The organism is Sphingobium lactosutens (assembly GCF_013393185.1).
Taxonomy (GTDB): domain Bacteria; phylum Pseudomonadota; class Alphaproteobacteria; order Sphingomonadales; family Sphingomonadaceae; genus Sphingobium; species Sphingobium lactosutens_A.
Map to the genome: position 1 here is coordinate 1 of NZ_QJQX01000035.1, position 55,034 is coordinate 55,034.

Sequence of the window (55,034 nt, forward strand, 5' to 3'; positions counted from 1 at the left end):
CCCGCGCCACCGACGCGGGAGAGGGAGAAGCCGGCCTCTGCGGCTTCGGCGACGGGGTAGATGTTGCGCAGGTCGACGAGGGCGTTGCCGTTCATCGAACCGGCGAGGCGCTTCAGATCGAGGGCGCGGAAGATATCCCATTCGGTGACGAGGACGAGGGCGTCGGCATCCCTGGCGGCCTCATAGGCGTCCTTCGCCATGGTGACGCCGGGCATCATCGGCGCGGCGACCTCCATGCCTTCGGGATCATAGGCGACGATCTTCGCGCCGGCATCCTCGAGCGCCTGGACGATGGCGATGCTGGGCGCGTCGCGCATGTCGTCGGTGTTGGGCTTGAAGGTGAGGCCGAGCAGCGCGACCGTCTTGCCGCGGGCGTCGCCGCCCAGCGCCTTGACGATCTTGCGGCCCATGGCCCGCTTGCGCAGGTCGTTGACCTGCACCACCGTCTCGACGATGCGGCTGGGGGCGTCATGATCCTGGCCGGTCTTGACCAGCGCCAGCGTGTCCTTGGGGAAGCAGGAGCCGCCATAGCCCGGCCCTGCGTGCAGGAATTTGGAGCCGATGCGATTGTCGAGGCCGATGCCGCGCGACACGTCCTGCACCTCGGCGCCGACCGCTTCGCACAGGTCGGCCATCTCGTTGATGAAGGTGATCTTGGTCGCCAGGAAGGCGTTGGCGGCATATTTGATCAGCTCGGCGGTGCGACGGCCGGTGAACATGAGCGGCGCCTGGTTGAGGTTGAGCGGCCGGTAGACCTGGCTCATCACCGCGATCGCGCGTTCCGAGCCGGTGGTGCCCACGACGACGCGGTCGGGCCGCTTGAAGTCGCCGATCGCCGCGCCTTCGCGCAGGAATTCAGGGTTCGACACGCACTGGATGTCGAGATCGGGGCGCAGGTCGCGGGCGATCCGCTCGACCTCGTCGCCAGTGCCCACGGGCACGGTCGACTTGGTGACGATCACCGCCGGGCCGTCGAGCGCCTCGACGATCTCCCGCGCTGCAGCATAGACGTAGGACAGATCGGCATGGCCATCGCCCCGGCGCGAGGGCGTGCCGACGGCGATGAAGATCGCGTCCGCGCCCTTGACGCCGGTTGCCAGATCGGTGGTGAAGGTCAGGCGGCCGGCCGCCGCATTGCTGCCCACCAGCTGGTCGAGGCCCGGCTCGAAGATCGGCATCCGACCGGCTTCGATCGCCGCGATCTTGCCCGCGTCCTTGTCGACGCAAACGACGTCATGCCCGAAATCCGCAAAACAGGCTCCCGACACAAGGCCTACATAACCCGTGCCGATCATCGTGATTTTCATGAGGTGCTATGGCTCCACATAATATGAAACGGTGCATCGCGCGCCGGCGCCGTAAATCGTTACGGATGGCGTTCGCTGCATTGCAGCGTGGAACTGGCATGGCGTTCAGGGCCTGTATACCAATTTCTGCGATGGGGAGACCAAACGACTGATTAGGAAGACGATGTGAAGATAGCGCTGGTTTTTGGCACCCGTCCCGAAGCGATCAAGATGTTCCCGGTGGTCCACGCCTTGCAGGCAAGGGCGGGCGTGGACGTGCGCGTCATCGTGACGGCGCAGCATCGCGGCCTGCTGGATCAGGTGCTGGAAATTGCCGGCATCGCCCCCGACATCGATCTGGACGTGATGGTGCCCAACCAGACGCTGGACGGATTGACGGCGAAGCTGATCGTCGAACTGGGCAAGGCGTTCGACGCTGAAAAGCCCGACCGGGTGGTCGTGCATGGCGATACGCTGACCACCATGGTCGCCAGCCTCGCCGCCTATTATCGCAAGATTCCGGTCGCCCATGTCGAGGCGGGCCTGCGCAGCGGCGACATCCATCATCCCTGGCCGGAGGAAGTGAACAGGCGCGTCGTCGCCTGCATCGCCGACATGAACTTCGCGCCGACCCGGGCCGCGGCTGACGCGCTGCTGGCCGAGAATCGCGATCCCGCCAGCATCCACATCACCGGCAACACCGTGATCGACGCGCTGCTGGCGACCCGGGCGCGGGTGCTGGCGCAGCCGTCGCTGGCGAGCGGGCTGGACGATCTGGCCGCGCGTTTCGCGGGCAAGCGGATCGTCGCCGTGACCAGCCACCGGCGCGAGAATTTCGGCGGCGGCATGGAGGCGATCGCCCGATCGATCGCGGACATCGCCGCCCGGCCGGACGTGGCGGTCATCTTCCCCGTCCATCCCAACCCCAATGTGCGGCCCGTCATGGACGCGGTGCTGGGCGATCTGCCCAACGTCGCGATGATAGAGCCGCTCGACTATCCCCATTTCGTGCGGCTGCTCGACATGAGCCATCTCGTGCTGACCGACAGCGGCGGCGTGCAGGAGGAAGCGCCCTCGCTTGGCAAGCCGGTGCTGGTGATGCGCGAAACGACCGAACGCCCCGAAGGTGTGGAAGCGGGGACAGCGAAGCTGGTCGGGGCGGATCGGACGAGGATCGTGCGCGAAGTGCTGGCACTGCTGGATGACGAAAACGCTTATCAGGCCATGGCGCTGGCGCATAATCCCTTCGGCGACGGGCGGGCGGCGGAGCAGATTGCCGATATAATCGCGGCGGGAGGGAGCGTGCCGCAATAAAGGCGGCGACGGTGCGGCCACTATCTGCTACCGGACAGCATCGCCGCGAACCCTGCCCGCAAGCATTCGCCACGACCGAGAGACAATTCGCGCTCCCGCTTGCATCGCAAGGAGCGTGTTCCATGATCATTCTGATTTCCTGTGCCCCGATTGCCGGCCTGAAGGGGCTGTCCACATGAGCCGCGCCATCAACCTCGACGCGTCGCTGGACGATGTGAAAGCGCTGTGCGAACGCCATGCCATCGCCATTTCGACGATTGAACCGCTGACATCGGGCGGCACGCGTGTCGTCCTGCTCAATCCCGATGGCGCGGATCGCATCCGCACCCTGATGAAGGCGAAGATCATCACGACGGCGGTGGTGCGATCGCCGATGCACATGGCGCGTCAGCCCCTGCCGCGTTATCGCTAGAGCATTCTGAAGTCCACTGGCACAGCCGACGGCTCGCAGAACGCGGTAATCAAAAAGGCAAAAAGAGCCGTGAACGATATGATCCAAACGTTCCCGGCTCTAAGGGCTGGAGCATCGCGCTCCAACCAGGCGCGCGACGGGCACGGGGCAAGCGTTACCGAAATCTTCAGCATTTCCGGGCAGAAAGGCCGCCAATTTGCAACGGCCCAAAGGATTGCCCGCCTCATGCCCGTCGACACCAAGCAGAAGGTTTCCGTCATCGGCCTTGGCTATATCGGCCTGCCGACCGCGGCGCTGATCGCGCGCGGGGGATGCCAGGTGGTGGGCGTGGACGTGTCCGCGCATGTGGTGGAAACGGTCAATTCGGGTCGCGTTCATATCGAGGAGGTCGATCTGGACGGCCTGGTGCAGGGCGTGGTCGCGCGCGGCAATCTGCGCGCCAGCCTTGAGGTCGAGGAAAGCGACGTCTTCATTATCGCCGTCCCCACTCCGGTAGCGGAAGATCGCGCACCCGACATTTCCTATGTCCTCAAGGCCGCGCGGACGATCGCGCCAGTGCTGAAGGTGGGTGACACCGTCATTCTGGAATCGACATCGCCTGTCGGCACGACCGAGGCGATGCGCGACGTGATCGGATCGATCCGGCCTGACCTGAAGATGCCGAGCGCCAGCGGCGCGGGCGACATCGCCATCGCCTATTGCCCGGAGCGGGTTCTGCCCGGCCGCATCCTGGTCGAACTGATCGACAATGATCGCTGCATCGGCGGCATCACGCCGCGCTGCGCGCGCAAGGCGCTGGGCTTCTATCGCCAGTTCGTGCGTGGCGCCTGCATCACCACCACCGCCCGCGCGGCCGAGATGGTGAAGCTGGTCGAAAACAGCTTCCGCGACGTCAACATCGCCTTCGCCAACGAACTGTCGGTGATCGCGGAGAATATGGACATCGACGTGTGGGAGGTGATCCGCCTCGCCAACCGGCACCCGCGCGTCAATATCCTCAATCCCGGCCCCGGCGTCGGCGGCCATTGCATCGCCGTCGATCCCTGGTTCATCGTCCATGGCGACCCCGAGAACGCCCGCATCATCCGCACCGCGCGTGAGGTGAATGACGGCAAGACAGATCATGTGGTGGCAAAGGCATCCGACATGATCGACGATTTCGTCGGCGAGGACGTCGCCTGCCTCGGCCTCGCCTTCAAGGCGAATATCGATGATTTTCGCGAAAGCCCGGCGGTGAAGGTCGCCGCACGGCTCGCGCGCCGCTATGGCCGCCGCATCAAGCTGGTCGAACCCTATGCGCAGGAACTGCCCATGGACTTCGCCGGAACGGGTGCCGAATTGATCGATCTCGATACGGCTCTGGAACAATGCGGCCTGTTCGTCATTCTGGTCGATCATGATATGTTCAAATCGGTCCCCGTCGACGAACGCGCCGGCAAGGCAGTGTATGACACGCGGGGAATCTGGCCCGACCAGCCCCGCCGGATTTCTGCTGCCGCAACAGGGCGCATCGCCGTCTGATCGTCATCAGGCCGGCGCGCCCCGTCGCGCCAACGGTTGCCATACCCCCGCCCCGTCGCTAACCCCCGGTTCCAACGGCGCTTGTCTGCGCCCCGGATCAATCGCCAGAGGGGGACATGAGGCATGAAGCGCAGGCGCTCGCCGCGACTTTGGATGGCTGCCCTGGCTCTGCCGGGACTGGCAGGCTGCTCTACGGTAGAGAAGGCGCCGGAGGGCGAGGCCGCCTATGCGGTCGTTCCCTCGCCGCCTGCCGTCGGCATGGATTATCGTATTGCGCCCGACGATGTGCTGCGCATCAGCGTCTATCATGAGCCGGACCTGTCGCTGGAAGATGCGCAGGTCAGCGCCACCGGCATGGTCCGCATGCCGCTGATCGGTGATGTATCGATCGGCGGGCTGACGTCAGGGGAGGCTGCGGACGTCATCGCCGGACGCCTCGGCGAACGTTATCTCGTGTCGCCGCAGGTGACGCTGTTCGTGAAGAAGGCAGTGGGTCGTCGCATCACGCTGGACGGCGAGGTGCGCGAACCGGGCCTCTATCCGTTCGATGGGCGATTGACCCTGTCGCAGGCGCTGGCGCTGGGCAAGGGGCCGACGCGGCTCGCGGGCCTGAAGCAGATCGTCGTCGTGCGCCGGATGGACGGCCAGCGGCAGGCGGCGATGTTCGATCTGGGCGCCATCCGCAAGGGCGAAGCGCCCGATCCCGAAATCTTGCCCGGCGATCAGGTGATCGTCGGCCTCTCGCGCGCCAAGGCGATATTGGGCGGTGCGCTGATCGCGGTGCCGGTCCTCGCGGCGGGCTTCATCGCGCTGGACGGAGGGAATTGATGGCCGCGCCCCTGACCGAAACGCCTGACAGCGCCGAAGTGGAGGGCGCGGGTGCGCGTCTGTCGCGCGGCGCCCATGTCTACTGGACGGTGCTGCGCCGGCATCGCGTGATCCTGTTCGTCACCATGGCGCTCTGCCTGCTGGCGGCGTTGCTCTATATCCTGCTCTCGACCCCGGACTATCGCGCGACCGCTTCGGTCGAGGTCGAGGATCTGCCGGCGGGCGCAGCGGGCGCGGGAACGCCCCGTCCCAACACCGACGACACTGAAACGGTGATGCAGACCGAACTGGAGGTTCTGCGCAGCCGTGCGCTGGCAGAGGAAGTGGCGCGCAGCCTGGCGCTGGTCGGCACGCCGACTTTCTTCGAGGGCATGGGCGTCCGCCGGCCCAAGGAAGGATCGGGCGGCCTCAGCCAGCGACAGGTGGAGCAGGAGCAGGTCATCGCCCTGCTGCGCCAGAATCTGGAAGTCGGCCTGCCGGGCAAGTCGCGCATCATCCGCATCAGCTTCGTCAGCGCCGATCCGACCCTGTCGGCGCGCGTTGCCAATGGCTATGCCGACAGCCTGATCCGGTCGGACCTCAAGCGGGGCTTTGAATCGGGCGTGCAGGCGCGCCGTTTCCTGCTGGGTGAACTGGACAGCGCGCGCAAGGATCTGTCGCGCGCGGAACGCGACCTGGCCGTCTACGCCGCGCGCGCTGGCGGTGCGCCAGTAGATCCCTCGCAGGGTGATGCTGAAAAGGCGGCCGACAAGGCGAAGGCCCAGCCGGCCGAACCCAAATTCGCGCCCTCCGAGGGATCGATCGAAACACGGCTGGCGCAACTCAACGGCTATCGCGCGCAGGCGGTGTCGGACCGGATCGCCGCACAGAAGCGCTGGGAAAGCGCTCGACGCGCCAGCGCCGAGACGCTGCCTGAAGTGTTGAATAATGGCGCGATGCAGGCGTTGATGGCGGAGCGGGCGAAACTGCGCGCGTCGCTTGTCGAGGAACGGCAGTTCCGCAAGGATGCGCATCCCGAAATGCGCGAGGCGCGGGCAAAGCTGGCGGCGCTGGACGATCAGACGCAGGATATGGCGAACCGCATCCGCGCGTCGCTCAGGGAGCAATATGACGTCGCCGTCCATGGCGAAAAGCAGATCGCGTCCGAGATTTCGGAGCTGGAGCGCGACGCCCAGACCGCGCGCGGTCGCGATGTCCAGATGGGCATCTACGAACGTACCGTCGACACCTATCGGATGCTGCATGACAGCCTGTTGCAGCGCTATCGCGACATGGCGTCGCAGGCTGGCTTCCAGGCTGGACGCATCCAGCCGCTTGACCGGGCGGCGGTGCCGGCGCGGCCCTTCTCGCCCAAGGTCGGCGAGACGTTGCTGTTCGCGGCGTTGGGTGGGCTGGCGCTGGGATTGCTGCTGGTCGGCGCGCGTCATGTGTTCGACGACGCTGTGACGTCGGCCGATACGCTGGCGGAGCGGGTTGGACTGCCACTGCTGGGTTCGGTGCCGGTGACGGGAGACAATCCCCAGCCTCCAGAAATCTTCACCCCGATCGCGCGTTCCCTGTTGCTGGCGTCTACCAGCGGTCTGCCGCGTTCCATCCTCGTCACCAGCGCGCAGGAGGGGGAGGGCAAGTCGCTGACTCTCAACGCTCTGTCGCGGGCGCTGGCGGGGCTTGGCAAAAAGGTGCTGGTCATCGACGGCGACATGCGCCGCCCGGTCCAGCATGCGCTGTTCCGCGTCGCTCCCGCCAGGGGCATCAGTGAAGTGCTGACCGGTCAGTCCAAGGCGGCGGACGCGATCATTCCGACCGGCGTCGACGGTGTGTCGCTGTTGCCTTGTGGTGCGGTGCCGCCCAATCCGACCGAGTTGCTGGCGACCCCGGCGCTCGATGCGCTGCTGGCGGTTGTGTCCGACGACTATGACACGATCCTGATCGACGCGCCGCCGATCCTGGGGCTGGGCGACACGCCTCTGCTTGGCGCGCGGGTGCAGGCGAGCCTGATGGTCGTCGAATGGGGCCGCAACCATCATGGCGGCCTGCGCGTGTCGGTCGAGCGGCTGCGCCGGGCCGGCGGCGTCATCATCGGCGCCATCCTGACCAAGCAACAGGGCCGTGCGCTGGAATATGACTATCACCGGGGCGGGTGAGCGACGCTTCCCCTCCCGAAGCCTTTGTTACGCTGGTAAAGCCTGCTTAGAGCACGTCCCCGAACATGAACCAGATAAGCGCAAGCCATGCAACAAGGCCCACCGCGCCCAAGATCACCCCTGACCGGGCGCGGATCGCAGGCCAGAGGCCGCGGGATTCGTCTTCGTCTTCTATCTCCATCCGCCCCGCGTAGCGTCGGATGCGGTCGCGCTCAAGCCGGGGGCATGGCTTCCAGCAGCGCCTTGAGCGTCTGGAGATCCTTCTTCACCATATCCGCGTCATGATCGAACGCAGCGTCGTCCATGTCCGGCTGTCGCAGCAAGGTGAAAATCACCTCCGTGCCGCCGTCATTGCCGATCATGCGCAGCGGAATATGGATTTCGGGCTTGCCCGCGATACGGACCCGATGGTCCAGGACGCCATATGCGTTGGGCGGCGAAAATTCGACCAAGGCCGGACCTTGCGGCGTATCTGCTATCCAGCCTTGCGCGGTGCGATGTAGCGAGGTTGAAAGGCCTGCCGCCCAGCGCGGGAAATTTTCCGGACGATGGGTAAAATCATAGGCACGGGCGAACGGCACGGCGATGCCGATGCCCAGATGCCGTGCCTGCCGCAGTGGCATCAGCCGGTTGCCTCCTCGGTTTCGATGGCAGTATCGGCGCGGCCCACGGCCATCAGTCGCCCGGTGAAGCATTGCCGCCACCAACTGATATCCTGACCTTCCACGCTGTCCATCATCGCGCGCCAGCGGCGCTTGCGCTCGTCCAGTGGCATGGCGAGCGCGCGGTTGATGGCGTCGGACATTTCCTCCGGGCTATAGGGGTTGATGAGCAGCGCATCCTTGAGCTGCATCGCCGCACCGGCGAAGCGGGACAGGATCAGCACGCCGGGATCATCGGGATCCTGCGCCGCGACATATTCCTTCGCCACCAGGTTCATGCCGTCGCGCAGCGGCGTGACGAGGCCGATCCGCGCCGCGCGGTAGATGCCGGCCAGCTTGTCGCGCGGATAGCCCTGGTTGACGTAGCGGATCGGGGTCCAGTCGACATCGCTATATTCGCCATTGAGGCGCCCGGCGAGGGAGTCCAGCGTCGCACGGATCTGCTGATAGCTCTCCACTTCCCCGCGTGAGGGCGGCGCGATCTGGGTCAGCAGCACCTTGCGATGATGTTCGGGATGATCCTTCAGGAACCGGGCATAGCCGTTGAAGCGCTCTTCCAGTCCCTTGCTGTAATCCAGCCGGTCGACGCCGACGATCATGGCCCGATCCTGCAAGGAAGCGCGAACCTGGCTCAGCATGTCGCGCGCGTCCTCGCTTTCGGCCGCCTCGGCAAATTCCCTGGCGTTGATCCCGATCGGGCAGGCGACGGCCTGAATGGTGCGATCGCCCACGGTCACATAATCGCCGTCCACGGTGCCGCCCATTTCCTTTTCCACATAGTGGCGGAAGGATTCGAGCCATTCTTCCGTATGGAAGCCAATGACATCATAGGCGAAGAGCGTGCTGACCAGCTTGGTATGATGGGGCAGCGACACCAGCAGGCGGGTGGGCGGCCAGGGGATGTGGAGGAAGAAACCCATCCGGTTCTTCAACCCCTTGTCGCGCAGCATCTGGCCCAGCGGGATCATGTGATAGTCATGGACCCAGATGACGTCTTCCGGCTCGATCAGCGGGGTGGCGGTGTCGGCAAATCGCTGGTTGACGCGGTTATAGCCGCCCTCGAAATCGCGGGCATATTCGGCCAGGTCGATGCGGAAGTGAAACAGCGGCCAGAGCGTCTTGTTAGCATAGCCGTTATAATATTCGTCGACGTCCTGCTCCTCCAGGTCGATCGTCGCGGTCTTCACGCCTTCATCCTCGGCAAAGCCGATATGGCCGGTGAAATTGTCGGTCACTTCGCCCGACCAGCCGACCCAGATGCCGCGGCTTTCGCGCAAGGCTTGCGACAGCGCGACCGCAAGGCCGCCCTGGTTGCCGGTCTTGCTGGGGCGGCTGACCCTGTTGGAAATGACGATCAGGCGGCTCATCGCATCGCGCTCCACGGTTTGCTCAGCAAGACGGCGCAGTTGATGATGCCGACCAATGAGTAGGTCTGGGGATAATTGCCCCATAATTCCCCGGTAGCCGGGTCGATATCTTCGGACAGCAGCCCGGCCGCGGTGCGACGGGACAGCATTTCCTCGAACAGGGTGCGCGCTTCGTCCGTGCGGCCCGTGCGATGCAACGCCTCGATCAACCAGAAGGTGCAGACGTTGAAGGCCGTCACAGGCTCGCCGAAATCGTCGGGCGCGCTGTAACGGAGCATGTCGTTGCCCCGGCGCAGATCCGCCTCCAGCGCGGCGAGCGTGCCGACGAACATCGGATCGTCGGCGGTCAGGAAACGCAGGTCGAGCAATTGCAGCAGCGATGCGTCGCGTGCATCATCCTCGAAATTGGCCGAGATCGCCTTGCTGTCCTTCCGCCAGGCGGCCTCGATGATCTTGTCCCGCATCGTGTCGGCGCGGTTCTGCCAGTGGATGGCGCGCACCGGCAGGTCGAGCGCCGTCGCGGCATGGGCCAGCCGATCGCACGCGGCCCAGCACATGACGGCGCTGTAGCTATGGACATGGGCGCGGGTGCGCAATTCCCACAGGCCCGCATCGGGCTGGTCATAGACCTGCCAGGCGCGCTCGCCGACCACTTCCAGCGCCTCGAAATCGGCATGGCCCGCCATGCGCAGCAGGCGCTGGTCGATGAAACCCTGCACCGACGACAGCACGATCTGGCCATAGGCGTCATGCTGTATCTGTTCATAGGCGGCGTTGCCGACGCGCACCGGACCCATGCCGCGATAGCCCGGCAGGCTTTCCGCCTCCCATTCGGTCAGCGTCGCATTGCCGCGCACGTCGTAGAGCGGCTGGATATGCCCGCCTTTCGCGCCATCGACGATGTTGCGCAGATAGACGAGATAGGTTTCGAGCACGTCGAGCGCGCCTAGCCGGTTCAGCGCCTCGACCGTATAATAGGCGTCGCGCACCCAGCAATAACGATAGTCCCAGTTCCGCCCGCTGTCGGCATGTTCAGGAATGGAGGTGGTCAGCGCGGCGACAATCGCGCCGGTTTCCTCATGCTGGCAGAGCTTCAGGGTAATGGCGGATCGGATCACCGCCTCCTGCCATTCGGCCGGGATGGCGAGGCCGCGCACCCAGAGCTGCCATTCATGGATGGTGTCGTCCAGCATTCGTTCGATCGCCGGGCGCAGCGCGTCGGAAAAGCCTTCATCCGGCCCCATGAAGAAATGCATGTCCTGTTCCAGCCGGAACCAGCTTTCCTGGGAAATGAGGCCAATGGGTGCATTGGTCGACACGCGCATCGCCATGTAGGACAGCACGATGCGGATATGGTTCGAGCCGTAGCTGATTGGCACCCTGTCGCCGTTCCAGTTGGTGGTGGGGCGAAACTTCACGCGAATCCGGGGGCTGCCCGCCACCGGCCGCACGATGCGGATGAAGGCGACCGGCCGATATATGCGCCCCTTATGCTTGTGGCGCGGGCAAAAATCATAGGTTTCGATCGCATTGCCCTGCGCGTCGCTCTGGCGCGTGACCAATATGGGCGTGTTGCGGATATAATGTTGTTCGACCGCGACGCAATTTTCCAGCTCGATCGCCCAGAAGCCGCGGGCCTGGGGATCATCCCAGTCCTTGTGATCCAGCAGCGCGGAAAACACAGGGTCGCCATCGACGCGGGGCACGCAACCCCACACCATGCGGCCCGCACGATCGATCAGCGCGGAAGCCTGGCAATTGCCGATGGGCCAGAGATCGAGATTGCGCTCGTTTCCGGCGTGAATAGAAGGACTTGGCTCTTGGATTTTTCCGCCCCTTTTGGTGCTCAGGATCAGAGGCGCCGAAAATCCTATCCGGCGACCCCCTGCGACAGATAATGCCTGACGGCGGCAACCTGTTCCAATCGGAAGGCCGCAAAAGTGGCTCGGGGCATCCCGACCAATATGCCGGCGCCGCCCAGTTCGGCGGCCACGGCAAAGCCTTCCTCGTCGGTGACATCGTCGCCGATGAAGAGGGGCGTGCCGCCGATCATGGGTGTTTCCTGCATCAGTCGCCGTACCGCACTGCCCTTGTCTGCGCCGCCAGGACGCAGTTCGTAGAGCATCTTGCCATGCTGAACCGCAAGGCCATGCTGTTCGGCCAGTTGCGCCGCGAGCGTGCCGGCTTCCTCTCCCCAGGCCGGGGCGCCACGGAAATGCAGCCCGACGCTGATCGACTTGCGCTCGACCAGTACGCCGGGCCTGTCATCGGCAAAGGTGTGGAAGGCGGCTTCGACCGCGTCGATTGCGGACATCCGGGCTGGGGCGTCGACCGCCTCGCCGGGCCGGGCAAATTCCAGCCCATGGGTGCCGGACAGCAGGAAGTCGCCGAAGCCCAGCTCGCGCAGCGTAGCGACCGACCGGCCGCTGACGATCGCGAGCCGCCCGCCGAGCGCATCGCGCAATCCGGCAAGCGTGGCGAGCAACTGTGCGTCCACATCCACCGCATCGGGCCTATCGGCCAGCGGTGCCAACGTCCCGTCGAAATCGAGGAAAAGGGCAGCGCCCGCCAGCAATGCAGTGGGCGGCGCAGGAAGGTCGGGCAGGGAGAGAAGAGTGTCGGTCACGCCTTTAAGAGTGGCGTCTCCAGACGAAACCGCAACCCCTCATCTCGCATTGCAGCAGTTTCAGGACCGGCAGCGGCGATCGCGATGCGGCGTTTCCGTCCAGGGCGACGCCCATTGCACGCGGTGCAGCGCGCGGAATGCCTGCATGATGGCGGCGATCAACTGGTCGATGCCGCGATTGGCATGTTCGCGGCCGTCATTCCACAGCCGGTCGTCATATTCGTCACGCATGATGCGCTCCTTTTCTATGAGTCGGTGGTAAGGGGCGGTGCGATGTCCGCAGGCACGGCAATGCGCTTTCGGCGCGGCGGATGCCAACAAAAGGCTGGACCGTTCAGATAAGCTGGCCTTATTGAATAGCCATGTCCGTTATGCCGCCGCTCTCCGCCATTCGCGTCTTCGAGGCCGCCGCCAGGCTGGAAAATTTCACCGCTGCCGCGCAGGAACTGGGCATGACCCAGGCGGCGGTCAGTTATCAGGTGAAGCTATTGGAGGAGCGGCTGGGTCTCAGTCTGTTCCAGCGCGTCGGGCGCAAGGTCGCATTGACCGACAAGGGGCGGGAGATCGCGCCCATATTGACCCGCGCCTTCGACCTGATGCGCGACGGCTTTGCTGCGCTGACGCAGGATCATTCGGCGGTGCTGACGATCAGTTGCACCAACAGCTTCGCCCATCTCTGGCTGGCGCCGAAGATCGGCGCGTTCCAGATGCGCCACCCGCATCTCGCCGTGCGCATCCAGGCGGAGGACACCGTCGTGGACCTTGCCCGCGATGGCGTCGATCTGGCGGTGCGCGGTGGCAAGGGCGACTGGCCGGGGCTGGAGGCGAAGCTGCTGACCCATAACCGTCTCGTGCCGATGTGCAGCCCGGGCTGGCTGGAGCGCAACGGGACCATCGCCGATGCGCAGGCGCTCCATGCCCGCCCGCGCCTGTCGCCCGACGACATGTGGTGGCATGAATGGTTCGCCGCCATGGGCGTGGAGGCCGATCCGGCGGACGGCCCGCCCGGCATCGCGCTCGACAGCCAGGTGATGGAAGGCCGCGCGGCGATCGCGGGGCAGGGCATCGCGATCCTCAATCATTTCCTCTGGAAGTCAGAGGTGGAGGCCGGCCTGCTGGTCGAGGCTGTGCCTTCCTATGTCCGGGAAATCGCCAGCTACTGGATCGTCTACCCGCCCCACGTCCGCAACGCGCCCAAGATCAAGGCCTTTCGCGACTGGATCAGCGCCGAATTCGCCGCCGAGATCGCGGCCGATCCTGATGGGCGCTACTTGCCGCGTTGATATGGCATGCGTATATTCATGCGCATGTAGAATGCAGGAGGTCGCCGTGACGAAACAGGAGCGGATCGGAACGCGCAAGCCGACGAACCTGTCGCTGGACAGTGCATTGGTTGAAGAAGCCAGGGAATTGGGCATCAACCTGTCCCGCGTCTGCGAGGAAGGGTTGCGCAGGGAAATCGCGGCGGAACGCGGCAAGCGCTGGAAGGAAGAAAATGCGGCAGGGATCGCGGCCTCCAACGCCTATGTCGAAAAATATGGGTTGCCGCTCGAAAAATACCGGATGTTCTGATGGCGCGTCTCTGCGCGCATCGCCTGCCTGACGGAACTTATGTTCTCGACTGTCAATCCGACCTGTTGGATCATCTGACCACGCGCTTCGTCGTGCCGCTGGTGCCGATCGAGCATATCGAAACACCAATGGCGCGGCTTAATCCGCGCTTCGAGATTGATGGCCGGCAGCTTGTGATGATGACCCAGTTCGCCAGCGCGATTCCGGCGCGTGCGCTCGGCAAGATCGTGAAGCCCCTCCATGACGAACGCTATGCCATCTCTACCGCGCTCGACATGCTCATCGCGGGCTATTGACCAAATCCGTTTCCGTTTCGTGCCCGTCCTGCTAAGCCGTCCGCGATGACTGATTATCGTGACCCGTTCGACGCCATCAAGGATCACCCGTTCGATGATGCGCTGTCCGAGCGCTATCTCGTCTATGCCCTTTCGACCATCACGGCGCGCTCGCTGCCGGACCTGCGCGACGGGCTGAAGCCAGTGCATCGCCGTCTGCTCTGGGCGATGCGGCTGTTGCGTATGGAGCCGGGTGGGGCTAACCCGGACGTGCTGGTCGCCAATCCCGCGCGCAACACCACCGCGTACAAAAAATGCGCCCGCGTCGTCGGCGACGTCATCGGTAAATATCACCCCCATGGCGACAGCTCCGTCTACGACGCGATGGTCCGCCTGGCGCAGGACTTCTCGCTGCGCACGCCGCTGGTCGACGGACAGGGCAATTTCGGCAATATCGACGGCGATAATGCGGCGGCGATGCGCTACACCGAAGCGCGCCTGACGCAGGCCGCCGCTGACTTGATGGCGGGGCTGGATGAAGGCACGGTCGATTTTCGCCCCACTTATAATGGCGAGGATGAGGAGCCTGAGGTATTCCCCGGCCTCTTCCCGAACCTGCTCGCCAATGGCGCCAGCGGCATCGCGGTTGGCATGGCGACCAGCATCCCGCCGCACAATGTCAGCGAACTGATCGATGCCGCCAACCTGCTGATCGACGATCCCGACGCCGATCATGCGGCCCTAATGCAGATCGTGCGCGGGCCGGACTTCCCGACCGGCGGCGTGCTGGTCGATAGCCCCTCGATCATTGCCGAAGCCTATGCCACCGGGCGCGGCGCCTTTCGCACGCGGGCGCGCTGGCACCGGGAGGATGAGGGGCGCGGCACCTGGATCGCGGTCGTCACGCAAATTCCCTATCAGGTCCAGAAATCGAAGCTGATCGAGCAGATCGCGGCGCTCATCAACGATAAGAAGCTGCCGATCCTGGCCGATGTGCGCGATGAATCCGACACGGAAATCCGCATCGTCATCGAACCGCGCGCCCGCACGGTCGACGAACAGGTGCTGATGGACAGCCTGTTCCGCCTGACCGATCTCGAAAACCGCTTCCCGCTGAATCTCAACGTGCTGGATTCGACCCGAACCCCGCGCGTTTTGGGCCTCAAGCCTCTGCTGATCGAATGGCTGCGGCACCAGATCGATGTGTTGGTCCGCCGCGCCCAGCATCGGCTGGAGAAGATCGCCAATCGCCTCGAACTGCTCGACGGCTATATCATCGCCTATCTCAATCTCGACCGCGTGATCGAGATCATCCGCACGGAGGATGAGCCGAAAGAAGTGATGATGGCCGAATTCGGCCTGACCGATCGTCAGGCCGAGGCGATCCTCAACATGCGGCTGCGTTCCTTGCGCAAGCTGGAGGAAATGGAACTGCGCCGCGAGCATAGCGAACTGCTCAAGGAAAAGGACGAACTGGAGAAGCTGGTCGAAAGCCCGGCCCGCCAGCGCACCCGCCTCAAGAAGGATCTGGCTGCGCTGCGCAAGCGCTACGGCCCGGAAACCGACCTTGGCCGCCGTCGTTCGCTGGTCGAGGAGGCCGCGCCCGCGCGCGAAATCCCGCTGGAGGCGATGATCGAACGCGAGCCGATCACCGTCATCCTGTCTGAACGCGGCTGGATTCGGGCGATGAGCGGGCATCGCGACCTGGCCAGCGCCGATACGCTCAAGTTCAAGGAAGGCGATGGCCCGCAATATGCCTTCCACGCCTATACCACCGACAAGCTGCTGATGGCGACCTCCACCGGGCGCATCTACACGCTGGCATCGGACAAGCTGCCGGGCGGGCGCGGCTTCGGTGATCCGGTGCGCTCACTGGTCGACATGGACAATGAAGGCGCGATCGTTGCGCTGATGCCGGCGAAGACTGGCAGTGAACTGCTGTTCGCTTCCTCCGACGGCCGTGGCTTCATCGCGGCCGTGGCCGACATCACCGCCGAGACGCGCAAGGGCAAGCAGGTGGTCAATGTTCGCGCCGGCAGCAAGTTGAGCGTCGTGCACCCTGTTGCGCCGGAGGCGGACAGCATCGCGGTCATCGGCGAGAATCGCAAATTGCTGGTCTTCGCGATCGCCGAAATGCCGCGGATGGCGCGCGGGCAGGGTGTCCAGTTGCAGCGCTATCGTGACGGTGGCCTGTCCGACGCCATCGCCTTCCGCCTATCCGATGGCCTGAGCTGGACCATGGGCGGCGAATCGGGTCGCACTCGCACCGAAACGGACATGTCTCCGTGGAAAGTCGCGCGTGGCGCCGCCGGACGCATGCCGCCGACTGGTTTTCCGCGCGATAACCGCTTTTGATTCATCGCAAATCCAAACGACGTTTCCAGAAAATTTACCGCTTCCCGATAGGTCGGACGCATGAAATCCATGTCCGTGCGCAACTGGCCGGTCAAAAAGACCAGCGTTGAGCCTCGTTGCGGGGAGGATGGCGCGCATCCGGGTCAGGGACTGGAGGTAGATCATTGGCTGGCGGCGCTGCCGCAGTCGGCCGGGATTTTATCCTACGAACCCGACGGCTTGTCCGTCGTCGCCGGCAATGATCGCTTCATGAAGCGGCTCGACCTCTATCGCGAGCGGACGAGCGGCAATGAGGGGAATGACCAGGGCTGGTTCGACCGTGTCGCCGCCTTTATCGATTCGGGGCAGGAGTCGATTGGCTTCGAAACCCGCCGGGACGGCAACCTCGGCCCGGAATATTTCATGTGCACCCTTGGTCGCCTGCCGTCAGGGGAGACGGATGCACCCCTGATTCTGCTGACGGTGACGGATCGCACGACCGAGCGGGCGATCGAGAAAAATCTGCGGCGGGAATTATTGTCGGACGGCCTCACCGCCTTGCCCAACCGCACCGGCTTCGGCGAGGAGATTGACGACCGGCTGAAGAATAATGCCTGGCCGGAGCATGCTCAGTTCGGCATCATCGCGATCGACCTCAGCCGCTTCAGCCGGGTCAATGAATCGCTGGGTCCGATGGCGGGTGACGAGTTGCTGATCACGGTTGCCAAGCGGCTCAAGTCCAGCCTGCGGCAGGGCGACGTGCTGGCGCGGATCGGCGGCAATGACTTTGCGATTTTTGCCCGTCTTAACAATGGCTTATCTGATTCCCTGCATATCGTGCAGCGGATCAAGGAAGCGATGAGTTCGCCGATCCGTCTCAGCGGCCTGCAAATCCGCGTCGATTGCGCGATCGGCTGCGCGCTGTCGATCAATCTTCAGGAAGATCCCGACGATGTGGTGCGCAAGGCGCAGGCGGCAGTGAAGATCGCCAAGCGCAGCGGCAAGGTCGAAATCTATCGCAATGGCGTCCTCAAGGAGGCGCAACGTCGCTTTTCGATCGAAAGCCGCCTGCGCGACGCGCTGGCGCAGGGCGGGCTGGCGCTCGCCTATCAGCCGCTCATCCATCTCCAGACCGGCGAAATCACCGGGTTCGAGGCGCTGGCCCGCTGGGATGACGAGGAACTGGGCCGGGTTTCGCCAGTCGAATTCATCGCGGTTGCCGAGGAAAGCGGTCTCATCACCTCTCTAGGGCGCTGGGCGGCCTATGAAGCCGCGCAGGCCTTGTCGCGCTGGGACGCGAAATTCGGCCAGCCGCTGCCTGTGGGCGTGAACGTCAACCTCTCGCCGATCCAGATGGCGCGGGACGATGTCGCCTCGATGTTCGAGGAAGCGCTCCGCTATTCCGGCGTCGATGGCAGTCGCCTGACGGCCGAAGTCACCGAAAGCGCCATCGTCGCCGACCCAGACAAGGCGCGCAAGCTGTTGTTCGCGCTCAAGGATTTGCAGATGCCGATCGCGATGGACGATTTCGGCACCGGCTTTTCCAACCTCGCCAGCCTGCACAGCCTGCCGATCGACATATTGAAGATCGACCGCAGCTTCGTCTCCTCCATGCTGGAGGATCGCGACAAGGCCGTCATCGTGCGCACCATATTGTCGCTCGCCGAATCACTGAATCTCAGGGTCACGGCCGAGGGGATCGAGACGCAGGATCTGGCCCATGCGCTTCAGAAAATGGGATGCTGGCAGGGGCAGGGCTATTATTTCGCGCGCCCGATGAGCGAGGCCGACGCCTTCGACTATTGGCGCGCGCGCTGGAATTTCGAGACGGTCTGATCCGTCAGTTCCGCGACGCGGGCGGCGTCGGGAAAATCCTCCGCGACCCACAGCCGCTGCACTTCCTGCAAGGCCTTGGCGATATTGGGACCAGGTTCCAGCCCGCGCGCGATCAAAGCGCCGCCGCCGATCGGCAGGGTAGGCGGGGTCCATCCTTCCAGCGGCGCAAGCGCCGACACTGATTGGGCAGGATCGAGCAACAACCGGTCGATCGCGCCCTCCACGCCGACCCGATAGGCGAGCGCACGCGGCGCTTCGCCTTCGATGCCCGGCTCCAGCGCTACGATCAGCCGCTTGCGCGCCTTGTTGGAGAGCTTGAGCCGCGCCCCGACCTGATCGGCCAATGCCGGATCGGCGGGCAGCAGCGCGGCGAGCCGGCGCAGGGCGGACGGACCAACACCGCTTTCAGCCTCGCGCGTCATCAATGCCTCGACCCGGTCGACGCCCGCCATCGTCACTTCGGGGAGGACCGGCATCAATATGCCCCCTTCCACCATCAGCCGCAGCGCGTGGATCGGCGCGGCGACGCCCAGCAACTTCAGCATCTCGTCGGAGATCCGCTCGCGCGACAGCGCCATCAGGCTGTTGGCGGCGGCAACGCACGCATCATAGGCGAGATTGTCCAGTTCGTTGTCGCCATAGCGCGCCAGGAAGCGGAAATAGCGCAGGATGCGCAGATGATCCTCGGCGATCCGGGCGGATGCGTCACCGATGAAGCGCAGCCGCCGCGCCTCCAGATCGGGCAGGCCACCGAAATAGTCGCTGATCGCGCCGGTCAGCGGATCGGCATAGAGGGCGTTGATGGTGAAGTCGCGTCGCGCCGCATCCTCGCGCCAATTGTCTGTATAGGCGATGGTGGCGCGGCGGCCGTCGGTGCTGACGTCGCGGCGCAGCGTGGTAATCTCTACCGGACCGTCGGGCAGGACGGCGGTGATGGTGCCATGGTCGATGCCGGTCGGCACCGCCTTGATCCCCGCCGCCTTCAGCCGGTCGACCACATCCTGCGGGTCCAGCGTCGTCGCTATGTCGAGATCGTTGACGGGCAGGCCCAGTAGCCCATCGCGCACCGCGCCGCCCACATAGCGGGCCTTGCCGCCGCCGGCATCTAGCGCGGCAAGCAGGCCGTCCAGGCCGGAACGATGACGCCATTGGGCGTCAGGCAGCAAGACGGTCATGACCCAGCCTTCGGGAAAGATTGGCCAGGATGGCGGCGGTGATCCCCCAGATGCGCCGATCCTGCCAGAAAATTTCATAATAATGGCGCATTGCGCCGGCGAACTCGACCTCGCGCTTTACCCGGTTGGCGGGGTCGAGCGCAAAGGCGAGCGGCAGTTCGAACCAACTGGCGACCTCCCCCTCCTGCGCATGCAGCGGCAGGTCTGGCGGGATGACCCCCAGCACCGGAATGATGTCGAAGCCGGTGAAGGTATGATAGCGGTCGGACGTACCGATGATCTGTACCTCGTCAGGCGGCAGAGCGATTTCCTCCTGCGCCTCGCGCAGCGCACCGGCAACTTCGTCGGCGTCGCTTTCATCAACCCGGCCGCCGGGGAAGGCGATCTGGCCGGCATGTTTGCGCAATGTGGTCGCCCGTTCGGTCAGGATCAGGCCCGGCTCCGACCGGTCAGTGATCGCGACCAGCACGGCGGCAGGGGCGAGTGCGACATCATCGACGATCCGCGGGTCGCGGACGTCCGACAAAGGCAGCATTTCGCGCCGATGCCCTTCCTCCAGTGCGGCGCGCAACCGTTCCGCCAGGCTCATTCCGCGCCGTCCAGCGGAAAGAATGCGCCATCGCTCCACAAGCCGACACGGTCGCCGCCTTCCTCCAGCGCCAGGTTCATCAAATCATAATAGACGCTGCGCGCGACCAGAGCTTCCAACCCGCCGCGCACATGCAGATAGGGGTGCGGGCCGTCCGGCGTCTCGCGCAGGGTCAGGCCATTGTCCGCGCCAGCAGTGACCAGATCGCCGCTGTTCAGCCGGAAGATCAGCGTGCGCTCTCGCCTTTCGCCCTCTGTCTTCAGTTCCACCGCGACGAAAGGGGCATCGTCCACAGCGATATCCAGCTTCTCGACCGGCGTGACCAGCACATGGCTGCCATCCGGTTCACGCCGCAATATGCTGGAGAACAGCCGCACCATCGTCTCGCGGCCGATCGGCGATCCCTGATGATACCAGGTGCCGTCGCGGGCGATGCGCATTTCGCTGTCGCCGCAATGATCGGGATTCCATTTCTCGACCGGCGGCAGGCGCTTTTCCGCCAGCAGGCGCGCTATGTCGGCCAGCGATAGGGTGGACAGGTCGGGCAATGGCTCCATCGGCATGAGGCGGAGATAGGAGCGTCCTCGCTCGAAGGCAAAGAACTAATTCAGGCCGCGACCGCGATGCGCGGCGCCAACATGCCGGTTCCGGCCACGCGTCCACCATCCACCGGCAGCGCCAGCAAGCGGCGTTTCTCGAACGGACCGGGCGCGTCCCATCCGCTCGTGCCTTCGTCGGTGAAGCCCCAGAAGCGGCCATAATATTCGGGGTCGCCGATCATCATCAGTGGCTCGGTCCGCAGCGTCCTGGCGGCCGCGACCACCGCGTCCATCATCGCCCGGCCATGGCCGCCATGCTGGTGCGCGGGATCGACGGCGACCGGACCTACCATGATCAGCGGCGACTGGCTGCCATCGGCCTGGGTCAGCGCCACCGGCCAGCTTTGCAGCGTGCCGATCAGCGCGCCGTCCGCATTCACGACGGCGAAGGAGAGGGCAGGGAGCCAGGGCATTCCGTCGCGGATCTTGTAAGCGGTGCGGCCATGGCGATCAGGACCGAAAGCCGCGTCGAGCAGCTGCTCGATCGCCTCTTCGGGCTGACTGTCCAGGGGAAGAATGTGAGACACGACTTGCCGTTCCGCCATCAATGGCGCATGGGGCAGCGCCGGAGCGGCGGGCTTTAGCGTCCGCGCCGCAAAATGAAAGACTAAATAGGCCCCGCCTGACCGCAGGATATGGGCCATATGTGGCAAGGCTATGCAGACAGGATTTGACGATTTTCTGACGCTGGAGGTCAACAATCTCCATGTCGACGTGCTGACCGGCATCTACTCGGAGGAGACGCATCTCCCCCAACCGCTGCGCATTTCCATCCGCGCGCGCCTGCGAATCGCCGACCATTACGATCCGTCGACGCCGCTAACCCAGTCGAAAAACTATATGGACTTGAAGCACGCCGCCTCGACCGCGCTGCCCGAAGGCGTCCATTTCACCCTGATCGAAGCGGTGGCCGACCATATCATCGACACCATCTTCCTTCAGGACGACAAGGTCAGCCATGTCGAGGTGAAGATCGTCAAGCTGGCGCTCAGCGAGCGCGGCGAGGAAATCGGCATCACCCTTGGCCGCGGGCGGAAGTAAATTCCGCCCCGTTCGTTTCAAGCGAAGTCGAGAAACGCGTCCCGACTTCGCTCGAACCCCAACCTCATCCCTTCTTGATCAGCCCGATCTCGATCAGCCGCTCGGTCAGATAGTCGTGCGCGCTGATCGGCGCTTCGCGACGCGGGTTCTCGTCGGTCACGCATTGCGGCAGCGCGTCGATCATGAAATCGGGGCGCAGATGCAGGAAAAACGGCATCGAATAGCGCGAATGGCCGCGCCGTTCCGGCGGCGGATTGACCACGCGATGGCTGGTCGAGGGCAGCACATGGTTGGTCAGCCGCTGCAACATATCGCCGACATTGATCGCCAGCGCGCCCGGCGGCGGCACGACCGGCAGCCAGTTGCCGTTCCGGTCCTTCAGTTCCAGCCCGCCTTCCTCCGCGCCCAGCAGCAGGGTGATCAGGTTGATATCCTCATGCGCGCCTGCGCGGATGCCGGGTGCTTGCGGTGACACTGGCGGATAGTGGAGCAGGCGCAGGATCGAATTGCCATTCTCGACCGGACCGTCGAACCAGCGCTCGGGCAGGCCGAGATAGAGGGCGATCGCCGACAGCAATTCCGCGCCGACGCGATCGAATTCGCGATACAGTTTCGCGAAGACCGGCTTGAACTCCGGCATTTCGGCAGGCCAGATATTGGGCGGCATGGTGTCGGCGAGCGGATCGCCTTCGGGCAGGTCGCGGCCGACATGCCAGAATTCCTTTAGGTCATTCTCGCTCGCGCCCTTGGCGATCTCGACGCCGAAGGCGGTGTAGCCGCGCTGGCCGCCGTTGAACTTGGCGTCATAGGCGCGCTTCACATCGTCCGGCAGGGCGAAGAAATCGCGCGCCAGCGCCCAGCCATTGTCGACCAGCGTCTGATCCATGCCATGGTCCTTCACCATGGCGAAGCCGAAGCGCTGGAAGGATTCGCCGAAAGCCTGAGCGAAGTCTGCCTTGGGCATCTCCGCCATGGACAGGACGGGCACCTGTTCCAGTATCGTTTGCGACACTTTTATTCTCCAGATCTCGAAAAAGGGGGCGCCACCCATATGCGGCCGCCCGCGCATAGCCGCATCCTTGATCGCGCCAGACCGCTGTTGCAAGAAGGCAAAATGAACTATTGGCTGATGAAATCGGAACCCGACGTCTTTTCCTATGACGACCTGGTCAAAAAGGGGAAGGCCGAATGGGACGGTGTGCGGAACCATGCGGCGCAGGGGCATATGAAAGCGATGCGCAAGGGCGACCTTGCGTTCTTCTATCACAGCAATATCGGCGTCGAGGCGGTCGGCATCATGAAGATCGTCGAGGAAGCCGCGCCCGACAGCACGGACGACAGCAGCAAGTGGATCGCGGTCCATGTCGCGCCGCACGAAAGGCTCGAAAAGCCGGTGACGCTGAAGGCCATGAAGGCCGATTCGGCGCTCGCCGACATGGTCATGTTGCGCCAGTCACGTCTTTCCGTCGCCCCACTGACCAAGGCGCAGTTCGACCATATCGTCGCTATGTCAAAGGCTTAATTGGATCAGTGGGACGCGGTTGCACATGATGCAATCGGGCGGTCATTTTTTGCGATTGTCGCTTTGTCGCAGTGCCCCATATGACGGCGGCAACAGAACAAGAATAAAGAACAGAGGTGTTTGATCGGCATTCACAAGGAGTTTACCCATGCGAATGCTGTCCAAGTTCATTGTCGCCGGCGCCCTGAGCGCCATCGCCGCCACCGCCGTCCAGGCCGAGGAAGCCGCTCCCAAGGAGCGTTTCACCCATGAAGGCTACACCTATGTCTATCAGGTGAAGGACACGAAGAACGGCAAGCTGATTTCGGGCCGTCGTTTCCCCGACGCCGTCGCCTTCAACCTGGCCGTCAAGAACGGCAAGGTTTCGGGCGTGTCGGGTGGCCAGCCGGTCGCGTTCAAGGTCGAAGACGCGCGCGGCGCCGCTTCGGAATAAGCTTTCGGCGCTGACAGGATTTAGGGACGGCATCCGACGGGATGCCGTCCCTTTTTCATGCCCCGCGGGCATAAGATCCGTTGGTTAGGGAGCCGACGCCGCGCAAGGGGCGGCGACGGCTAGACCGATCAGCGGCAGGTGCGCTTGCTGTCGATCGCCTTGCCGAGCAGCGCGCCGCCCGCCGCACCCAGGATGGTGCCGGTGGCGCGGTCGCCGCGCGTGTCTATCGCACGGCCAGCCAGCGCACCGCCGACGCCGCCGACGATCATGCCGGTGGTGCCGTTCGACTTGCGGCAATAGGTGCGGCCGTCGCGGCCACGCCATTCCTTGTAACGATAATGTTTGCGGGCCTGGGCGCCGTCGGTCGGCACGGCCAGCGATACCGGAATGGCCAGCGAAACGGCGGCCAGGGCGAGCAGGGCTTTACGCATGAATTTCTCCTCCAGATAGCGTGATTTGTCGCTAGAACCCGCACTTATTGATCGAAGTTGCATGAACCTACGGCAACAATCTAAGTCGTTGTTTCCGGAGAAATAAAATTTGAGGCGAAATGATGCGCGCGAACGATGAGCGGGATGCGAAGGCGCTGATCGCGGCGCTGGAACTGGCGCCCCATCCCGAAGGCGGCTGGTACAGGGAGACGTGGCGCGCCGCCGCTGCACCGGGTGAGCGGGCAGGCGGGACGGCGATCCTTTTCCTGCTGGAAACGCATGAACGATCGCACTGGCACAGGGTGGATGCCGACGAACATTGGTTCTGGCACGCGGGCGCGCCGCTGATCCTGTCGATCGCAGCGCAAGGAGGGGTGGAGTCACGGGATTTGCTGCTGGGGCCGGACATATTGGCCGGGCAGATGCCGCAGGGTTGGGTGCCCGCGCATCACTGGCAGGCTGCCGTACCGCAGGGGGGATGGGCGCTGGTCAGTTGCACGGTCACGCCGGGCTTTGATTTTGCAGGATTTACGCTGGCGCCGCCGGACTGGGAACCCGGCGCCTGAACCTTATCCACAAAGTTATCCACAGATTTGCGAAAAAATCTGTCACGAAACTGTCCGATTTCGCTTGGAACGACTCGCAGATGGTGAGACGATCTCATTATCGAGACGATGGAAACGGAGCAATCCGCTTCTGCAAATGGATGAGAAATCAGGCATTTAAATCGTATCGCTAGTTCGCCGGCAGGCAATGTTCGCAAGAACGGAGCTGGAGCTGACGAATGGATCGTTTGAAGCCGCTACCGGGTACGCGCGAAAGTGAACGTCGGGGATCGGGGACAGACGACAAGCAACGGGATGGCGGCCCTTGGCCAAAACCCGATGCAAGCCGGAGCAACGCCTCTTTCAGAGGATGGTGCGAAGGATACGCCGGGCCGATGATCGCATCCTGAAAAGGAAGCGGATCGATAGACCTGACGGAAGTGGGGACCGGCAGAAATGCCGGCCCCCATTTTGCATTTGGGGCAGGCATTTCTGGCTGGAAATGGTGCCGGATGAGGGGATCGAACCCCCGACCTTCGGTTTACAAAACCGCTGCACTACCGCTGTGCTAATCCGGCGCACCGTTTCGAGTGCGACGCCCTTACTATCAGATCACGCCGAAGGTCCAGCCCTCAGTTCGCGCTATTTGCGGTGTCAGGTCCGTGGGTGCCCACAGGTCCGGGCAAAGCGCGGCGTTTCGCATCCAGGCGGCGGTCACGATGGCGTCCGCGCCATGGTCGTCCGGCATGGTATCGACGTGCCTTTCGGATCCCAGATTCGTCAAGGCATCATTGAGAGCGACCGGATCGCGCATCTTGGTGCGGCCCTTGGGGCGGCCGGCGGCGCGGGCGGCGATGCTCGTGTAGATTTCGACCACCAGCGAGCCCGCGGAAGGCAACGGATCGAAAGGCCAGACCGGCACATGGCGTCGCACATGGTGCAGCAGGCGCATTCCCGCAAAGCTGGCCTTGGCGACCTGCGCCGCGCCGATCGCGTCATAGACGGTGGATGGTTTTCCACCGCCGACCGCATTATAATGGGCTTCGCAGGCGCGATTGTGCATGAAGTCGGCCTTCTCTCCATCGGCCTTGCCGAAGTAGAAATGGCGGCGATGGGCGACCTCCAGCAGGCTGGCCGCGCCCAGGTCGATATCCGCGCAGATCGTATCGACATAGGCCCAGAAGGCGGGGGCGTCCTCCGGCACGGCATCGCCGGGCAGATACGCGCCCCGCGCCACGAAGGGCGGCGCAAAGCTGAAATCGAAACCGAACAGCGTCGGTGCTTCCGCTGCCTTGTCCAGCAACCAGTCCGCCACCGCCTGCCGCGACCAGATGCCATCGGGCGCCGGGATCAATTGCGGCGCCGCCTCGCCAGCCTCGCACAGGGCGACGGCGATCCCCTTGTGCCGCGCGCCCTTGGCCCCCGACCAGTCGATCGCGGCGAAGCGCGCGAAACGGGGCGTCACGCCGGGCCGCGCTCCGCCCGCAACTTGTCCCAATAGGCGATGCGTTCGGCGATCCGTGCCTCGAACCCGCGATCGGTGGGGCTGTAGAAGGTCTGCGGCGTCATCTCCTCTGGCCAGTAATTGGCGCCGGAAAAGCCCTGATCCGCATCGTGGTCATATTGATAGCCCTTGCCGTAGCCGACCTGCTTCATCAGCTTGGTGGGGGCGTTGACGATGTTCATAGGCGGCATCAGCGACCCGGTGTCGCGCGCCGATTTGAACGACGCCTTCATCGCCATATAGCCGGCGTTCGACTTGGGCGCGGTCGCGCAATAGAGGCAGGCCTGCACGATCGCCAGTTCGCCCTCCGGCGATCCCAGAAACTCATAGGCGTCCTTGGCGGCGAGGCACTGGACCACCGCCTGTGGATCGGCCAGCCCGATATCCTCGGTGGCAAAGCGGACGAGGCGGCGCAGCACATAGAGCGGCTCCTCGCCCGCCGTCAGCATCCGCGCCATATAATAGAGCGCTGCCTGCGGGTCGGACCCGCGCAGCGATTTGTGCAGGGCGGAAATGAGGTTGTAATGCCCCTCCCGGTCCTTGTCATAAACCGCGACACGGCGATGCAGCAGCGCCGACAGGCCCGCCGGATCGAGCGGCTCGGGGATATCGATCGAATAGAGCGTCTCTACCTGATTGAGCAGAAAGCGGCCATCGCCGTCCGCGCTCGCCAGCAACGCCTCGCGCGCGGCAGCGTCGAGGGGCAGGGGGCGGTCCATCAACTGTTCGGCCCGTTCCAGCAACTGCTCCAGCGCGGTGGCATCCAGGCGCCGCAGGATCAGCACCTGCGCCCGCGACAGCAGCGCCGCGTTAAGCTCGAAACTCGGATTTTCCGTGGTCGCACCGACCAGCGTGACGGTGCCATCCTCGACGAACGGCAGGAAACTGTCCTGCTGCGCGCGGTTGAAGCGATGGATCTCGTCCACGAAAAGCAGCGTCTTCTCGCCTCGACGGCCATGCTCACTGGCGGCGGCAAAGACTTTCTTGAGGTCGGCGACGCCGGAAAAGACGGCGGAAATCGGCTCGAACCGCATCCCCACCGCATCGGCGAGCAGGCGCGAAATCGTGGTCTTGCCGGTGCCCGGCGGCCCCCAGAAGATGATCGAGGACAGGCGCCCGGCCGCCACCATTCGCCCGATCGCGCCATCCGGGCCGGTCAGATGTTCCTGCCCCACGACATCGCTCAGCGTGCGGGGGCGCAACTGGTCGGCGAGGGGGGCGGTGTCCGCCGTGTCGGCGGCAATGTCATCGGAAGCGAAAAGGTCGGCCATTGCGACCGATATAGGGAGAGATGGTCGATCAGGGAACAGGGCTGGACCGTGGCGACAGTCCCTGCGCTCGCTGGCGGATGACGCGCAAATAGGTGTCGACCAGCGCCTGGTTGACCTGGTCCCAGCCATTGCGTTCGGCGCGCGCCTGAGCTGCCTGGCCGGCGGCTGTCCGGGCCACCGAATCCTCGCAATAATATTGCAGCGCGTCGGCAAAGTCGCCGATCGCGCCGGGGCGGATCAGGCGGCCGGTGACGCCCTGCGTGACCAGGCTCTCGCTTCCGGTGGCGCGCGCCGCGACGGTCGGCAGGCCGCAGGCCATCGCCTCCAGCGTCACATTGCCAAAGGTTTCCGTAACCGAAGGATTGAACAGCATGTCCATGCTGGCGACCGCGCGGCCGAGGTCCGGCCCTTTCTGGAAGCCGGTGAAGACCGCCTGCGGCAGGCGGTTCTGGAACCATTCGCGCGCCGGGCCTTCGCCCACCACCAGCACCTTGTGCTGCACGCCGCGTTCGGCGAGCCGGTCGATCGTATCGGAAAAGACGTCCAGCCCCTTTTCCATGACCAGCCGTCCGATAAAGCCTATGGCGGGCACGTCGTCTTCGATGCCAAGGGACTGGCGCCAGCCAAGGTCGCGACGATCGGGATTGAATATCTCCCTGTCGATGCCACGGGTCCAGATGCCCACATCATAGCTCATCCGCTGTTCGCGCAGCAGCTGCGCCATCGATTCGGACGGCGCGACGATCGCGTCGCAGCGGCGATAGAAGCGGCGGAGCAGCGATTCGATCAGCGGTTCCAGAAAGGCGAGGCCATAATAGCGCGGATAGGTTTCGAACCGTGTGTGCACCGATGCGACTGTCGGCAGGCCATGGGCGCGCGCCCAGCTAACGGCGCGGTGGCCAAGCGGGTCCGGACTGGCGACATGGACGAGATTGGGCTGGAAGGTTTTGAGATCGCGGCGCAAAGTCGGCGACAGGCTATAGGGAACCCGATATTCCTTGCGCCCCGGAACGGCGAAGGAAGGGGCGCTGACTAACTCGCCGGCGGGTTCGAAGGCCGGGGTGTCGGTGGTCGGCGAATAAACCCGCACCGTCGCTCCCTGCTTCAGCAGATAGGAGACGAAACGATTGAGCGCCTGGTTCGCGCCATCCCGAACATAATTATAATTGCCGCTGAACAGGGCGATACGAAGGCCGGATGCATCCATCGGCGCCCCTTAGCCCAAGAGGAGTAAAAACCCAAGGGAACCAGTCAGGGGCTTGGGAATTCTGCCTTCGCATGGTCGAGGAACGGCCGGCGCGGTTGCCCCAGCGAGGAGAGGACGCCCTGATGACCGATACATTCCGTAAGGGAACACGGGTCAAGTGGAATTGGGGGCAGGGCGTCGGCCGAGGACGTGTTGCCGAACGATTCGATCGCCGTGTCGAGCGCACGATCGAAGGATCACTGATTCGTCGCAACGGGTCGCCGCAGGACCCTGCCTATCTCATCAGGGCCGACACTGGCGGCGAAGTGCTGAAGCTGGGGTCAGAACTCAGCAACGCCTGACGCCATTGTCGGCGGATCGGCCATCGCGTCGCGGACGCAGTCATGGCATGAGGAGGCATGAACAGACCTCATATGACCATCGACGCGCTGCTGGTCGGCACGCCGGTACCGTTTTGCGGCGACGACTACAGCGCCATTGCAAAGGCGCCGGTCCAGGGACCGGTGCGGATCACATGGGACGGGTTTGAAGGCAATGCCGTGGCCGATCGCATTCATCATGGCGGCTGGGACAAGGCTATCCATCTCTATCCGCAGGATCATTATGACTGGTGGAAAGAGCGCAAGCCCGGCCAGCCCTTGCTTGACGCGCCCGGCGCCTTTGGCGAGAATATCGCCACGCGCGGCATGACCGAGGACGATCTTTGCCTGGGCGACCGCTTTTCTCTGGGTAGCGCGATCGTCGAGGTCAGCCATGGTCGCCAGCCTTGCTGGAAGCTCGACCACCGCTTCGGCGCGCGCGACATCATGGCGACGATCGTGAAGACGGGGCGCTGCGGCATCTATTTCCGCGTCATCCGCGAAGGGGAGGCGGAGGCCGGGATGTGCATGGAATTGCTGGACCGCCCGTTGCCCGGATGGCCGATCGCGCGGGTGTTCCGTCTGCTGATCGGCGGCGGGCACAAGGCGGACCCGGACGCCGTGCGGGCGCTCGCCGCCATGGATGCGCTTGCCGAAGCATGGCGGGAACGGGCGCGCAAACTCGCGGCCTGAGGCTGGCGAAGCATCGGCGCCGCCGTTACGGTAAGCGCATGATCAAGGATATCCGCAACATCGTCATGCTGACCGGCGCCGGCATTTCCGCCGAATCCGGCCTCGCCACCTTTCGCGGTCCCGACGGGCTATGGGAAGGGCATCGGGTGGAGGATGTCTGCACGCCCGAAGCCCTCGCACGACACGCGGAACTGGTTCATCGCTTCTATGATGAGCGTCGCGCAAAACTGGCTGAGGTTCATCCGAACGCCGCGCATGAAGCGCTGGCGGCGCTCGATCGAGCATGGGATGGCGATCTGCTGATCGTCACGCAGAATGTCGATGATCTGCATGAACGCGCCGGGGCAAGGCGATTGCTGCACATGCATGGGGAACTCAGGTCGGCGCTGTGCGCGGACTGCGGCAAGGCGGTTGCCTGGGCCGATCCGCTGCCGCCGCAGTCGGTATGTGGTGGCTGCGCGCGCCCGTCGCTTCGGCCCGACATCGTCTTCTTCGGCGAAATGCCCTATGAGATGGACCGGATCGACGCTGCGTTGCGCGACGCCGACCTGTTCGTGTCGATTGGCACATCCGGCGCGGTCTATCCGGCGGCGGGCTTCGTTCAGACCGCCCGCCATGTCGGCGCGCGCACGCTGGAACTCAATCTCGATCCGTCGGCCGGCAGCTTCTATTTCGAGGAAAGCCGGATGGGACCGGCCAGCAAACTGGTCCCCGAACTGGTGCGCGAGTTGCTGGGCTGATTCAGTTTGCTGCGCCGTTGCTTGCTTCGGACGGCACTTCATCGCGGTACAGCAACATGACCGACCCATCTTCTCCATTCACCACGCGGATCGGCAGGCTGAGTTGCAGCGCGGACAGGAATTCTTGGCTGTCGGTAGTGCGGAAGCGGCCGCCGATCCGCAGCGACGACACCCGCGTATCCCCGATCAGGATCGGCGTGGCGCGGTAGCGATTGAACTCGCCCGCTGCCTGCTCTATCGTTTCGCCGTCCAGTTCGACCATCTGCTCGCGCCATGCGGTGCGCTGGTCGATCAGCTTGGGGCCAAGATGGGTCAGGGCGATGCTGCGCGGCTGGATAACGGCGCCGCTGCCTGCGCTGACTCGCTGCTGAACGCTGTTGCCCGAATGGACCGTGACGGTGCCGTGGGTGACGGTCAGTTCGATCATCGATGGGCGCATCCGCACGTTGAAGGCCGTGCCGACCGCCCGGATAAGCGCGGCGCGCGCCTCGACATCGAAGGGGCGTTCGGGGTCATGGGCGACATCGAAGGACGCTTCGCCCTTCAGGATGCGTACCTTCCGGCCATTGTCGGTGAAGCGGACTTCCGCCTCGCTGTCGCTGTTGAGATGCAGGGTGGAGCCGTCGTCCAGCGCGATGTCGCGCATCTGGCCGATCTCCGTCTGGTAGCGTTCAACGCCGCTGAAAGTGCGGACGGTGACGATCGCTGCAACGACGAACAGCATCACCGCGACGGCAGCGGCCACCATGATGTTGCGCGACAGGCGGCGCTGCTGCTCTTCGCTGACGATTGCCTGAAGCGGCGGCAGCGTGATGTCCGCGGCGGCGCTCTTGAGGCGCTCGGCGGCTTCCCATGCGGCTTCGGCGCGGGCGAAGGCTACGGCGTGGCGTGGATCGGCCTCGATCCATTCGCAGATGTCGGCTTCGTCTTGGGGGGTAGGGGCGCTGTTAAGCCTGGCCAGCAGGCGCGCGGCTTCCGCTTCTATCGCGTCCCTGTTCCCGCTGCTTGACTCTGGTCCCGACGCCTGCACGTTCGAAGTCCGTTTCCTCACGTTCCGCCCAGGCTCGCATAACTATTGCGATTGCTTTGGCCAGATGTTTTTCAACTGTAGAAACGGACAGCGACATTTCCTCCGCTATTTCCAACATCGATTTTTCATGGATGCGGCGAAGAATGAAGACGCGGCGGCATTGCGGGGGCAGCGACTCGACGATCGTCTCGACCTGGCGCAGCGCTTCGCGGGCGTGGAGCTGGGCCTCGATATTATTCTCGCCGCCCAGCAATTCGAGGTCTGCTATCGTCTCGAAGCTCACCACCTTGTTGCGGCGGGCGGTGTCGATGACGAGGTTGCGGGCGATCGTGAAGAGGTAGGCCCGGCCGGTGGTCACATTTTCCCAGTTATCCGTGGCATAGGCGCGGGCCATGACCTCGGCGACCATGTCGTCCAGTTCGTGGGTAGAAGGAAGTATCCTGCGAAGCCGGCCGCGCAGGGCTGCTTCCTGTGGCAGGATGACCGTCTTGAACCATTCCAGCTTGGCGCGAACCCTTAGCACGTTGACCCCCTTATTTGTCAGCCGCGCCTCTCCCTGCATTTCTTATATTTGTCATACTCAATCATGGATGCAGGGGGCTGTCCAGCCGTCGGGCGGTCATATTTTTAGCGATCAACCAAAATCTTCCTGCGGCGGGCAAATTTATTGTGGATAAGCCACAGTCCGCAGACGCTTCGTTGCTCAGACGGGTGGAGGAAGCTCCGTGGGCGCGTTGTCAGGCTGGTCATAATCCGGACCGACCGGGGTGATTTCGTCCGGCTCGGTCATTGGCGTTTCGACGGGCGGCGCGGGGGCGGGCATCTCATCCGGTGATTGCGGCTCGATCCTGTCGGGCGGGGGAACGCCGTCGGGCGCTGTGTCTGGGCGGGTGGCCATCACTGTCTCTCCTTTGACTTACAGACAGGCTACGCTTGGCCTGCACGACGGGTTCCGCGCTCGACGCCACTATCCCTTGCCTCTGCGTGCGCTTTTCTCTATGCCGCGCCGACCGGCGACCGATGCGGGCGTGGCGAAACTGGTAGACGCGCCAGATTTAGGTTCTGGTATCGTAAGATGTGGGGGTTCGAGTCCCTTCGCCCGCACCAGAGCGCCGCCTGCGGCCAAGCCACCGAAATTCAGCTGAAGAAAGCGTTTGAGAGAAGAGATGCAGACTGTCGAGACGTTGAACGAGGGCCTGAAGCGCGCCTACACCGTGACCATCACGTCGAAGGACATCGACGCCCGCGTGGAAAAGGAAGTGGCTGCGATCGCACCGCAGGTCCGCATGCCCGGCTTCCGCCCCGGTAAGGTGCCCGCGAATCTCGTGAAGAAGATGCACGGGGAATCGCTGCAGCGCGACGCGCTCAACAATTCGATCCAGGACAGCATTCAAAAGCTGATCGCCGACCAGAAGCTGCGTCCTGCGATGCAGCCGTCGGTCGAGCTGGACGAGAATTTCGAGTTCGGCAAGGACGCGGAAGTCAAGGTCGCGCTCGAAGTGCTGCCCGAAATCGCGGCGCCGAGCGTTGACGGCCTGAAGCTGGAACGCCTGACCGTGGAAGTCGCCGACGAAAAGGTCGCCGAAGCCGCCGGTCGCATCGCCACCCAGCAGGGCGCGCTCGAAGAGCAGGCCGCCAGCCACAAGGCCGCCGAGGGCGACACGCTGGTGATCGATTTCGTCGGCAAGGTCGATGGTGAAGCGTTCGAGGGCGGCAGCGCCCAGGACATCCGCCTGAAGATCGGTTCGGGCCAGTTCATCCCCGGTTTCGAAGAACAGCTGACCGGCGTGAAGAAGGGCGAGGAAAAGACCATCGAGGTCACTTTCCCCGAAGATTATGGCGCCGAGCATCTGGCCGGCAAGGCCGCGACCTTCGACGTCACCGTCAAGTCTGTGCTGGACGGCGACAAGCCCAAGCTCGACGACGACTTCGCCAAGTCGCTGGGTTTGGAAAGCCTGGAAAAGCTGAACGAGCTGCTCAAGGGGCAGATCGAGCAGGAACATAACGGCCTGACCCGCACCCACATGAAGCGCAAGCTGCTCGACCAGCTCGCTGCCTCGCACGACTTCGACGTTCCGCCGAGCATGGTGGAAGCCGAATTCGAGCAGATCTGGGCGCAGCTTCAGCATGAAGCCGGCCATGAGGAAGATCCCGAAGCGGCTCTCAAGGAAATGGAAGCCGAGAAGGAAGACTATCGCGCCATCGCCGTGCGTCGCGTCCGCCTCGGCCTGCTGCTCTCGGAAATCGGCCAGGCCAACGGCGTGACCGTCTCGGATCAGGAAATGAACCGCCTGATCATGCAGGCTGCGCAGCAGTACAGCCCGCAGGACCGCGAGCGCTTCGTGCAGTATGTGCGCCAGGATCCGATGGCCGCCGCTCAGCTGCGCGCGCCGCTCTATGAGGACAAGGTCGTCGACTTCCTGTTCGACAAGGCCGAAATCACCGACCGCGCCGTGACCCGCGAAGAGCTGGAAGCCGCGATCGAAGCCGAAGACGGTGACCTGAAGCCCCACGTCCATGGTCCGGGCTGCGGTCATGACCATCATGACGAAAAGCCCAAGGCGAAGAAGGCTGCCCCCAAGAAGAAGGCTGCCGAACCCGCCGAGGCGGAAGCCGAAGCCGAAGCTGCTCCGGCTGCCGAGGAAGCGCCTGCCAAGAAGCCGGCCGCCAAGAAGGCTGCCGCCAAGAAGGACGAGGCCGTCGCTGAAGACGCTGCCGCTGAAGAGAAGCCCAAGAAGAAGGCTGCTCCCAAGAAGGCTGCCGCCAAGGCCGAATAAGGCCGCCTGACCGGCTATGACGAGCGCCCGGCTTCCTTGGGAAGCGCGGGCGCTTTTCATTATGCAGGTGGCATGGCAGAGGGAATGTTAATCATGATGTCCCATGCAGACGGCATCAGCGGCAGGGACGAGTTTGCGACGATGAAGGAATTTCCACCCGTGACCGGCGATAGCGTGGATAGGGAGCCGGCTCTGGCGGGGCCGCGCATCGCGGTGATCCTGCCCTGCTATAATGAAGCGGGGGCGATCGTGCAGACGGTGGAGGATTTTCGTCGCGCGCTGCCGACCGCCGACATCTATGTCTTCGACAATAACAGCAGCGACGGCAGCCCCGAACTGGCCGCAAAGGCGGGCGCGATCGTCCGCCGCGTGCGCCAGCAGGGCAAGGGCCATGTCGTGCGCCGCATGTTCGCCGACGTAGACGCCGACATCTACATCATGGCCGATGGCGACGCGACCTATGAGGCCGCCGCCGCGCCGAAGATGGTCGCCGCCATGCTGGAGGATAATCTCGACATGGTCGTGGGTTGCCGCCGCGACGAGGTGGAGGCCGCCTATCGCCGCGGGCACCGCTTTGGCAACTGGGCGCTCACCAGCCTTTTGAAGCAGCTGTTCGGCCGCAGCTTCACCGACATTCTTTCGGGCTATCGCGTCTTTTCCCGCCGCTTCGTCAAGAGCTTCCCGGTCCTGTCCGCCGGGTTCGAGATCGAGACGGAGATCAGCGTCCATGCGCTCGAATTGGCCATGCCGGTGTCCGAAGTGATGACCGCTTATGGCGCCCGGCCCGAAGGATCGGTCAGCAAGCTCAGCACTTATCGCGACGGCTTCCGCATCCTGCGCACCATCATCACCCTGTATCGCATCGAGCGGCCGGTGCTGTTCTTCGGCATCATCGCGGCCTTGCTGACGGCACTGGGGCTGGGGCTGGCGGCGCCGCTCATCGTCACCTATCTCCAGACCGGCCTGGTGCCGCGCTTCCCGACCGCTATCCTGGTCACGGGCCTGATGATCCTCGCCACCCTGTCGATGATGTGCGGCCTTATCCTGGATACGGTCGTGCGCGGTCGGCGGGAGGTGCGGCGGCTGGCCTATCTGGCCTTCCGCGCGCCTTCGGATTTCGCCCTTCACCGCTGATCCGCGCCCCTGATCGGCAAGCCCCTTGAACCATTCGCCATTTGTGCCGATGTAGGGGCCGGGCAAAAGCAACAACTCTGAAAGAGCACAATGACCGATATCATGACCGATCCCATGGCCGCTCTGGTCCCCATCGTCATCGAGCAGTCGAACCGCGGCGAGCGCAGCTTCGACATTTTCTCGCGGCTTCTGCGCGAGCGGATCATCTTCGTGACCGGCCAGGTCGAGGACCATATGGCCTCGCTGATCGTTGCCCAGCTCCTGTTCCTCGAATCGGAAAATCCGAAGAAGGACATCTGGATGTACATCAACTCGCCCGGCGGCGTGGTGACGGCCGGCATGGCCATCCATGACACGATGAAATATATCCGTCCGCAGGTCGGCACCGTGTGCATCGGCCAGGCTGCGTCGATGGGCAGTTTCCTGCTGGCCGCAGGCGAGCCGGGCAAGCGCATCGCGCTCAGCAATTCGCGCATCATGGTGCATCAGCCGTCGGGCGGCGCGCAGGGCATGGCGTCCGACATCGAGATCCAGGCCAAGGAAATTCTTCGGATTCGTCGCCGCCTGAACGATCTTTATGTGAAATACACCGGCAAGTCGCTGGAAGAGGTCGAGAAGGCGATGGATCGCGACACCTTCCTGGAAGCGGACGAAGCCAAGGCGTTCGGTCTGGTCGACGAAGTGTTCGATCGCCGCCCGGCCGCTGCGGAAACAACCGACGCCTAAAGACTATCTTTACCGCGGTGCCCCACTTTCTCCCCTTGTGGAACGGGCGCACCGCGGGCTAGGATGGCCTTTGGACCAGAAAATCCCTCGCCGGACGTGGTTCTGGTATCGATTGGCCGGGGGGGAAGAGAGAATGGCGAATGACTAAGCTTACCGGTTCGGATTCGAAAAGCACGCTTTACTGCTCCTTCTGCGGGAAGTCGCAGCATGAGGTGCGCAAGCTGATCGCAGGACCGACCGTGTTCATCTGCGACGAATGCGTGGAACTGTGCAACGACATCATCCGCGAGGAGACCAAGGGCGGTCTCGTCGGCAAGAAGGATGGCGGCGTGCCGACCCCGCAGGAAATCTGCGATGTCCTCGACGATTATGTCATCGGCCAGAGCCGCGCCAAGCGCGTCTTGTCGGTCGCGGTCCACAATCACTACAAGCGCCTCAACCACGGCTCCAAGCCGGGCGAGGTCGAACTGGCCAAGTCGAACATCCTGCTCGTTGGCCCGACCGGCTGCGGCAAGACGCTGCTGGCGCAGACGCTCGCCAAGACCTTCGACGTGCCTTTCACCATGGCCGACGCGACCACGCTGACCGAGGCCGGCTATGTCGGTGAGGATGTCGAGAATATCATTCTCAAGCTGCTCCAGGCGTCCGACTATAATGTCGAAAAGGCGCAGCGCGGCATCGTCTATATCGACGAAATCGACAAGATCAGCCGCAAGGCGGAGAATCCCTCCATTACCCGCGACGTGTCGGGAGAAGGCGTGCAGCAGGCGCTGCTCAAGCTGATGGAAGGCACCACCGCCTCGGTTCCGCCGCAGGGTGGCCGCAAGCATCCGCAGCAGGAATTTCTTCAGGTCGACACGACCAACATCCTGTTCATCTGTGGCGGCGCGTTCGCGGGTCTGGAAAAGATCATCGGCGACCGTTTGGAGGCCAAGTCGATCGGTTTCGGCGCCCATGTCGCGGCGCCCGAAGAGCGCAAGACCGGCGAACTGCTGCGTCAGAGCGAGCCGGAAGATCTACTCAAGTTCGGCCTGATCCCCGAATTTGTTGGCCGTCTGCCGGTGATCGCGACGCTGGAGGATCTGGACGTGACCGCTCTGGTCAAGATCCTGGTCGAACCGAAGAACGCGCTGGTGAAGCAATATGGCAAGCTGTTCGACATGGAAAATGTCGAACTCAGCTTCACCGATGACGCGCTGACGGCGATTGCCAAGAAGGCGATCGAGCGCAAGACCGGCGCACGCGGGCTGCGGTCCATTCTCGAAGCGATCCTGCTCGACACCATGTTCGACCTGCCTTCCATGGAAGGCGTCGGCGAGGTGGTGGTCGACAAGGATGTCGTTGCCGGGACCAAGGAACCGATTCGCGTGTTCAGCGAGAATAAGAAGCGGGCCGAAGACGCCGCCTGATTCCGATCAGTTTTTGAGTCGAATTTGAAAGGGCCGGCGAGCAATCGCCGGCCCTTTTGTCATGCCTTGGGTGCGGCGCACAAAAATTCCCGTTGCGTTGCATAATTGCACCACTGTCAAACTATGATGGCGTACCCCTAATTCGTCATTAAAATTCAATATATTACCTCCAAAGGGGTAGCGCCTGGCCGGGCCTCGGCTGGGGCCAGGCGAGGAATGTGCCGATCATTGCGGTGCATTGTAACAAAATTGCAATCAGAGCATCACAGGGGCGTCGCCAGAGGCCGCCACAGGCGGCACCGGCTTGAAAGAGCAGGACATTCAGGGCGCGATCGCCACCTTTGAAAAGGGACAAGGGTCACATGAAACAGTTTCTAATGGGCAGCGCCGCGATTCTCGCGGTCGCCATTCCGAGTGCTGCGCTTGCGCAGTCGACCGGTTCGTCGGACTTCGAAGACAGCATCATCGTCACTGGTGCGCGGATCGACAATGGCGTCGGCGGCGTCAAAATCCCCGATTCGCCGAAGGCGAAAGTCGTGCTGGGTCAGGAAATCATCCAGGCGCAGCGCCCCGGTCAGACGATCAACGAAATCATCAACCTGGTGCCGGGCGTCAGCTTCACGAATAACGATCCCTGGGGTTCGTCGGGCGGTAACTTCACCATCCGCGGCTTCAGCTCCGATCGTATCTCGCAGACTTTCGACGGCATTCCGCTCAATGACTCGGGCAACTATGCGGTTTACACCAACCAGCAAGTTGACGCCGAGCTGATCGAGAACGTCAACGTCAACCTGGGTTCGACCGACGTCGACAGCCCGACCGCTGCTGCGGTTGGCGGCACCGTCAACATCAAGACCCTGGAACCGAGCGACGAATATGGCGTGCTTGCAAGCGCCAGCTACGGCAACATCATTGCCGACGGCTCGGGCGATCGCCCCTACTTCCGCATGTTCGGCGTCGTCAACACCGGCGATCTGACCGGCCATGGCACCAAGGCCTGGATTTCCGCCTCGCGCCTGAAGAACGACGCGGCCTTCGCCAACTACGGCAAGGTGTCGAAGCAACAATATAATGCCAAGATCTGGCAGGATATCGGCGACGATGGCGACTTCATCTCGCTTGCCGGTCACTATAACCAGAACCGCAACAATTTCGGCGGTTCGCCGCTGCGCGCCAACGCTTTCACCGGTGATAAGAAGGGCCGCTTCTATGACATCGCGGGCGGCTATCCCTGCAATGTCAGCCAGACCAGCACTCCCAATGCTTGCGGCACGGATTTTGAGCGTCGCTTTAACCCCTCCAATACGGGCAATGTCCGCCTGAACTCCAGGTTCACGCTGACCGAGCGTCTGACCTTCTCGGTAGACGGCGCTTATCAGTGGGTGAAGGCCAATGGTGGTGGTACCACCAGCGCCAATGAAACTTTCTTCACGGATTCCACCGGCTTCCGCGGGACCGGCAATTATAATGGCAGCTTCTACTTCGGCCGCGATTTGAACGGCGACGGTGTTCTCGGCCGCGTCACATTGGTGCAGCCGAGCCAGACCAATACCCGTCGCTGGGTGGGTATCGCGAACCTTGCTTACGAGATCAATGACAGCAACCGCGTCCGTCTGTCGTACAGCTATGATCGCGCCCGTCACCGCCAGACCGGTTATGCTGGCTTCCTCGACCTGGGAGGCACGCCGCTCGACGTGTTCCCGATCAACGATCCAGTGACTGACGCAGCGGGCAACGCGCTCCAGAAGCGCGATCGCAAGTCGATTGCCGAACTGAACCAGATCGCCGGCGAATATCGCGGTCAGTTCTTCGAAGACAAGCTGACCGTGCTGCTGGGCGGGCGTCTGCCGTTCTTCAAGCGCGAATTGGATCAGAACTGCTTCACCACCAGTTCGGGCGGTTTCGTCAATTGCGTGCCTGAAGATCAGCAGGCTGCTTACATCGCGACGCATCCTTACAGCTATAACGCTACCACGGGACGTGCGACCGGATCGGCGCTGCCGCAGGAGCGCAAGCTGAAGTACGACAAGTTCCTGCCTAACGTTGGTGCAACCTTCAAGATCACGCCGGAAATCAGCATTGCCGGTAGCTATGCGAAGAATATCTCGGTTCCGAGCACCGACGCACTGTACAATGCGTTCGTCTTCCCGGCGGACAGTGACTCGGCTTATCGTGTCGCGGAGACCTCGGACAGCTTCGACGCCAGCGTTCGCTACACGTCTTCGACGGTTCAGGCTGCTCTGACCGGCTGGTACTCGAAGTATAAGAACCGCCTTGTCACCGCCTATGACATTGACGGCAACGGCACTGACACCAACCTGGGTCCGGTGAAGAAGTATGGCCTCGACGGCAGCATTTCCTACACGCCGATCAAGGAAGTGACCGCCTATCTGTTCGGATCGTACATCAAGTCGGAAATCCAGAACGACGCCGTGACGGGTAGCTGCGCTCTCGACAGCGATATCCAGCTCGCCGGCCTTTGCTATGTGCAGGATGGCGTTGCCTACCTTCGCACGGCTGGCAAGCGTGAACGTAGCGCTCCAAAATATCTGTTCGGTGGTCGTCTGCAGGGCAATCTGGGTGACTTCACCCTGGGTGTTCAGGCCAAGAAGACCAGCTCGCGCTACATGAACGACATCAACGGTGAAGTTCAGACCGCGACGACCAGCACGGGCGTCACCAAGCTGATCGCGCCTGGTGCGAAGTTCGGTGCCTACACCGTTGTCGATCTCGACCTGCGCTACTCGCTCGCCAGCCTCGGCATGGAAAAGGGCGCGATCCAGCTGAACGTCAGCAATCTGTTCGACAAATTCTATGTCGGCTCGTTCAGCGGCGGTCTGGACACGCTGGCCAGCTCTTCGTCGGCTTTCGTGAACTTCGGTTCGCCGCGCGCGATCAGCGCCTCGCTGATCATCGGCTTCTAAAGCATCGTGCGGAAAAGTGGGAACCGGTTTTCCGCTTAAAACGATGCGACAACAAAAGGTTAGAGCGTGCGACCCGCGTCAGGTTTAACGCAGCACGCTCTAAGGCCGATCGATACCGCAAACAGGAAAGGGCGGGGAGCAATCCCCGCCCTTTTTCCATGCTTACTGTCCTATTCGCTTGGACCGACCTATATTTGCTGCGGCACTTTCCGATAGGATCGGGCGACCGTAACTTTATGTCAAAATCTGCGGGAAATGTGCGAAGTTAAGGGCCGCCTTATCTCAAGCAGGCGTCCAGCCCGTCCCGCTGCACCACGCCGATCCGCGCGGCGATCGTATTGCCGTAACGGCGGGTGAAGCCGCTGGGCGCCACGGCGGCCCGCTTCTTGGGGAGGGGCAGGACGGCGGCGATGCGGCCGGCTTCGGCGCGGGTCAGCTTGCCGGCGCCATGGTGGAAATAGCGGATCGCACCCGCCTGCACCCCATAGGTGCCGATGCCCGTCTCCGCGACGTTCAGATAGACTTCCATGATCCGCCGCTTGCCCCAGATCGCCTCGATCAGCACGGTGAACCAGGCCTCCAGCCCCTTGCGCACAAAACCGCCGCCCTGGAACAGGAAGACATTCTTCGCGGTCTGCTGGCTGATGGTGGAGCCGCCGCGGATGCGCCCGCCGCTGGCATTGTGGATCGCCGCCTTGGCGATGGCGTCTACGTCGAAGCCATGGTGGCTGCAGAATTTGCCATCCTCCCCGGCGATGGCAGCGCGCGCCATGTCGGGATCGATCTCGTCCAGGCTGGTCCAGTCCTTGGTGATGCCATTGGGGTCCAGCAACATAGTCCATGTCACCGGCGGCGGCACAAAGCGGTAGATCGCGACCATCAGCAAGGACAAGGCGACAAAGCCAAGGATGATCTTGATCGGAATCATGATCCAGCGGGATCGGCGGCGGGGCGAAGCAGGTCTGGCGTTCATGCCTCCCTGCTAGCGCGACGGCCTTCTCCGGTTCAAGCGTGCGCTTCACACCGTCGCGAGTTGCTGCTGCTGCCCGCGATTGATGAGCAGCACCATCCCCGCACCGATCAGGCAGAGTATGCCCGCGCCGATGAAGGCGGGCATATAACTCTGCCACACCGTCCGCGACAGGCCACCACCCAGCGCCGCGCTGGCCGCGCCCAACTGATGTCCGGCGAAGATCCAGCCGAAGACGATGTTCGCCCTTTCCGGGCCGAAGCGCTGGGCGGTCAGCTTGACCGTCGGCGGCACCGTTGCCACCCAGTCCAGGCCGTAGAAGACCGCGAAGATCGACAGGCTGTAGAGCGAGAAATCGCTGAACGGCAGATAGAGCAGCGACAGCCCGCGCAGCCCATAATACCAGAAGAGGAGCCAGCGATTGTCGAACCGGTCGCTCAGCCATCCCGATGCCAGCGTGCCGCCGAAATCGAACAGCCCCATCATCGCCAGCATCGACGCTGCACCGACCGCCGCTAGCCCGTAATCCCCGCACAGCGATATGAAATGGGTCTGCACCAGCCCGTTGGTGCTGGCGCCGCAGATGTAGAAGGAAAGGAAGAGGATCCAGAAGGTCGGCACGCGCGCCGCATCGCGCAACACGGCGAGCGGCATGACAAGCAGCGCGCCGAAGCTCGCGGGCAGGGGCGGAGCGGGCTGCACCTGATTCTCGCCATAAGGGGCAATGCCCAGATCGGATGGCCGGTCGCGCATCAGCAGGATGACGACGACCGCCGCCAGCAGGATCGCGCCACACACCAGCAGCAGTGCGGTGCGCCAGCCATGCGATTCGGTCAGGCCGGCGAGTAGCGGCAGGAAGGCAAGCTGACCCGTGGCGGTGCTGGCCGACAGCAGCCCCATGACGAGGCCGCGCCGCTGCCCGAACCAGCGCGTAGCGACCGTCGCGCCCAGCACCATGGCGGTTAGGCCCGTGCCGATCCCGATCACCACGCCCCAGAGCAGCACCAGTTGCCACAGCTGCGTCATGCCCAGTGACAGCAGCATTCCGCCTATCACGATCGACAGCGAAATCAGCATCATCCGCCGCACGCCGAAGCGGTTCATGAAGGCGGCGGCAAACGGCCCCATGCCGCCGAACAGCAGGAAGCGAATGGCGAGTGCGCCGCTGATGTCGGCCGCGCTCCAGCCAAACTCCTTCTGCAACGGCACGATGAACACGCCCGGCGCGCCGACCGCCCCCGCGACCACCAGCATGGTAAGGAAGGTCGCGCCGACCACCGCCCAGCCATAATGGATGTTGCGCGCGGACAGGCGGCTGGCAAAAGCAGTCGACAGCATCAATTTCCCTTCTGGGTGACGATCGGACTGGCGTTAAATGATAGTCATCATATATAAGGTCAAGAGGCCAATTTTAGAAAGCAGGCTATGAAAGTCAGTCGCGAGCAAGCCGCGCGCAATCGCGAGAAGGTCGTGGATACAGCCTCCCGCCTGTTCCGCGCTCGCGGCGTCGAGGGCGTCGGCATTGGTGAGGTGATGCGCGAATGCGGCCTCACCCATGGCGGCTTCTACAACCAGTTCGAATCGAAGGAGGCACTGGCTGCCGAAGCTTGCGCCGCATCGCTTGCCCGCAGCGTTTCGCGCTGGAGGGAAGTCGTTGCCGAAGCAGGCGAAGGCGATGCTGCAAAGGCGCTCGCGGCCAATTATCTCAGCGCGCGCAACCGCGATGCGCCGGAAACAGGTTGCGCGCTGATCGCGCTCGGCCCTGACGCGGCGCGGCGTGGCGGGGATCTGGGCGGTGCGTTTCGCCAGGGGTTCGAGGAACTGACCGGGATATTGCAGCAGTCCGCATCGGGCATGACGCGGCAGGACGCGCTGGCCCGCATGGCGCAAATGGTCGGCGCGATGGTGATGGCGCGCGGCGTCGCGGATATGGCGCTCTCGGACGAGATACTGGCTGCGGTCCGCAAGGCGCTGGATGTAGACGAATGAACGGCTGGCGCCCGATGCGCACGGAGGATGTCGCCGCAGTGGCCGCTATGTCCGACGCGATACATGGCAGCTATACCGAACGGGCCGAGGTCTATGCGGAGCGACTGGCGCTCTATCCGGCGGGTTGCTTCCTGTTGGCGGGGGAGGGCGAGGCGCTGGGCTATCTCGTCAGCCATCCCTGGCGTGGCACGCAGCAGCCTGCGTTGGACCGGCTTTTGGAGTCTTTGCCGGCGCCGGCCGACCATTATTATCTCCATGACCTGGCCTTACTGCCCGAAGCGCGTGGTAGCGGTGCGGCGCAGGCAGCGGTCGGCCTCGTGCTGGATCAGGCGCGCACGGCGGGTTTCGGTCGGGTTGCGCTGACCGCAGTCAATGGCGCGGACATCTTCTGGCGGCGGCAGGGCTTCCGGCCGGTGGCGGAGGCGGGCGCCTATGGGGCGGGTAGTCTCGCCATGGAACTGTTGATCTGACGACGGGATGACAGCCACCCCAGGGAAGGGTGGCTGCCCATGCGATCAAAGCCAGCTACGACCGTCGGGGCCGGCGCAACCATAAGGCGGTAGTTGATTGGCGAAACGCGCCTGCATCTTGTGACAACCCCAGCTCCGCAACGGCGAGGGCATATAGCCGTTCAGCGCGATGCCGACTTCATCATAGGGGGTCTCCCCGTGCGCGACATACATATACCAGCGGCCACCGAACATCACGATGACGCCGACGATAATGACTGTAATAACCTGTAGAAATTTCTGCATTTTTATTCCGTAGAAAGGGAAGGGGGCGAAGGCCTTGCCGCGCGCCCTGACCTGGATCAACCCCCTTAACCATCTCTGTCCCGCGAGGACGGCAACAAAAAAGCCCCGGATCGCTCCGGGGCTTCGTCATTGCGGGGTTTGGCCCGTTCAGGCGGCGGCGAAGCGCGCCATCTTTTCCAGCCTGCCGCCGGCGATGCGCATCATCGCCTTTTGCAGCTTCTCGAAGGCGCGGACCTCGATCTGGCGGACGCGTTCGCGGCTGACGCCATAGACCTGGGAGAGTTCCTCCAATGTCTTCGGCTCTTCGGCCAGGCGGCGTTCGGCGAGGATATGCTTTTCGCGATCATTCAGATCGGTCATCGCCTCGACCAGCATTTCGTGACGCTGGGTCCGTTCCTGTTCGTCCGCAACGCGTTCATCCTGGAGCGGGTCGTTATCCTGCAACCAGTCCTGCCACTGGCCGTCACCATCCTCGCGCATGGGCACGTTGAGCGAGGTGTCACCGCCCATCGCCATGCGACGGTTCATGGAAACGACGTCATCCTCGGACACGCCCAGATCGGTCGCGATCTTGGTCACATCCTCCGGGCGTAGATCGCCGTCCTCGAACGCCTCGATATTGTTCTTCATCCGGCGCAGGTTGAAGAAGAGCTTCTTCTGCGACGCGGTGGTGCCCATCTTGACGAGCGACCAGCTGCGCAGGATGAATTCTTGGATCGATGCACGAATCCACCACATGGCATAGGTCGCCAGGCGGAAGCCGCGTTCGGCCTCGAACTTCTTCACGCCCTGCATCAGGCCGATATTGCCTTCGCTGATCAGTTCGCTGACCGGCAGGCCGTAGCCACGATAGCCCATGGCGATCTTGGCCACCAGCCGCAGGTGCGACGTGACGAGCTGCGCAGCGGCTTCGGGGTCCTGATGTTCCTCGTAGCGCTTCGCCAGCATATATTCCTGCTCAGGGGTGAGCAGCGGAAACTTGCGAATTTCCGACAGATAGCGGTTGAGGCTGGCTTCACCGCCCAGCGCCGGAACCGCGGGGACATTGCTCCTGGCCATGTCTTCACCTTTCCCTTTCATTGCGCGGCGGGACCCAGAAGAGGCGTCACAGGCGCCGTCGCAAAACTTGTCCTACTTTATACGTGAAGCTCGCTTAACAGTTCCTGCATGTCGGCTGGCAACACACTTTGAAACATTAGGGGCTTTTCCGTTGCCGGATGTATGAACCCCAGTGTTTTGGCGTGCAATGCCTGCCTTTTGAAACCCAGCGTTTCCAGTATTGATTTGAAACCTTTTCTTTCTCTACCGTAAACCGGGTCGCCGATCAAGGGGTGCCCGAGATGCGCCATATGGACGCGGACCTGGTGGGTCCGGCCGGTTTCAAGCCGGCATTCCACCATCGCCGCACCCTTGAGGTGTTCCACGGTGCGATAATGGGTGACGGCATGTTTGCCGCGCCCTTCCCGATGAACCGCCATCTTCTTTCGATCAGCGTCGGATCGTCCGATCCATGTATCGACTGTGCCGCTGCCCGGCAACGGAACGCCGTAGACGATCGCGGCATAAAGCCTGTCTATGCTGTGGTCCTTGAACTGACGCGCCAGTCCTTCATGTGCCCTGTCGGTCTTGGCAACGACCAACAGGCCGGAAGTATCCTTGTCGATGCGATGAACGATGCCGGGGCGCGCCACCCCCCCGATGCCGGACAATTGGCCGGCGCAATGATGGAGCAGCGCGTTGACCAATGTCCCGTCCAGATTGCCGGCCGCCGGATGGACGACCAGTCCGGCGGGCTTGTCGACGACGATCAGTTCCGCATCCTCATGGATGATGACGAGCGGAATATCCTGCGCCACTGTGTCCAGCGGAACCGGCGGCGGCAGGGTGATGGTATAGAGTTGCCCGGCGACGACCTTTGCCGAGGCATTGATCTTTGCGGTCTGGGGGCTGCGTACCTGGCCTTCGCCGATCAACGCCTTCAGCCGCTCGCGCGACAGGTCAGGCAGCAGATCGGCCAGTGCGCGGTCCAGCCGCAGCCCATGCTGGGCTTCGCCGATCGCCGCTTCGATGATGGAATCCCCCGGAACCATGGACTAGGGATGTAGGAATGATGGTTGCGATATCAAGAGGGATTCTGGAACAAATCGTGGCCTTGGGCGTGGCGCGCCCGGCGGAGGAGGTGTGCGGCCTGCTGCTGGGACAAGCGGGGGCGATCGAGGCCATTCTCCCGGCTGCCAATGTCGCGCCCGATCCGGCACGTCATTTCGAACTGGACCCGGCCGCGCTGATCGCGGCGCATCGGGCGGCGCGGGCGGGCGGGCCGGCGATCATCGGCCATTATCATTCGCATCCCTCCGGTGTCGCCATTCCCTCGGCAACGGATACGGCCTGCGCCTCGCCCGATGGCAGCCTTTGGCTCGTTGTCGGGGGCAAGGAGGCCCGGCTTTGGCGGGCAGAGCCGGATAGGATGGTTAATGTGCAATTTGTCGAAGTGCCGCTCGATATAAGGTGAGCGAAAGGCGGTGAGCCGGGCTTGCATCGGGCGACGCGGCGGCGCATTAGCCGAATACATCCTTTGAATTTCCCTTATTCGGCGATCCTTATCCGCATGACGAACCCGACCGACAGCATCGAATTTGCCAGCCTGCTCTGTTCGCGCCTGTGCCATGACCTGCTCAGCCCGGTCGGTGCGCTCAACAACGGGCTGGAACTGATGGCGGATGAAAATGATCCGGAAATGCGGGAACGCTGTCTGGAGCTGCTGGGCGACAGTGCCCGGACGTCGGCCAACAAGCTGAAATTCTTCCGTCTGGCCTTCGGCTCCGCCGGTGGCTTTGGCGAGGCCGTTCCGCCGCATGAGGCCAAGGTCGCGATCGAGGGCATGTTTGCCGGATCGGGCCGGGTCAAGGTCGGCTGGATGGTCGAGGAAAAGATGCTGGGCAAGCTGGCGTCCAAGATTCTGCTCAACCTTGCGCTGATCGCGGGCGATGCGCTGGTGCGCGGCGGGCAACTGGATATCGGCGTGGAAAGCCGGCCTGGCGTGACCGAGATCGTGGTGCGGGCGGAGGGGCCGAAGGTGGTCCTCGACCCGGATCTGCGTGGGGCGCTGGCCGGCACGCTGCCGATAGAGGGGCTGGCGTCGCGCACGGCGGCGGCCTGGATGGTGCGACAACTGGTTGCCCAGACGGGCGGCGATATCGTACTTTCGCCTCCGGGTGAACCCACCCTCCTGTTCGGTGCGGTTATTCCGGGTTGATCCGGGGATCAGGCGGGGGCAGGATTTCCGCTCGCCTCTTCCGCTGACGGTGTATCAGTTCGCGCAGGGCATCATCATCCTGCCGCTCCAGTTCCAGCAGCGCGGCATAGGGATCGCCGTTCAGGCCGAGCAATCTGCCAAATGCCGGTTCTGTTTTCAGTCCCTGATTGCGTAAAATATTGATTTCATGTCGTAATATTCCACCGCCAAGCGTCAGCAGGCGGCGTTCGACCTCATAATGCCGCCAGCCATGTTGCCGGGTGACAGGGATGGGCTGGCCGAAAATCTCGAACGCCCAGCCATGGGCGACGAAGCCACAGATGATGGCGTCCAGCTCATCGTGACGGCGCAGCGCAAAACCCGCCATTGCACTGAAGTTGTCGGTCAGGGTGCGGATGAAGGCGTCGCCGTCGCGGACTTCGCAAACTATGTCCAGATCGCTGTCGGGCATCGCGATGCCGAGCGGCGGCGTGCCGACGAGATGGGGGGAGAAGGGGGCAAGTACCTCCATCACGCCGCTGCGTGCAAGCGCGTCGCGATAGTCCGGGCGAGTCACGCCGCGCGCATCTCTGCGGCCAGCTTCGCGATTAGGTCCGCTGCCCGTAGCGCGCGGGCGAGGGGCGCGCCCTGGCCTGCCCACTGGGCGCCATAGCCGCCCTCGCCATGCGCCTTGGCGAGCTGGTTGAGCGCCTTCCCGGCATCATAGGCGATGGGATAGTCCGGCGGCGTCAACGCCGTTTCCGCGCCCCAGCCGACGAAGCGGTTGGGCAAGCAGCGCGCCGGCCGGCCGGAAATGACGCGGGTCATGTCCGTATGCGCTGCGGCCGGACTGAAGAGCGCTGCACGATAGGCGGCGTCGGCGCTGCTTTCCGGGCAACCGATGAAGGCGGTGCCAAGCTGCGCCGCGACCGCGCCCAGATCCAGCGCGGCCCTTATCCCGCGGCCATCCATGATGCCGCCTGCTGCTATGACGGGCAGGCCCACCTGCGCCACCAGCAACCGCGTGAGCGCCACGGTGCCGAGCCGGTCGTCAGGCGCGTCGGGATCGAAGGCACCGCGATGCCCGCCAGCCTCGAAGCCTTGTGCGACCAGCATGTCGATCCCGACGGCGCGCGCGGCATGGGCTTCGGCGAGGCTGGTGACGCTGGCGAGCAGGATGCAACCGGCCGCCTTCAGCGTTGCGACGCGCCACGGCTCCGGCAAGCCGAAATGGAAGCTGACTACTGCCGGCCGGGTTTCGGCAAGCATGGCGAGCATCGCGTCATCCTCCGCGAAGCTGCGGTAGATTTCGCGCAGGGATGCAGGGGGAGCGCCGCCGAACTGGGCAAAAAGTGGCTCCAGCGCGGCGAGCCATTGCGCCTCCACTTCGGGTTTGCTCTGCGCCGGGGCGTGGACGAAAAGATTGACGTTGAACGGGCGCTCCGTGCGCGCGCGGACGGCGGCGATCATCTCCAGCGCGCCCTCCGCATCGACCGCCCCGACGCCGATCGATCCGAGCGCTCCTGCCTCGCTGACGGCGGCCGCCATGTCGGGCGTGGATACGCCGGCCATCGGCGCCTGAATGATGGGATGGGCGAGGCCGAGCGAGTCGAGCGGGTTCATGCCGGGCAATGTGATCGGTGCAGTTCGTCATCGCAACCCGCCCAAAAAGGAAAAGGCCCGGCCGCATCGTTGCGACCGGGCCTTCCCGATAACCAGTCCTGAAAAGATCAGGTCCAAAAAATCATGCGCTGTAATACATGTCGAATTCGACCGGCGACGGGGCCATTTCCCAGCGATACACTTCGGGCCACTTCAGTTCGATATAGGCATCGATCTGATCCTTGGTGAAGACGTCGCCCTTCAGCAGGAACTCATAGTCGGCTTCCAGGCTGTTCAGCGCTTCGCGGAGCGAGGCGCAGACGGTCGGCACCTGGCTCAGCTCTTCAGGCGGCAGGTCATAGAGATTCTTGTCCATTGCGGCGCCCGGATGGATCTTGTTCTCGATGCCGTCGAGGCCGGCCATCAGCAGCGCGGCGTAGCAGAGATAGGGGTTGGCCATCGCGTCGGGGAAGCGGAATTCCACGCGCTTCGCCTTGGCGCCCGCGCCGTAAGGGATACGGCAGGAGGCCGAACGGTTGCGAGCCGAATAGGCCAGCAGAACCGGCGCTTCGAAGCCGGGCACCAGACGCTTGTAGCTGTTGGTGGTCGGGTTGGTGAAGGCGTTCAGGGCCTTGGCGTGCTTGATGACGCCGCCGATGAAGTAGAGGCACATGTCCGACAGGCCGGCATAGCCTTCGCCCGCGAACAGCGGCTTGCCCGCGTCCCAGATCGACATGTGGGTGTGCATGCCCGAACCGTTATCCTGCGCGATCGGCTTCGGCATGAAGGTCGCGGTCTTGCCATAGGCCTGCGCGACCATCTGCACGACATACTTATAGATCTGCATGCGGTCGGCGGTCTGGACCAGCGTACCGAAGGTCAGGCCGAGTTCGTGCTGGGCAGCGGCGACTTCATGGTGATGCTTGTCGCAGGGCAGACCCATTTCGAGCATGGTCGTGACCATCTCGGCGCGGATGTCGGTGCAGGGATCGACCGGCGCGACGGGGAAATAGCCGCCCTTGGCGCGCGGACGGTGGCCCAGGTTGCCGCCTTCATATTCCTTGCCGGTGTTGGTCGGCAGTTCGATGTCGTCGATCTTGAAGTAGCTCTGCGAATAGTCATTTTCGAAGCGCACATCGTCGAACATGAAGAATTCGGCTTCCGGGCCGACATAGATGGTGTCGCCGAAACCAGCCGACTTGACGAAGGCCTCGGCGCGCTTCGCGCAGGAGCGCGGGTCGCGGCTGTACAGTTCGCCGGTGTCCGGTTCCACGATGTCGCAGAAGATGATCAGCATCGGGGTGGCGCTGAACGGATCGACATAGACGGCATCCAGGTCAGGCTTCAGGATCATGTCCGACTCGTTGATCGCCTTCCAGCCTTCGATCGACGAACCGTCGAACATCAGGCCCTGGGTCAACTCATCTTCGCCAAGCACGCTCGACACCATGGTCAGGTGCTGCCACTTGCCCTTGGGATCGGTGAAGCGGACATCGACCCACTCGATCTCCTTTTCCTCGATCATCTTCAGGATGTCTTTTGGCGTATTGGCCATGTGCAATTGCCCTTCTTTCAGAAATACCCCCCCGAAGGGGTCGTGGATGCCAAAAATCCTGCCGGCCGATGGGCGGCAGGAAAAAAAACGGATCAGATGGCGTCGCTGTCGCGCTCGCCGGTGCGGATGCGCACCGCACCCTCGATATTGGAGATGAAGATCTTGCCGTCGCCGATCCGACCGGTCTGCGCGGCGGCGCAGATCGCTTCGACCACGCGGTCGGCGAGCGAATCATCGACGACGACCTCCAGCTTCACCTTCGGCAGGAAATCGACCACATATTCGGCGCCGCGATAAAGCTCGGTATGGCCCTTCTGCCGGCCGAAGCCCTTGGCTTCGGTGACGGTGATGCCTGAAACGCCTACTTCGTGCAGCGCTTCCTTCACCTCATCCAGCTTGAACGGTTTGATGATCGCTTCGATCTTCTTCATCACTATAGTCCCAACCCATGACGCACGCCGACATGCGGGCGGTGGCCTGCATGCCTCAATCCTCAAGCGACGATATCATGCCCCCCGAAGCACGCGCCGTCTCTCTTGGCAATCAATTACCGTGCCAAATGGCGAATCGCTAGGACTGCTTTCGGCGATGCAGCAATCTTTGTCCATATTGCCCGGATTCCGGGCAATATCATGACTCATTGCCTCTTTTTTGGGCAGTGTTCCGATGATCAGAGCTTATAAGGCGGACAGTCGAAACCAGCGGGGCTTTTCGTGAAAATCTCGCATCCGGTCTCGGTGATGCCGATGCTGTGCTCGAACTGCGCGGACAGGGTGCGGTCGCGGGTGACGGCGGTCCAGCCGTCGTCCATCATCTTCACGCCGGGCTTGCCGATGTTGATCATCGGCTCGATCGTGAAAAACATGCCGGGCTTGAGTTCCGGGCCGGTGCCGGGGCGGCCGACATGGACCACTTCGGGACTGTCGTGGAAAACCTGGCCCAGGCCATGGCCGCAGAAATCGCGGACCACACCATAGCGATGCTTTTCGGCGTGACGCTGGATCACATAGCCGATGTCGCCCAGGTGATTGCCGGGCTTCGCCTGTTCGATGCCGAGCATCAGGCATTCATAAGTGACTTCGACCAGACGGCGGGCCTTGATGGCCGCTTCGCCGACGATGAACATGCGGCTCGTGTCACCATGCCAGCCATCGACCTGCGGCGTGACGTCGATGTTGAGGATGTCGCCGTCCTTCAGGCGATAATCGCCCGGAATGCCATGGCAGATGACATGGTTGAGGCTGATGCAGCAGCTATGCGTGTAGCCGCGATAGCCGAGCGTCGCGGGAACGCCGCCGCCCTCCAGCGTCATTCGGCGGACGATATCGTCCAGTTCACCGGTGGTGACGCCGGGTACCACATGGGGCACCAGCGCGTCGAGGATTTCGGCGGCGAGGCGGCCAGCCTTACGCATGCCGGCAAAGCCGGATTCGTCATAGAGCTTGATCGCGGTCGAGCGGGACATCGGCGTATCAGCCGTCATCGTCATATATTCGGTCATGCGGCATTTATAGGCGCTTGCTCAGCATAATGCGAGGGGGCGGCTAGGCAGGGTTGGCGGTGCGCGCTATGGACGCTTCATGGCCGATCCGACCCGTACCTGGACCGCAGCGCTGATCGTGATCGGCGACGAAATTCTTTCCGGCAGGACGCAGGACAAGAATGTTTCCCAGGTCGCGACCTGGCTGAACGTGCAGGGTATCCGCCTGCGCGAGGTTCGCGTCGTGGCGGACGACAGGCAAGCCATCATCGAGGCGGTCAATATCCTGCGCGTCGGCAACGATTATCTCTTCACCACCGGCGGCATCGGGCCAACCCATGACGACATCACCGTCGATGCGATCGCGGCGGCGCTGGGCGTCGGCGTGGAAATCCATGAAGGCGCACGGGCGATCCTGTCGGCCTATTATAAGACGCGCGGCGGGCTGACCGAGGCGCGGCTGCGCATGGCGCGGGTGCCGGCGGGCGCCAGTTTGATCGAGAACCGCATGTCCGGCGCGCCGGGTATCCGCCATGGCAATATCTTCATCATGGCGGGCGTGCCCCATATCACCGCAGGCATGCTGGAGAGCCTGACCGGCACGCTGGAGGGCGGCTTGCCGCTACTGTCGGCAACGATCGGTTGCTGGGTGGCGGAGAGCGAGATCGCGGACCTGCTGGGCGCTACCGAGCGTGCGCATGAAGGCTGCCAGATCGGCAGCTATCCCTTTTTCCGCGAAGGGCGCACCGGCGCGAATTTCGTGGTGCGGTCGACCAGCCAGGAAACACTGGATGCGTGCGTCACGGCCCTGTCCACCGGATTGGAACAGGGCGGCTGGACAGTCCACCCCGGCGGGATTTAACCGTCAGCGCTCGCGTGGTCGGTTAAGGTGCGACAGCACCCCGCGCAGCGTCCGCACTTCCAGATGGTTCCAGCCCGGCTTGGTCAGCAGGTTGCGCAGCGTGCGCTTGGTCGCGGGCGCGCGGTCGGGCGGGAAGAAATAACCGACATTTTCCAGCAGCGTCTCTAGCTGGACGATCATGCCCTCCAGTTCCTCCTGCGGCGCGGGTTCGCCCAATTCCGTGACGGTCGGCTGTTCCAGGTCTGCCTGCTTCGACCATTCATAGGCGCACAGGATCACCGCCTGGGCGAGGTTCAGCGACCCGAACTCCGGGTTGATCGGCACGGTCAGGATCTTGCGGGCGAGCGCGACGTCGTCGGTTTCCAGGCCGGAGCGTTCGGGGCCGAAGACGAAGGCGCTGCGCCCTTCGGCGGTGTGGATTTCGCGGGCGGCCTCTTCGGGGGTGACGACGGGCTTGGTGACGCCGCGCTTGCGCACGGTCGTGGCATAGACATGGGCGCAATCGGCGACGGCGTCGGCCAGCGATTCATAAACCTGCGCGCCGTCCAGAACGACGTCGGCGCCAGCGGCTGCCGGGCCGGCATCGGGATTGGGCCAGCCGTCGCGCGGCGACACCAGCCGCATTTCGGTCAGTCCGAAATTCAGCATCGCGCGCGCGGCCTTGCCGATATTCTCGCCCAACTGCGGGCGGACGAGGACGATGACGGGGGGGAGGGAGGGATTTTCGTTATTCATGTCACCGTTCGTCCTGAGTAGGGGCTGAGCCTGTCGAAGTCCCGTATCGAAGGATTTGCGCGCCGCCAACCGGATGGCGTCCCAATCGCCGGCGATCAGCGCTTCCTTTTTCCTGCGGGACCAGCCCTTGATCTGCTGTTCAGCCGAAAGCGCTTCATCGCGTGTGCCGAACTCTTCGCTCCATACCAGTGCGATGGGCCTTCGGTTTTGCGTATATCCTGCGATTTCACCCGACTGGTGCTGCGCAATGCGTGCCTCCACATCGTCGGTATGGCCCAGATAATAGCTGCCGTCCGCACAATGCAGCATATAGGCATGAAAGCTCATCGCTCGGTCCTTCGATACGCCATTTCGACTTCGCTCAATGGCTACTCAGGACGAACGGCTGTGGGAAGAGCGGGTGCGGCGGGATAGTTTCGCTCAGGCCGAACGGGTTGGAGGGAATAAGCTCTCGTTCACTCCCGTCCGACTTCTTTCACCGTGCCGGCAAATTCCTCGAAATCCTTCGCGTCGGTGAAGTCCTTGTAGACGCTGGCGAAGCGGATATAGGCTACGCTGTCGAGGCGCTTCAGCCCCTCCATCACCATTTCGCCGATCGAGCGAGCGGGGACTTCGCCATCGCCGCTCGTTTCCAGCTGGCGCTGGATGCCGGAGATCAGCTTTTCGATCCGGCTGGGATCGATCGGCCGCTTGCGGCAGGCGATGCCGATGGAGCGGGCCAGCTTGTCGCGGTCGAAGGCTTCCTTGCGCCCTTCGCTCTTCACCACCCAGATGTCGCGCAACTGGATGCGCTCGAAGGTGGTGAAGCGCGCGCCGCAGGCTTCGCACTGGCGACGACGGCGGATGGCGGCGCCATCCTCCGTCGGCCGGCTGTCTTTCACCTGGCTGTCTTCATGGGCGCAGAAGGGGCAGCGCAAGCGGGCTTACCCTTCGTAGATGGGGAAGCGGGCGCAGAGCGCGGTGACGCGTTCGCGGACATTGGCTTCCACGGCGGCGTCGCCATGTTCGCCCTTATCGCGCAGACCTTCCAGCACGTCGGCGATCATGTCGCCAATCGCCTCGAACTCCGCCACGCCGAAGCCGCGGGTGGTGCCGGCGGGCGATCCGACGCGGATACCGCTGGTCTTGGTCGGGGGCAGCGGGTCGCCCGGCACGCCATTCTTGTTGCAGGTGATGAAGCTGCGCTCCAGCGCCTCGTCGGCATCCTTGCCCGAAATGCCGTAGGGACGCAGGTCGATCAGCGCCAGATGCGTGTCGGTGCCGCCGGAGATGACGGCAAGGCCGCGCTGCTCCAGCTTGCCGGCCAGCGCCTTGGCATTGGTGACGATCGCCTGGGCGTAGGTCTTGAACTCCGGCTGGAGCGCTTCGCCGAAAGCCACCGCCTTGGCGGCGATGACATGCATCAGCGGGCCGCCCTGAAGGCCGGGGAAGATGGCCGAGTTGATCTTCTTCGCGATCGCCTCGTCATTGGTCATGATCATGCCGCCGCGCGGACCGCGCAGGGTCTTGTGCGTGGTGGTGGTCACGACGTCGGCATAGTCGAAGGGCGAGGGGTGCGCGCCGCC

58 protein-coding genes and 2 tRNA genes (1 of these 60 running past the window's edge) are annotated in these 55,034 nt (G+C 63.5%); 28 read left to right on the forward strand and 32 right to left on the reverse strand.

The genetic code is table 11. The features are described from left to right. Window positions 1-1,307: UDP-glucose dehydrogenase family protein (locus tag DM806_RS05605; RefSeq protein ID WP_179042247.1), on the reverse strand; the 1,307-nt coding region annotated here is incomplete at its 3' end. Between the two features lie 165 nt (window positions 1,308-1,472). Here DM806_RS05605 and wecB point away from each other — a divergent pair. The 5 genes from wecB (at window position 1,473) to DM806_RS05630 (ending at window position 7,505) form a co-directional block, all read left to right on the forward strand. Further along, window positions 1,473-2,600 (forward strand): non-hydrolyzing UDP-N-acetylglucosamine 2-epimerase, encoded by a 1,128-nt coding sequence (gene wecB / locus DM806_RS05610; protein WP_179042248.1) that lies wholly within the window; start codon window positions 1,473-1,475, stop codon window positions 2,598-2,600. Between the two features lie 175 nt (window positions 2,601-2,775). Continuing rightward, window positions 2,776-3,012 carry a hypothetical protein gene (locus DM806_RS05615; RefSeq protein WP_179042249.1) on the forward strand — a complete coding sequence of 79 codons (237 nt, stop codon included), beginning with the start codon at window positions 2,776-2,778 and terminating at the stop codon, window positions 3,010-3,012. A 225-nt stretch (window positions 3,013-3,237) separates the two neighbouring features. Then, on the forward strand, window positions 3,238-4,533 hold the full coding sequence (gene wecC, locus DM806_RS05620) for a UDP-N-acetyl-D-mannosamine dehydrogenase (protein ID WP_179042250.1): 1,296 nt from the start codon (window positions 3,238-3,240) through the stop codon (window positions 4,531-4,533). 153 nt (window positions 4,534-4,686) lie between these two features. Further along, window positions 4,687-5,361 carry a polysaccharide biosynthesis/export family protein gene (locus DM806_RS05625; protein ID WP_256869129.1) on the forward strand — a complete coding sequence of 225 codons (675 nt, stop codon included), beginning with the start codon at window positions 4,687-4,689 and terminating at the stop codon, window positions 5,359-5,361. After that, on the forward strand, window positions 5,361-7,505 hold the full coding sequence (locus DM806_RS05630; protein WP_179042252.1) for a GumC family protein: 2,145 nt from the start codon (window positions 5,361-5,363) through the stop codon (window positions 7,503-7,505). Before DM806_RS05625 ends, DM806_RS05630 begins: the two co-directional genes overlap by 1 nt. 212 nt (window positions 7,506-7,717) lie before the next feature. On the opposite strand, the gene DM806_RS05635 is transcribed toward DM806_RS05630, so the two are convergent. The 5 genes from DM806_RS05635 to DM806_RS05655 all read right to left on the reverse strand — a co-directional run bounded on the left by DM806_RS05635 (window position 7,718) and on the right by DM806_RS05655 (window position 12,391). After that, window positions 7,718-8,128: an SRPBCC family protein gene (locus DM806_RS05635; protein ID WP_179042253.1), complete on the reverse strand. Its 411-nt coding sequence runs from the start codon at window positions 8,126-8,128 to the stop codon at window positions 7,718-7,720. Continuing rightward, complete coding sequence (gene otsA, locus DM806_RS05640) at window positions 8,128-9,534, reverse strand: alpha,alpha-trehalose-phosphate synthase (UDP-forming) (protein ID WP_179042254.1); 1,407 nt, start codon at window positions 9,532-9,534, stop codon at window positions 8,128-8,130. Before otsA ends, DM806_RS05635 begins: the two co-directional genes overlap by 1 nt. Then, the gene (locus DM806_RS05645; protein WP_372859323.1) at window positions 9,531-11,300 is read right to left on the reverse strand and encodes a glycoside hydrolase family 15 protein; all 1,770 of its coding nucleotides are present in this window, start codon (window positions 11,298-11,300) and stop codon (window positions 9,531-9,533) included. The genes otsA and DM806_RS05645 overlap by 4 nt, the downstream gene beginning before the upstream one ends. 104 nt (window positions 11,301-11,404) lie before the next feature. Beyond that, window positions 11,405-12,160: a trehalose-phosphatase gene (otsB, locus tag DM806_RS05650; protein ID WP_179042256.1), complete on the reverse strand. Its 756-nt coding sequence runs from the start codon at window positions 12,158-12,160 to the stop codon at window positions 11,405-11,407. Between the two features lie 60 nt (window positions 12,161-12,220). After that, the gene (locus DM806_RS05655) at window positions 12,221-12,391 is read right to left on the reverse strand and encodes a hypothetical protein (RefSeq protein WP_179042257.1); all 171 of its coding nucleotides are present in this window, start codon (window positions 12,389-12,391) and stop codon (window positions 12,221-12,223) included. Window positions 12,392-12,522: 131 nt separating this feature from the next. Here DM806_RS05655 and DM806_RS05660 point away from each other — a divergent pair, with 131 nt between their 5' ends. Genes DM806_RS05660 through DM806_RS05680 form a run of 5 tightly spaced genes read left to right on the forward strand, consistent with a single transcriptional unit; the run spans window position 12,523 to window position 18,177 of the window. Further along, a complete protein-coding gene (locus DM806_RS05660; protein ID WP_179042258.1) occupies window positions 12,523-13,443 on the forward strand; it encodes a LysR substrate-binding domain-containing protein in 921 nt (306 codons plus the stop codon). Between the two features lie 46 nt (window positions 13,444-13,489). Further along, the gene (locus tag DM806_RS05665; RefSeq protein ID WP_372859298.1) at window positions 13,490-13,732 is read left to right on the forward strand and encodes a type II toxin-antitoxin system CcdA family antitoxin; all 243 of its coding nucleotides are present in this window, start codon (window positions 13,490-13,492) and stop codon (window positions 13,730-13,732) included. After that, entirely contained in the window at window positions 13,732-14,028 is a 297-nt protein-coding gene (locus DM806_RS05670) for a CcdB family protein (protein WP_179042260.1), read from the forward strand. Before DM806_RS05665 ends, DM806_RS05670 begins: the two co-directional genes overlap by 1 nt. Before the next feature lie 45 nt (window positions 14,029-14,073). Continuing rightward, complete coding sequence (parC, locus tag DM806_RS05675) at window positions 14,074-16,362, forward strand: DNA topoisomerase IV subunit A (protein ID WP_179042261.1); 2,289 nt, start codon at window positions 14,074-14,076, stop codon at window positions 16,360-16,362. A 60-nt stretch (window positions 16,363-16,422) separates the two neighbouring features. Continuing rightward, entirely contained in the window at window positions 16,423-18,177 is a 1,755-nt protein-coding gene (locus tag DM806_RS05680; protein WP_179042262.1) for a putative bifunctional diguanylate cyclase/phosphodiesterase, read from the forward strand. Here the strand turns inward: DM806_RS05680 and DM806_RS05685 are convergent. Genes DM806_RS05685 through DM806_RS05700 form a run of 4 tightly spaced genes read right to left on the reverse strand, consistent with a single transcriptional unit; the run spans window position 18,141 to window position 21,085 of the window. Beyond that, window positions 18,141-19,352: a CCA tRNA nucleotidyltransferase gene (locus tag DM806_RS05685; RefSeq protein WP_179042263.1), complete on the reverse strand. Its 1,212-nt coding sequence runs from the start codon at window positions 19,350-19,352 to the stop codon at window positions 18,141-18,143. The two genes, DM806_RS05680 and DM806_RS05685, sit on opposite strands and share 37 nt — an antisense overlap. Then, window positions 19,333-19,941, reverse strand: a complete 609-nt coding sequence (locus DM806_RS05690; RefSeq protein WP_179042264.1) for a CoA pyrophosphatase — start codon at window positions 19,939-19,941, stop codon at window positions 19,333-19,335. The genes DM806_RS05685 and DM806_RS05690 overlap by 20 nt, the downstream gene beginning before the upstream one ends. Next, the gene (locus DM806_RS05695) at window positions 19,938-20,504 is read right to left on the reverse strand and encodes a DUF1285 domain-containing protein (protein ID WP_179042265.1); all 567 of its coding nucleotides are present in this window, start codon (window positions 20,502-20,504) and stop codon (window positions 19,938-19,940) included. Before DM806_RS05695 ends, DM806_RS05690 begins: the two co-directional genes overlap by 4 nt. A 44-nt stretch (window positions 20,505-20,548) precedes the next feature. After that, window positions 20,549-21,085, reverse strand: coding sequence for a GNAT family N-acetyltransferase (locus tag DM806_RS05700; RefSeq protein ID WP_179042266.1), 537 nt, complete (start codon window positions 21,083-21,085; stop codon window positions 20,549-20,551). Window positions 21,086-21,197: 112 nt separating this feature from the next. Here DM806_RS05700 and DM806_RS05705 point away from each other — a divergent pair, with 112 nt between their 5' ends. Further along, window positions 21,198-21,581: a dihydroneopterin aldolase gene (locus DM806_RS05705; RefSeq protein ID WP_179042267.1), complete on the forward strand. Its 384-nt coding sequence runs from the start codon at window positions 21,198-21,200 to the stop codon at window positions 21,579-21,581. Window positions 21,582-21,645: 64 nt separating this feature from the next. On the opposite strand, the gene DM806_RS05710 is transcribed toward DM806_RS05705, so the two are convergent. Then, a complete protein-coding gene (locus DM806_RS05710) occupies window positions 21,646-22,593 on the reverse strand; it encodes an isopenicillin N synthase family dioxygenase (RefSeq protein WP_179042268.1) in 948 nt (315 codons plus the stop codon). Window positions 22,594-22,695: 102 nt separating this feature from the next. Between DM806_RS05710 and DM806_RS05715 the strand changes: the two genes are divergently transcribed. After that, entirely contained in the window at window positions 22,696-23,103 is a 408-nt protein-coding gene (locus tag DM806_RS05715; protein ID WP_179042269.1) for an EVE domain-containing protein, read from the forward strand. Window positions 23,104-23,257: 154 nt separating this feature from the next. Then, on the forward strand, window positions 23,258-23,536 hold the full coding sequence (locus DM806_RS05720) for a hypothetical protein (RefSeq protein ID WP_179042390.1): 279 nt from the start codon (window positions 23,258-23,260) through the stop codon (window positions 23,534-23,536). A gap of 128 nt (window positions 23,537-23,664) precedes the next feature. Here DM806_RS05720 and DM806_RS05725 read toward each other — a convergent pair whose 3' ends face one another. After that, entirely contained in the window at window positions 23,665-23,967 is a 303-nt protein-coding gene (locus DM806_RS05725) for a glycine zipper 2TM domain-containing protein (protein WP_179042270.1), read from the reverse strand. Window positions 23,968-24,089: 122 nt separating this feature from the next. On the opposite strand from DM806_RS05725, the gene DM806_RS05730 reads away from it, so the two are divergent. Beyond that, complete coding sequence (locus DM806_RS05730) at window positions 24,090-24,533, forward strand: cupin domain-containing protein (RefSeq protein WP_179042271.1); 444 nt, start codon at window positions 24,090-24,092, stop codon at window positions 24,531-24,533. A 482-nt stretch (window positions 24,534-25,015) separates the two neighbouring features. On the opposite strand, the gene DM806_RS05735 is transcribed toward DM806_RS05730, so the two are convergent. From DM806_RS05735 to DM806_RS05750, 4 genes are all read right to left on the reverse strand, one after another. After that, window positions 25,016-25,090: transfer RNA gene (locus DM806_RS05735), tRNA-Thr, on the reverse strand. 29 nt (window positions 25,091-25,119) lie between these two features. Continuing rightward, window positions 25,120-25,977: a hypothetical protein gene (locus tag DM806_RS05740; protein WP_179042272.1), complete on the reverse strand. Its 858-nt coding sequence runs from the start codon at window positions 25,975-25,977 to the stop codon at window positions 25,120-25,122. Next, a complete protein-coding gene (locus tag DM806_RS05745; protein WP_179042273.1) occupies window positions 25,974-27,287 on the reverse strand; it encodes a replication-associated recombination protein A in 1,314 nt (437 codons plus the stop codon). The genes DM806_RS05740 and DM806_RS05745 overlap by 4 nt, the downstream gene beginning before the upstream one ends. 28 nt (window positions 27,288-27,315) lie before the next feature. Continuing rightward, the gene (locus DM806_RS05750; RefSeq protein WP_179042274.1) at window positions 27,316-28,494 is read right to left on the reverse strand and encodes a glycosyltransferase family 4 protein; all 1,179 of its coding nucleotides are present in this window, start codon (window positions 28,492-28,494) and stop codon (window positions 27,316-27,318) included. Between the two features lie 122 nt (window positions 28,495-28,616). Here DM806_RS05750 and DM806_RS05755 point away from each other — a divergent pair, with 122 nt between their 5' ends. From DM806_RS05755 to DM806_RS05765, 3 genes are read left to right on the forward strand one after another with little or no spacing between them, the layout of a single operon-like run. Further along, entirely contained in the window at window positions 28,617-28,835 is a 219-nt protein-coding gene (locus tag DM806_RS05755; protein ID WP_179042275.1) for a DUF2945 domain-containing protein, read from the forward strand. 57 nt (window positions 28,836-28,892) lie between these two features. Continuing rightward, window positions 28,893-29,546 carry an MOSC domain-containing protein gene (locus DM806_RS05760; RefSeq protein WP_179042276.1) on the forward strand — a complete coding sequence of 218 codons (654 nt, stop codon included), beginning with the start codon at window positions 28,893-28,895 and terminating at the stop codon, window positions 29,544-29,546. A gap of 38 nt (window positions 29,547-29,584) precedes the next feature. After that, the gene (locus tag DM806_RS05765; protein WP_179042277.1) at window positions 29,585-30,286 is read left to right on the forward strand and encodes an NAD-dependent deacylase; all 702 of its coding nucleotides are present in this window, start codon (window positions 29,585-29,587) and stop codon (window positions 30,284-30,286) included. Window position 30,287: 1 nt separating this feature from the next. Here DM806_RS05765 and DM806_RS05770 read toward each other — a convergent pair whose 3' ends face one another. From DM806_RS05770 to DM806_RS05780, 3 genes are all read right to left on the reverse strand, one after another. After that, window positions 30,288-31,316 carry a FecR family protein gene (locus DM806_RS05770; RefSeq protein ID WP_179042278.1) on the reverse strand — a complete coding sequence of 343 codons (1,029 nt, stop codon included), beginning with the start codon at window positions 31,314-31,316 and terminating at the stop codon, window positions 30,288-30,290. After that, window positions 31,234-31,839 carry an RNA polymerase sigma factor gene (locus DM806_RS05775; protein WP_179042391.1) on the reverse strand — a complete coding sequence of 202 codons (606 nt, stop codon included), beginning with the start codon at window positions 31,837-31,839 and terminating at the stop codon, window positions 31,234-31,236. Before DM806_RS05775 ends, DM806_RS05770 begins: the two co-directional genes overlap by 83 nt. 180 nt (window positions 31,840-32,019) lie before the next feature. Next, window positions 32,020-32,214, reverse strand: a complete 195-nt coding sequence (locus tag DM806_RS05780; protein WP_179042279.1) for a hypothetical protein — start codon at window positions 32,212-32,214, stop codon at window positions 32,020-32,022. Between the two features lie 124 nt (window positions 32,215-32,338). Here DM806_RS05780 and DM806_RS05785 point away from each other — a divergent pair. The 6 genes from DM806_RS05785 to DM806_RS05810 all read left to right on the forward strand — a co-directional run bounded on the left by DM806_RS05785 (window position 32,339) and on the right by DM806_RS05810 (window position 40,286). Then, window positions 32,339-32,423: transfer RNA gene (locus DM806_RS05785), tRNA-Leu, on the forward strand. A gap of 59 nt (window positions 32,424-32,482) precedes the next feature. Then, window positions 32,483-34,093: a trigger factor gene (tig, locus tag DM806_RS05790; RefSeq protein WP_179042280.1), complete on the forward strand. Its 1,611-nt coding sequence runs from the start codon at window positions 32,483-32,485 to the stop codon at window positions 34,091-34,093. A 141-nt stretch (window positions 34,094-34,234) separates the two neighbouring features. Further along, window positions 34,235-35,227 carry a glycosyltransferase family 2 protein gene (locus DM806_RS05795; RefSeq protein WP_179042392.1) on the forward strand — a complete coding sequence of 331 codons (993 nt, stop codon included), beginning with the start codon at window positions 34,235-34,237 and terminating at the stop codon, window positions 35,225-35,227. Window positions 35,228-35,317: 90 nt separating this feature from the next. Then, window positions 35,318-35,953, forward strand: a complete 636-nt coding sequence (gene clpP, locus DM806_RS05800; protein ID WP_179042281.1) for an ATP-dependent Clp endopeptidase proteolytic subunit ClpP — start codon at window positions 35,318-35,320, stop codon at window positions 35,951-35,953. A gap of 140 nt (window positions 35,954-36,093) precedes the next feature. After that, window positions 36,094-37,362 carry an ATP-dependent Clp protease ATP-binding subunit ClpX gene (gene clpX, locus DM806_RS05805; RefSeq protein WP_179042282.1) on the forward strand — a complete coding sequence of 423 codons (1,269 nt, stop codon included), beginning with the start codon at window positions 36,094-36,096 and terminating at the stop codon, window positions 37,360-37,362. Between the two features lie 362 nt (window positions 37,363-37,724). Further along, window positions 37,725-40,286, forward strand: coding sequence for a TonB-dependent receptor (locus DM806_RS05810; RefSeq protein WP_179042283.1), 2,562 nt, complete (start codon window positions 37,725-37,727; stop codon window positions 40,284-40,286). Window positions 40,287-40,563: 277 nt separating this feature from the next. Here DM806_RS05810 and mtgA read toward each other — a convergent pair whose 3' ends face one another. Beyond that, window positions 40,564-41,259, reverse strand: coding sequence for a monofunctional biosynthetic peptidoglycan transglycosylase (gene mtgA / locus DM806_RS05815; RefSeq protein ID WP_179042284.1), 696 nt, complete (start codon window positions 41,257-41,259; stop codon window positions 40,564-40,566). Window positions 41,260-41,304: 45 nt separating this feature from the next. Then, window positions 41,305-42,594, reverse strand: coding sequence for an MFS transporter (locus tag DM806_RS05820; RefSeq protein ID WP_179042285.1), 1,290 nt, complete (start codon window positions 42,592-42,594; stop codon window positions 41,305-41,307). Window positions 42,595-42,681: 87 nt separating this feature from the next. Between DM806_RS05820 and DM806_RS05825 the strand changes: the two genes are divergently transcribed. Both DM806_RS05825 and DM806_RS05830 read left to right on the forward strand, forming a co-directional pair. Beyond that, complete coding sequence (locus DM806_RS05825; RefSeq protein ID WP_179042286.1) at window positions 42,682-43,245, forward strand: TetR/AcrR family transcriptional regulator; 564 nt, start codon at window positions 42,682-42,684, stop codon at window positions 43,243-43,245. Continuing rightward, the gene (locus DM806_RS05830) at window positions 43,242-43,715 is read left to right on the forward strand and encodes a GNAT family N-acetyltransferase (protein WP_179042287.1); all 474 of its coding nucleotides are present in this window, start codon (window positions 43,242-43,244) and stop codon (window positions 43,713-43,715) included. Before DM806_RS05825 ends, DM806_RS05830 begins: the two co-directional genes overlap by 4 nt. 45 nt (window positions 43,716-43,760) lie before the next feature. Here DM806_RS05830 and DM806_RS05835 read toward each other — a convergent pair whose 3' ends face one another. The 3 genes from DM806_RS05835 to DM806_RS05845 form a co-directional block, all read right to left on the reverse strand. Beyond that, window positions 43,761-44,000, reverse strand: coding sequence for a hypothetical protein (locus DM806_RS05835; protein WP_179042288.1), 240 nt, complete (start codon window positions 43,998-44,000; stop codon window positions 43,761-43,763). Window positions 44,001-44,147: 147 nt separating this feature from the next. Next, window positions 44,148-45,059 (reverse strand): RNA polymerase sigma factor RpoH, encoded by a 912-nt coding sequence (gene rpoH / locus DM806_RS05840; RefSeq protein WP_179042289.1) that lies wholly within the window; start codon window positions 45,057-45,059, stop codon window positions 44,148-44,150. Window positions 45,060-45,136: 77 nt separating this feature from the next. After that, window positions 45,137-46,090: an RluA family pseudouridine synthase gene (locus DM806_RS05845; protein WP_179042290.1), complete on the reverse strand. Its 954-nt coding sequence runs from the start codon at window positions 46,088-46,090 to the stop codon at window positions 45,137-45,139. 17 nt (window positions 46,091-46,107) lie between these two features. On the opposite strand from DM806_RS05845, the gene DM806_RS05850 reads away from it, so the two are divergent. Next, the gene (locus DM806_RS05850; protein ID WP_179042291.1) at window positions 46,108-46,512 is read left to right on the forward strand and encodes a Mov34/MPN/PAD-1 family protein; all 405 of its coding nucleotides are present in this window, start codon (window positions 46,108-46,110) and stop codon (window positions 46,510-46,512) included. A 96-nt stretch (window positions 46,513-46,608) separates the two neighbouring features. Beyond that, a complete protein-coding gene (locus DM806_RS05855) occupies window positions 46,609-47,256 on the forward strand; it encodes a histidine phosphotransferase family protein (RefSeq protein ID WP_179042292.1) in 648 nt (215 codons plus the stop codon). On the opposite strand, the gene DM806_RS05860 is transcribed toward DM806_RS05855, so the two are convergent. The 5 genes from DM806_RS05860 to map form a co-directional block, all read right to left on the reverse strand. Then, window positions 47,243-47,812: a DUF4269 domain-containing protein gene (locus tag DM806_RS05860; protein ID WP_179042293.1), complete on the reverse strand. Its 570-nt coding sequence runs from the start codon at window positions 47,810-47,812 to the stop codon at window positions 47,243-47,245. The two genes, DM806_RS05855 and DM806_RS05860, sit on opposite strands and share 14 nt — an antisense overlap. Beyond that, a complete protein-coding gene (locus DM806_RS05865; protein WP_179042294.1) occupies window positions 47,809-48,858 on the reverse strand; it encodes an NAD(P)H-dependent flavin oxidoreductase in 1,050 nt (349 codons plus the stop codon). The genes DM806_RS05860 and DM806_RS05865 overlap by 4 nt, the downstream gene beginning before the upstream one ends. 121 nt (window positions 48,859-48,979) lie before the next feature. Continuing rightward, window positions 48,980-50,392, reverse strand: a complete 1,413-nt coding sequence (gene glnA / locus DM806_RS05870) for a type I glutamate--ammonia ligase (RefSeq protein ID WP_179042295.1) — start codon at window positions 50,390-50,392, stop codon at window positions 48,980-48,982. Between the two features lie 92 nt (window positions 50,393-50,484). Beyond that, complete coding sequence (locus DM806_RS05875) at window positions 50,485-50,823, reverse strand: P-II family nitrogen regulator (protein WP_179042296.1); 339 nt, start codon at window positions 50,821-50,823, stop codon at window positions 50,485-50,487. Window positions 50,824-51,062: 239 nt separating this feature from the next. After that, window positions 51,063-51,893, reverse strand: coding sequence for a type I methionyl aminopeptidase (gene map, locus DM806_RS05880; RefSeq protein WP_179042297.1), 831 nt, complete (start codon window positions 51,891-51,893; stop codon window positions 51,063-51,065). A gap of 79 nt (window positions 51,894-51,972) precedes the next feature. Here map and DM806_RS05885 point away from each other — a divergent pair, with 79 nt between their 5' ends. After that, complete coding sequence (locus DM806_RS05885) at window positions 51,973-52,734, forward strand: competence/damage-inducible protein A (protein WP_179042298.1); 762 nt, start codon at window positions 51,973-51,975, stop codon at window positions 52,732-52,734. A gap of 3 nt (window positions 52,735-52,737) precedes the next feature. Here DM806_RS05885 and DM806_RS05890 read toward each other — a convergent pair whose 3' ends face one another. The 3 genes from DM806_RS05890 to glyA all read right to left on the reverse strand — a co-directional run. Then, window positions 52,738-53,796 carry a TrmJ/YjtD family RNA methyltransferase gene (locus DM806_RS05890; protein WP_179042299.1) on the reverse strand — a complete coding sequence of 353 codons (1,059 nt, stop codon included), beginning with the start codon at window positions 53,794-53,796 and terminating at the stop codon, window positions 52,738-52,740. Window positions 53,797-53,924: 128 nt separating this feature from the next. Continuing rightward, window positions 53,925-54,386: a transcriptional regulator NrdR gene (gene nrdR, locus DM806_RS05895; RefSeq protein WP_179042300.1), complete on the reverse strand. Its 462-nt coding sequence runs from the start codon at window positions 54,384-54,386 to the stop codon at window positions 53,925-53,927. A gap of 6 nt (window positions 54,387-54,392) precedes the next feature. Then, a protein-coding gene (glyA, locus tag DM806_RS05900; protein ID WP_179042301.1) for a serine hydroxymethyltransferase crosses the window boundary here: on the reverse strand, window positions 54,393-55,034 show its 3' portion. Its footprint extends 678 nt past the window's final position; 642 of the gene's 1,320 nt are visible here — the last part of the coding sequence; the start codon falls outside the window, past its right edge — the gene reads right to left on this strand; its stop codon occupies window positions 54,393-54,395.

Coding starts and splice junctions, on each gene's coding strand:
- DM806_RS05820 (WP_179042285.1), bottom strand. CDS start 42,594: ATGCTGTCGACTGCTTTTGCCAGCCGCCTGTCCGCGCGCAACATCCAT.
- DM806_RS05850 (WP_179042291.1), top strand. CDS start 46,108: ATGATGGTTGCGATATCAAGAGGGATTCTGGAACAAATCGTGGCCTTG.
- DM806_RS05655 (WP_179042257.1), bottom strand. CDS start 12,391: ATGCGTGACGAATATGACGACCGGCTGTGGAATGACGGCCGCGAACAT.
- DM806_RS05660 (WP_179042258.1), top strand. CDS start 12,523: ATGTCCGTTATGCCGCCGCTCTCCGCCATTCGCGTCTTCGAGGCCGCC.
- DM806_RS05890 (WP_179042299.1), bottom strand. CDS start 53,796: ATGAGCTTTCATGCCTATATGCTGCATTGTGCGGACGGCAGCTATTAT.
- DM806_RS05845 (WP_179042290.1), bottom strand. CDS start 46,090: ATGGTTCCGGGGGATTCCATCATCGAAGCGGCGATCGGCGAAGCCCAG.
- DM806_RS05835 (WP_179042288.1), bottom strand. CDS start 44,000: ATGCAGAAATTTCTACAGGTTATTACAGTCATTATCGTCGGCGTCATC.
- DM806_RS05625 (WP_256869129.1), top strand. CDS start 4,687: ATGGCTGCCCTGGCTCTGCCGGGACTGGCAGGCTGCTCTACGGTAGAG.
- wecC (WP_179042250.1), top strand. CDS start 3,238: ATGCCCGTCGACACCAAGCAGAAGGTTTCCGTCATCGGCCTTGGCTAT.
- DM806_RS05685 (WP_179042263.1), bottom strand. CDS start 19,352: ATGACCGTCTTGCTGCCTGACGCCCAATGGCGTCATCGTTCCGGCCTG.
- DM806_RS05795 (WP_179042392.1), top strand. CDS start 34,235: ATGAAGGAATTTCCACCCGTGACCGGCGATAGCGTGGATAGGGAGCCG.
- DM806_RS05750 (WP_179042274.1), bottom strand. CDS start 28,494: ATGGATGCATCCGGCCTTCGTATCGCCCTGTTCAGCGGCAATTATAAT.
- DM806_RS05830 (WP_179042287.1), top strand. CDS start 43,242: ATGAACGGCTGGCGCCCGATGCGCACGGAGGATGTCGCCGCAGTGGCC.
- DM806_RS05745 (WP_179042273.1), bottom strand. CDS start 27,287: ATGGCCGACCTTTTCGCTTCCGATGACATTGCCGCCGACACGGCGGAC.
- DM806_RS05615 (WP_179042249.1), top strand. CDS start 2,776: ATGAGCCGCGCCATCAACCTCGACGCGTCGCTGGACGATGTGAAAGCG.
- mtgA (WP_179042284.1), bottom strand. CDS start 41,259: ATGAACGCCAGACCTGCTTCGCCCCGCCGCCGATCCCGCTGGATCATG.
- DM806_RS05825 (WP_179042286.1), top strand. CDS start 42,682: ATGAAAGTCAGTCGCGAGCAAGCCGCGCGCAATCGCGAGAAGGTCGTG.
- DM806_RS05695 (WP_179042265.1), bottom strand. CDS start 20,504: ATGCCGATGGAGCCATTGCCCGACCTGTCCACCCTATCGCTGGCCGAC.
- glnA (WP_179042295.1), bottom strand. CDS start 50,392: ATGGCCAATACGCCAAAAGACATCCTGAAGATGATCGAGGAAAAGGAG.
- DM806_RS05765 (WP_179042277.1), top strand. CDS start 29,585: ATGATCAAGGATATCCGCAACATCGTCATGCTGACCGGCGCCGGCATT.
- DM806_RS05720 (WP_179042390.1), top strand. CDS start 23,258: ATGCTGTCCAAGTTCATTGTCGCCGGCGCCCTGAGCGCCATCGCCGCC.
- parC (WP_179042261.1), top strand. CDS start 14,074: ATGACTGATTATCGTGACCCGTTCGACGCCATCAAGGATCACCCGTTC.
- DM806_RS05760 (WP_179042276.1), top strand. CDS start 28,893: ATGAACAGACCTCATATGACCATCGACGCGCTGCTGGTCGGCACGCCG.
- DM806_RS05690 (WP_179042264.1), bottom strand. CDS start 19,941: ATGAGCCTGGCGGAACGGTTGCGCGCCGCACTGGAGGAAGGGCATCGG.
- tig (WP_179042280.1), top strand. CDS start 32,483: ATGCAGACTGTCGAGACGTTGAACGAGGGCCTGAAGCGCGCCTACACC.
- DM806_RS05875 (WP_179042296.1), bottom strand. CDS start 50,823: ATGAAGAAGATCGAAGCGATCATCAAACCGTTCAAGCTGGATGAGGTG.
- clpP (WP_179042281.1), top strand. CDS start 35,318: ATGACCGATATCATGACCGATCCCATGGCCGCTCTGGTCCCCATCGTC.
- DM806_RS05630 (WP_179042252.1), top strand. CDS start 5,361: ATGGCCGCGCCCCTGACCGAAACGCCTGACAGCGCCGAAGTGGAGGGC.
- DM806_RS05865 (WP_179042294.1), bottom strand. CDS start 48,858: ATGAACCCGCTCGACTCGCTCGGCCTCGCCCATCCCATCATTCAGGCG.
- DM806_RS05780 (WP_179042279.1), bottom strand. CDS start 32,214: ATGGCCACCCGCCCAGACACAGCGCCCGACGGCGTTCCCCCGCCCGAC.
- DM806_RS05855 (WP_179042292.1), top strand. CDS start 46,609: ATGACGAACCCGACCGACAGCATCGAATTTGCCAGCCTGCTCTGTTCG.
- DM806_RS05755 (WP_179042275.1), top strand. CDS start 28,617: ATGACCGATACATTCCGTAAGGGAACACGGGTCAAGTGGAATTGGGGG.
- clpX (WP_179042282.1), top strand. CDS start 36,094: ATGACTAAGCTTACCGGTTCGGATTCGAAAAGCACGCTTTACTGCTCC.
- otsA (WP_179042254.1), bottom strand. CDS start 9,534: ATGAGCCGCCTGATCGTCATTTCCAACAGGGTCAGCCGCCCCAGCAAG.
- DM806_RS05700 (WP_179042266.1), bottom strand. CDS start 21,085: ATGGCGGAACGGCAAGTCGTGTCTCACATTCTTCCCCTGGACAGTCAG.
- DM806_RS05705 (WP_179042267.1), top strand. CDS start 21,198: ATGCAGACAGGATTTGACGATTTTCTGACGCTGGAGGTCAACAATCTC.
- DM806_RS05885 (WP_179042298.1), top strand. CDS start 51,973: ATGGCCGATCCGACCCGTACCTGGACCGCAGCGCTGATCGTGATCGGC.
- DM806_RS05810 (WP_179042283.1), top strand. CDS start 37,725: ATGAAACAGTTTCTAATGGGCAGCGCCGCGATTCTCGCGGTCGCCATT.
- DM806_RS05715 (WP_179042269.1), top strand. CDS start 22,696: ATGAACTATTGGCTGATGAAATCGGAACCCGACGTCTTTTCCTATGAC.
- rpoH (WP_179042289.1), bottom strand. CDS start 45,059: ATGGCCAGGAGCAATGTCCCCGCGGTTCCGGCGCTGGGCGGTGAAGCC.
- DM806_RS05725 (WP_179042270.1), bottom strand. CDS start 23,967: ATGCGTAAAGCCCTGCTCGCCCTGGCCGCCGTTTCGCTGGCCATTCCG.
- DM806_RS05670 (WP_179042260.1), top strand. CDS start 13,732: ATGGCGCGTCTCTGCGCGCATCGCCTGCCTGACGGAACTTATGTTCTC.
- DM806_RS05635 (WP_179042253.1), bottom strand. CDS start 8,128: ATGCCACTGCGGCAGGCACGGCATCTGGGCATCGGCATCGCCGTGCCG.
- DM806_RS05680 (WP_179042262.1), top strand. CDS start 16,423: ATGAAATCCATGTCCGTGCGCAACTGGCCGGTCAAAAAGACCAGCGTT.
- DM806_RS05730 (WP_179042271.1), top strand. CDS start 24,090: ATGCGCGCGAACGATGAGCGGGATGCGAAGGCGCTGATCGCGGCGCTG.
- map (WP_179042297.1), bottom strand. CDS start 51,893: ATGACCGAATATATGACGATGACGGCTGATACGCCGATGTCCCGCTCG.